The organism is Bacillus cereus group sp. N31 (genome assembly GCF_016483245.1).
Lineage (GTDB): Bacteria > Bacillota > Bacilli > Bacillales > Bacillaceae_G > Bacillus_A > Bacillus_A toyonensis.
This window is the reverse complement of the sequence record NZ_JAEHCH010000024.1, coordinates 1-56047: the sequence shown is the minus strand read 5'-3', so window position 1 is coordinate 56047 and position 56047 is coordinate 1. Positions and strand designations below refer to the sequence as shown.

The window sequence follows — 56047 nt, the reverse complement described above, 5'->3', positions numbered from 1 at the left end:
GTTCTGCCATGGTTTCTATTGTACTCACATCAATAAGTTCCATTAGCCGCGCATTCATTCCTTTTTCACCTCGATATGTAAAATTTATACAAATTCAAAATTCATACTTCTTCATTATACGAAGAAAGTGCTCCTAGGTATATAGCTGTAGAATAATTATTCAAACAAATTCTATTTTTCAATTAAAAACAGAAAATAATATGGGAATGTTATGCGCTACTAGTAGAAGTATAAAGTGAAACTTTAATCAGTGGGGGTTTTGTTCATCCCCCACTGATTATTAGTTGAACCAATCGGGCTTTTACGGGCAGTTGATTCCCCACCTAACTTCTTTGCTTCCGCTGAATTTTGAGGTGAGGGGTCTTACTGCCCGTTAATGCGGGATAAAAATATAATAATCATAAAATTCACAAAAAATTCACAACTTTCATGAAAAATATAAACATTTATTCCAATATATTCTATATAATGAGGTGTAATAAGGCTTCTATGAATCTCATAGAATACCTTACCCCTAATAAAAAGAAAAAAAGAATCTTTTTGGATTCTTTTTTTCCTTTTATTACATTACATATTTATATAAAGCATGTGCGACACCATGTTCTTCATTTGTTAACGTTTCGTATTTACACATCGCTTTTATTTCTTCAACTGCATTTCCCATTGCAATTGATATATTTGCTTTCTCCATCATAGAAACATCGTTTAAGCCATCGCCTATTGCTACAGTGTTTTCAACTGGAATATTAAGATGTTCTGCTAAAGTATATAATCCATTTCCTTTTTGAGCATCTCGATGGTTAATCTCTAAATTATGCCAATAGGAAGATGTAATAGCTAAATCCGTATTATGCAGAAACGTTTCTTTTAATTTTTTTAATTTCCCTATGTCATAAGAAAACGGTAAAAGTTTATGCACATGTATATCCATTTCTACAATTGGTTTACAACTTTCTGTGCTATGAAATGCTGTATGCTCAAGGTATAATGCAGCAATCGTTTCTAACTCTTTCAAATCGAAATTTTCTTTTACATTCTTCACATACTCGATTTCATTACGTACACTCTCTACTCCATAATCGGGTACATACACACCTTTATTAGTATAGAGCTGATAATACAAGCCATTCTCTTCAAGATATTCTACAATCTCAAGTGCCTGCATATTTTGAATTGGATATCTCTTCATCATTTTTTTATCTTTATATATAAGCGCACCATTTTCTGCGATAATCGGACATTCCAAACCAACTTCTAATAATAGTCGTTCAATATCCATAATAGAACGTCCTGTACAAATTGCTACAACATGGCCAGCTTCTTGACATTTTCGAATTGCTTCTGCATTCTCTTTACTAATCATTTTATTCCCTGAAAGAAGAGTTCCATCTAGATCAATTGCGATTAATTTCATTATTTCTTCACCACTTTCTATAAATACACGAGTTTTTATTAAATAAAAGGTATCGTTTTCATACGAATCTCGTGAAGTACTCCTTATTTATAATTTATGAAAAGCGTTTCATGTCAAGAAATAATTAAAAATAAAATCCAAAGCTGTTCTTTTTAAAGAAAAGCTTTGGATTTTATTTTTAATTATAACTAATATATTTTGTCTCACACATATATACATTTTTTTCCTCTGTTGGGATATATACTTTAAACTTTTCTAAACGCTTTCCGTATATATGAATAGTGATTGCGCTTTCATTTTCGGATATTTCTAGAATATGACAATCAGCTGGTGGAATTACTTTATCTGTTTCGCCTTCTCCCAAATAAAGATTTCCTGTATGTGTTAAATAAGAAAGTGAATTTCCAAGCTGCTTCGTTTGAACAAAGTTCTGCACCATTATCCTTCCTGAAAAAACGCCTTCTACTCCCCATGTGCCATCATGATCATGTAATGGTGTAGATTGTCCATCTTTCCATACGAGAGCTAATACTTCAAAACGTTTTAATGGATCTTCATACAGTAAGTGTCGTGCATATTGAGCCGAATTTGACTTCTGTTTATCTAACGGAAGCCATGTTTTCTTTTCTAAAAGTTCTTCTAGTAATGTTTCAATTTTACACACGATTTCTTCTTCTAATAAATCACCATTTATTAAATCAGTTACAGCTTTAATAAATGTTTGAAACGTTTTACTCCCATTGCACGTTAACATAAGCATCCTCCTCTACGCTTTTTTCACACACCTCCATACTATAAAACACACTAAAATTTTACAATTGAGAAATAAAAAAACAAGGTACAATACAATGTACCTTGTTGAACGTTTTATTGAGTTTTTAAGCGAATAGGTAAATATTTTAAAGTTTGCTCATTTTTCAATATACATCTTTCTAAATTAAAAGATGGAGATAACTCTATTTTTTCGAAAGCATTTATAAAGGTACTTAATGCAATCTCCGCTTCTAAACGTGCAAGCGGTGCCCCTAAGCAAAAGTGCGGACCTTTACCAAAGGTTAAATGTTTTTCATTTCCTATGCGGTGTAAATTATACTTAGAAGCATGTGAGAATTTGTTCTCATCTAAATTTGCTGCACTAACCCATGCAACAATCATTTGATCCTTTTTCATTAAAGGACCAAATATGTTTGTATCCTCTGTAATCCTCCGAGCTAATGTAACAGGAAAGCGATAGCGTAATACTTCCTCAATCGCTTTTGCAACTAATTTAGGTTCTTCTCTTAATTCTTGATAAATTCCAGGTGAATCCACTAAAAAGCAATAAAAACTATTAATAATTAAATTTGTAGTCGTTTCATTACCAGCTGCTAATAAACCTAATGAAAAAGTTACAATTTCTTCATCGGTTAATCTTTCACCTTCATATTCAGCTCGTATTAAATCTGAAATAATATCATCGGTTAAATGATATCTTTTTTCTTGAACGATCGGTAAAAGATATGCTTTAAATTCATTTAATGCAATCCCTTTCTCGGCATCCAGATCATTAAACTTTTCTTTACTATACGGCATAAATAATATATCAGACCATTCTTTAATTTGTTTACGGTCTGTAGTAGGTACTCCCAATAGGTCTGATATAACGGTAACAGGTAAAGGTGCAGCAAATTGATTAACAATATTAACTTCATCATACTTTTTTATATTTTTTACAAGTTCGTCTGCAATAGCTTGTATACGAGGTTTCCACTGTTCTAAACTTCTTGGAGTAAATGCTTTAGAAACAATTGAACGTACGTTACGGTGTTCTGGCGGATCTGTAGAGTTTATATTTATTCTAGTTTCTAAAGGAGGGATTGCGAATTGTCTCCGCTCCCTTCTACTTGAAAATAAGCGATAGTCTGATAAAACACGATTCACGTCCTCATATAAAAAAACATTCCAAACATCTTGCTCTTCATCATAATGTACTGGGTGATTATCCCTCATAAATTGATACCATCCATACGGGTTCCACAGCTCTTCTTTTGTTTTTAGCTTTGAAATTTCATGAACTAAAATAACATTTTCAGGTGAATCCATAGTTCTTTCCTCCCTTTTCTTTTACAATAAAAGTGATAGGTAGGTAATTCAAAGTTGTATAAACTAACATATGTTATTTTAACATATACATAGCAAAACTTTTCAAATGAAAACTTGAGAAATATATGAGGAGGCTTTTTTATGTATGTTGATATTTTATTACTTGCAGAATTAACAACAGGGCCAAAACATGGCTATGAAATAAAGAAAAATATTCAAAATCGGTTAGGCAATAATTTTGAATTAAATCATAACATGCTTTACCCTACTCTTCGGCGTTTTGAAAACATGGGAGCCATAACGAAAAATGTACAGAAACAAGTCGGAAAACCAAACCGAAATATGTACAATATAACAGAAACAGGAAAAGAAATTTTTTATGAAATGTTAAGAGAATTCCCCGAAAAGATTGCGACAAACAACACTGAGGTCCTTGTACGTATCGCGCTTTTCGACAAACTTGATTACGAGGCTAGAATAGAAATTTTAACTACGCGCCAAAACGTGCTTCAAAAACAACTTACAGCCATCCAATCCCTTGACGTTGTCTCACCTTTTATTACAGAAGTTGTTGAATTTACTAAATCACGTATTGAGCATGAACTACGTTGGATTACATCACTTATGAAGAAAATATAAAAAAATAACAGAAAAAGTTAAAAATAATGAATGAAAATGAGATTTATTATCAATACTAGTATTAATAAAAGGGCAACCACGATTTGGCTACCCCTCAAAAATTTACAATTCTGGATCGAAAGTTTTGCAATCTGTTTCTTCCGTTGTAGATGCTTGTTTCCCTTTATGACTAACTACATAAATTGCATCTGCACTACATTTATTACCGTTAGCCCAAAATTTACAATTGTTTACTTCACATAAAACGTCTTGTGCCATAGTATCACACCTCCTTGTTCTATTATCATTAACAAAATTCGGAGGTATGATACTCTTTGTCATCTATTTTTTATTACCTTTTTAGCTTTCTTAATGTTTCTATATGCCCTCGTACAATAGCATCGATATTTTCAGTTATCTTTTCAATGTCAAAATGCCACCATTGAATTTGCAATAATTCTTCTATTATTTCATTTGAAAATCTCTCTTTTATTTTATTTGCAGGGTTTCCACCAACAATTGTATATGGTGCCACATCTTTAGTCACAACAGATTTCGCTGCAATGATTGCACCATCTCCTATTTTAATTCCGGGCATAATCGTTGTATCCATACCAATCCAAACGTCATTTCCTATAACTGTATCTCCTTTATACGGTAAATCAGACAAATCTGGTGTAAACTTCTCCCATCCATTCCCAAAAATATTAAACGGATAAGCTGAAAATCCATCCATTCGATGATTCGCTCCGTTCATAATAAAGGTAACTCCAGATGCAATACAGCAAAACTTGCCAATGAAGAGACGATCTCCAATAAATTCATAATGATATAATACTCGATCTTCTAATGTTTCCCCATGTTTCGCATCATAATAAGAATAGTCACCAACAAGTATATTAGATTTCGTTATTGTATTTTTTATAAAATGAACGTTTTGATTTCCTTCAATTGGGTATTTAACGTTTGGATTAGGATTCATGTTGCACAGCACTTCCTTTACCATTCATTTCACTTTCTACTGCTATTACTGGCTTTAAATTGTATATAGGTAAAATAAACAATAATCCAATAACAAATAGTAGAGCCGTCCCCTCGTACATCATACTTAACGAAAACATCTCCTTTAATGAACCAGCAATACTCATCGTTACTACCATTGAACCGGTGAACAGTGGACTTAAAATGCCATTTACTCTACCAATAAAATCCGTATCGCTATTTTGTATAATAAGTGTATTAATACCTATTTGAATACACGGTAGAGCTAACCCACTAAAAAGTTGTGCCGTAAGTGTCACCCATAAATTTGTGGAGTAACCAATTATACCAATTCCAATAGCCTGACCAAGCATACCTACGATTAACATTTTTTGCGGCGCAACGTTTTTTGCGAATACCATCGCTAAAGCTCCGCCAACAATCATCCCTGCGCCATTTACTGTTAGTAACCATTGTAAACTCTCTTTTGATAACCCTAACTGCTCAGTTACAATAAATATGCCTAGTGGCTGAATTAAGCCTATTCCTAGTCCTGCTGCCATAAAACATAATCCAAGTAAAGTTAATGCTTTTTTCTTTTTGACGTATTTAATACCATCCTTCATTTCCTGCAACAGCGTGATGTCTTTCTTTTCTGCTTCGTTTTCAAGATCTTTCGGAAGAAATAACAATACACCTGCAGCAAGTAAAAACGCGATACCTGTTATAATGATTGAAATATAAATTCCAAAACTATGAAAAATAAATGTTCCGAGAATTGGTCCTAACACCATAAATATCGCAAAAATCGTTTGATATATCGACATTGCTAATTGAATTTGTTCCGTCGATAAGTGTTGTTTAAACAACTTCATTCCAGATGGTTGAGAAAACTGCGAAAGGATTGCAGAGATTAGCGTCACAAAAAACACAATTTTCCACGTTCCAAACATAAGTGTAATTAATACAGCGAATACTGAAATAGAACTTAACGTTTCACACCATATCATTGTCCTCTTCGGCTTCCACCTATCAGCAAAAGTTCCACCAATGAATGAGAATATAAAAATCGGGGCGAATTCAGCAACTGAAATCATTGATATAGCGAAAGCATCACCTTTCGTCATTTCCATAACATACAATAATACCGCAAAGTTTCGAACCCATATTCCTATTTGTAAAAATAATGCTGATGCAAGAATTCCCTGTACAAATCGATTTTTCAATACTTGTGATACCCCATGATTTTGTTTCGGTTCTATAGTCGTCGACATAAAAAAGCCTCCTATTTCATGTTCTGAACAGGAGGCAGCACAAATCATATGAAAAGACTATATTTTTCGCAGTGCGAAACACATCCCTTTTCTATACATGTACATACTAATCCTATTCAGAAGAATATTTCGTTTTTTAACGAAGATCTCTTAAAAATAGAATTAGTTGATCATTGGGATGTTTTCACCCTTCCGTTTCGAATTTAAATAACACATACATACTCTATGTAAAACATTTTCAATGTATGCATGTCTCATTTTAACTATTCTAGAAAGTCAAAGGCAATTCCTCTAAAGAACGCATTAAATAATTTCCTTGCCATTTAATATCTTCACGATCGCCCTTTATTTGTAGTTCAGGCATTCTTTTAAACAGAGTAGTAATAGCAATCTTTGCTTCTAGCCTAGCAAGTGGAGCTCCTAAACAGAAATGACTACCATGTCCGAAAGCAATGTGACGGTTATTCTCACGCATAATATCAAATACTTCTGGGTTTTCAAATACTGTTTCATCACGGTTTGCGGAAGCTAATGCGATAATAACCATATCTCCTTTTTGGATTGTTTGGTCATGAATTTGAAACGGCTCAGCCGCCCATCTTGCAGTTGTCACCTCAACTGGAGAATAATAACGCAATCCTTCCTCAATAGCTGAATCAATTAATTTTGGATTATCTTTTAATAACTGTAATTGCTTCGGATTTTCAAGAAGTGCTAATACCGTATTTGTTATTAAATTCACTGTTGTCTCGTGTCCGGCTACAATTAATAACATGATCATTGAATATAGCTCTCGAGCACTAAGTTTCTGCCCTTCATTTTCTGCAAGTATTAACGCACTAACCAAATCTTCTTTTGGATTTTTTCGTTTTACATCAACTATAAATTGAAGATATGTAATAAACTCAGATAGTTGTTTTTCGGTTTCTTTTATTTCTTCAGGTGTTTCTGGCGATGCAATGACAGCATGAGACCAAATTCTAAATTTCGCTTGATCCTCTTTTGGAATGCCAAGCATCTCACTTATTACAATAATCGGTAATGGGAATGAATAATCATCCACAAGATTTAATGTACCTTTCCGCTCTATTTCACTTATTAAATCATCCGCTATTCTCTGAATTCTTCCGTCTAATTGTGAAATCATCTTCGGTGTAAAAGCTTTTTGAACTAAAGATCGTAAACGACTGTGGTTAGGTGGGTCTGAATTTAACATGTGCGTTGTTAAATGATCACTATTGTCAACGGAAAGATACATGTTCTTTGTATCTTGAGGAAACACATTTGCCTGATCTTTTTTTAAGCGATTATCTTTTAAAAGCGGCAGAGCATCTTCATATCTTGTAATGAGCCATTCTTTACCGATTTCAATTTGATTTACAAATAATATAGGCTGGACTTTTCTCGATTCTTTATAAATTTCATACGCATCTTTTTTAAACTGAGCTGAAGCTAAATTAATGCCATCCTCTATTCTTAGGCCCACTTTGTTTTTCATTGACATTGCATTCCCTCACTCTCACTTGTTTTTGAAAATCAACCAACATATGCATTATACTTTAATAAAAACGTGAAAATTGTAAATTTTTAATTAAAATCTTACTTCGTATATTGAAAAATAAAAAAGTGAGCGAGTAAAAGTATTCTACTCGCTCACTTTTCTTTATGCGAAGCACATAAAGTTACTAATTTGTTGATATCGGTAACTTACTTTACGACGGCGACCACCTTGCCAAGTATAACCTGAAACCCCATTTCTTCTTACCTCAGTTGGAAAGAACCATAAATCTCTTCCGAAAGGACCAGGTCGATGTAAACGTAAATAGCCCCATCTTCCTAGACAGTTACACATCCATGATTTCATATTACCTGCTTGTGCTGGAGAAGCAAATGTGGACGGTAACGACGGAGCTTGTGACGGTGGTGGTGACGTTGGAGCATCTTCCGCATCATCTGGCCTGTAATCTTCTTGTTCAATATCTCTCACTTCATTTGCAGATTCATAACCGTAGTTTTGTGGATTATAATACATCCCTTGATCATATGGATAGTTTTGTTGGTTATACATATTAACAAATCACCTTCTTTTCATTTCCTTTAACATTCATATGTAATTCGTTAACTATAGGAAGCTTATGTATAGCCTAAATTCAATTGAAAAAAGTTCGCATTTTAAAAATACGAACTTTTTCATACACTGGATATATTTATTATTTTTTTAACTTCACACTATAAAAACGCATTTGATCTAATGAACCTTCATATTCAAATACTTCTTGCTTAATTAATTCTTTCAAGCGATATTCCAAAAACGTATCCCCAACCAATTGATCCGCAAGACCAAGTGCTTCACCTATTACTCTCGGAGCTTTATGAAATTCTTTATCTGCTCCTACATTTTTTGCACACTCAATAATGAATTGATCAAAATAACCTTCTTGTACAGAATGCACTTCATCGTCTTTCCAAACTCTTAAAAACTCCATGCTTTGCGATAATCTATCCCACTCATGTGCAAACTTCATCCGCTTCTCTTCAGTTAAATACGGAAATTCCACAAAACTTTTTTGGAAAAGAGCTAAAATTTCAGGAGATAATTCTCCAGTTCCACGAATATCATAATCTTGTTTTAATATTTCTCTACTCGCTTCAGAAGTATTTATAACACGAATATTTTTCTTATTTTTTAATTGCGCAAGTGCAAAACAAAGTCCTACATGCTCATGGGCATTATCCGCCTTCCAAATGGTAATCGGTGTTTCATTCGGAATTGAATGTAGCTCTTCTAAAGTCTCCTTAAATCTTGGTAAATACTCTTCTTCAAAATAACAATCATAAGAAGTTAAGTTATTTAATAACCACTGTGATCTTGCTAATTGACCTTCATTCGTATGTAATTGATGTATGGGACCAATTGAAAAGAATTCAGAGTATGAAACAACATTCTCCTCGTGTAATCCTTCTTGTTTCAACATATATTTTAAACATCCAGCTGTTGAATCATCAAAGGCAATATGAATGTGTGTACTTTCTTCTAAATTCTTTTCCTGAGTTGTATGACTCGTCAATTGCTTAGGGATATTCGTTAAATTTTTTAGCATATCTTCGCTATAATTCCCGTCTAATACATCTAACTGTATGAGAATACTTTGAAGTAAATGTTTTGCTTCATCTTCATACATATCCTCAACAACATTTTTAATTTTATCTATCATATAAATCCCTCTATTCATTTCTAAAATAACGTAGATTATAGTGTATCATTTTAGTCTAGATGTTTAAAAGCCTTTTTAAAATCAAATCGTTTATTACACAGATTGCTGCTACCATCTAAGTTTTTAACAAAAGCTTTCTCTATATTTCTCTCAATCTATAGATCTATAATATTTTTTGCTTCCTCCTTAACTATCTCCCAAAATCACATTAGTTGCTAAATATTTTTTAAATACTTTGTAAATCTTTTTATTTAAATGTATAATTATATAGAAAATAAAAAATATAGGAGCAATATGAATGGAGAAAGTACTTACTAATTATAAAAATTATTTAAAAAATTGGAGATTTATATTTATTTGTATATTACCTGCTGTCGCTTTATTGTATACATTCGATGTCATCTTCGAACTACTGATTCACCAAGACTTCTATTTGTCTAATTTAATTATTGCTATTATATTAACCATAATATTTATTAACGTTAAAGATAAGTTTAAAATCAAAAGTTAATGAAAACTATAATTGTAACGAAACCTTTATGAAGCTACATTTTTCATAAAAAATAAGAGCACCCTGCTATTGGATGCTCTATTGTGATTAGAGGTTTTTTCTGAGTATTTAGTAGGACACGAAGATCTTGTCCTATTACATACTATATGCTTGTACGTATTACATTGTGCATGAAAAAGCACAATATCTAGATGCCAAAGAGATACATACACATTGGATCGCTAGAAAAGACCTTTCTATATCCATTCATTCTTGATAGCCTACATGATTACTATTAAAATCTGCTCATATATTCATTGTACAATTACTTTATTTATAAACAAAAAACATCCCCATGGATGTTTTTTATCTACTTACCTTTAAACTTCCATAAATTTAGCAGGTACACCAATTTTTTCAACTACGGAAGATATATTAGTAGGGTTAATCATTACATTTTCAATACAAACTAATTTATTTTCTAATAATCCATTCTCTGTAGTAATAAGCTCTTCAAATCGTTCTAAAGTCATTAAGAACTTGTGCTCACTTCCACCATTCATGCTAACTTTTACATATTTCATAGTGTCACCGCCTCTCTTAATTATCTATAATTCGCTAAGAATACGCTTACATCCTTTTATTAAAACGTGGATTTATCACTTTTATTACTTTCCACTACACGTTTGAATTAATTTGCAGAAAAACAGATACTATACACCGTCTGTTCTATTTATTGAAATTATAATAAAATGTTTCTAGCATTCTATATCTTTGGAAAAGATTATATAATAGTATTGATTAAATAATAGGAGTTTTATGAATGGTTGATATAATCCGACTCTTAATCATCATACTGATTGCAATTTTTTTATTTTCATCAATTATTATGGAGTTTAAAAAACCTCAAAAAAGTATGTTTTGGTTCTCAATTGAAGTCTTGTTTCTGCTGGGAATCGTACTTTTAATGAAAGAATTCTACTTCAAACTTTCCGCATAACCTCTTAAGTAAAACATAATATTCCATCAATAACGCAGGATAAATTATGATTTTTATTTTTTTCACTTAATTTAAGAATTTAACTTCCAATAAGTTATCCTTTATATATAACTACTTTATATGCTTCTGCTAATTACTCTTTTTGTGTATTATCTATCATGGAGACTAGAACAAGCATGCCTTGTCATATATTAGATAAGGGATGTGATAACATTGGATAACAATAACAATCAATTTGTTTTTCATGTAGTCAAAAGTTCGGCAATTAAAAGATTTATAATTATCGATATAATCGCTGGAACAGGAATTTATTGGACCGTAAACTTTATTTCTTCAAATGCATTACTCGCAATTATTAGTTGTATTTTAGGGACCAAAAAAATGAAGAAAATGCATCATTCATAGTAGTAATAACTAAATCCCAATTCATTTCTTTCAAATATAAACATTCTATTATCTTAATTAAATAAATAAGATAATAGAATGTTTACAATCACAAAAAATAAGAGGTTTCTGATTGCACAGAAACCTCTTATTTAATATCCGCATCTTTATTTACTAAATACATTACATGATTATCTTTCCTAAGTTCACTTTATAATTGATAATAAAAAGGATAATGATAAAAATGCACAAAGTGGTATATATAAAACAGTATCCATTCTAGCAAACTGCGTACCTTTTTTTCGTTTAAAGATACCAAAATAATGAAACTCACCAATTACTCTTATGAAAAAAACAACCATACAAACCCAGGATCCCATTTGAATAAAAATATTGGGAACTTTGAAATGAATAATATTTGTTTGTTGTAATAAAATCATTGCTGCCATACTTAATAATAACGCAATGAACAATGTCATTCCTACACCTGGTGTAAACGCCTTTTCTCCAGCTTTAGTTGGAATGACACTATTTGTCGCCCACTTACCCCCGAAAGCCCAATAAATATGTAAAAAACTAACTGAAAATAATATACAGACAGAAATATATGCAATAATAAGCATTTTGTCCTCCCATTATTTTATTTAAGTCCTCAACTTTAGAATATGCTATGAATTTCTCATTGGCAATCTATATTTAATTACATAAAAAACCTTTAATAATTTATCAATTTAACGATAAATCATTAAAGGTTTACTGAAATTTATTATGCATTATACCTATTTTTACGACGTTCCATCCTCGTTTGTCCTTGAACAGTATCTTCTTTATATTGATCTATTTGCTCCGACATTTCATATGTTGCAGCTGGAGCTGATTCTTCGTAAGTATGCTTACGTATTTTTTCTGGCGTTTTACGTTTAGAACCTTTTCCACCAAACTTAAATAATTTCATCTTAAATTTCGGTAATCTTGGAAGTGGCATCTTAAATGATAGTTTTTTGCGTTTCTTTTTTTGTTGAAATAGATTTATATTTTCTTTATTATCATCCTTCTCTTTACGGTGTATTAACGCCGCAAGTAATCCACCTAATATAAGTCCTCCAGCTAAGAGTAGAAGATATACGTAATTGCTTGTCATTAAACTCGTCATACGCTCAAGTATGACTAACGACTGTACTTCTTTTATATCCCATAATAAAGCGGCCCATAATGAGAATAAACCTAAAGTAAGCCCGTATGTACGAAAGCGAAATATACAAGGTATTAAAGCGATACAGGCGGCAATTTTAGCATTTGCTATTATAGCACTTGTTGAAATATCCTGATTCCAAATAACTAACAGTAGTGTTATAAATGGTGCATATGCTATCCAGCTACATATACGTGAATATATCTTTTTTGCAAAGTAACTACCGAAACTAGTAAAAAATAAAAGTCCTCCAATATATAAAGATTGTTCAAGAGGGATTTGTTTTAACATTCCTGCAATTGGAAAGAGGCCGCTCAGTAGCATTAATAATACATCTAATTTCTTCACAATTCCCCATTCCTTTCAAATTTCTATTAAGTTTTAAAATTAATTTTCCATGGGATTCAGTTTTTGTATTTCTAAAAAACATCTTAATCCTGAATGTTTATAAAGTAAATACAAAATAGAAAAGATACATGACAAAGGATAGCTATATTTACATGAACAAATGACAAATCCTGATCGGTATAATGAACAGGATTTGTTTACTATTATTTAAATTAGCACTATTGAATCTTTCTTTTCTCTCTTTATTACATCAACATCTAATTCATCATCGAATTCTTTAAACTCTCTTGCATCTATATCAGTGGCATAACTCTTTATTACTTTAGCCATATGCATAGAATATGGCATATGCACATTTTTTTCCGAAAGTATACTTGAATTACAACACATGAAATGTATCATTTTAGCGATATATTCCCTTTCTACATGTTTTACACCTAATGGTAGAATTTCAAGTATATATTGTTGAATTGTGTCACTACAATTTAATGGATATTCACCAGTGCTATAATACATCCCTGTTTGATCCGCATATAATCCAGTTCTATCCATATCATTTTCACGCTCTATTACAACAAAGCTTGGTACATCAAAAGCAGTATTTATTCTTATAACATTTAAATTCGGAACCTTTAACATATCTGGAATAATCTCAGGTACAATATCTATATTAATTTTTTCATTTTGCAACTCTTTAATCCAATATTTTCTCAAATTCGCATCTACAATGAAATAAACTTGTTCATTTTCCTTTTGCGTATGTTGTAACATTCCCATTAATGTTTCAGATACAAATTCCTTAAAACGGGCACCCACATCATTTCTTTTTGATGGTTGTGGTAAAAATACATTATGTTTATTTATATGTAATAACATATAGTCGATTGGTTGCCACTCCGTATCCCCATATAATTTATATGATATTTCTTTACCTTTTATTTTTGAAATAATAGGCAAGAAATCAAACTTCGAGATTCGTTCAACTGATAAATTGACATATGTACAAGGCAAATTCCTCTTATTCCAATTGCCTTTCAAAAATCCTTTTTGTTCTAATAAATTAAAAATACTAGTTACAATTGTTTCACGAGATACACTTTGACCTATAAATAAATTAATAAATGTTGAAATACGTTTTGTTCGTGCAAATCCTTCACGAATAATTTGTTTCGGATCAATCTTCTCTCTTCCATCACACTTCTTCATTGCGATTAATGCTAATGTCGTATCACTTCGCTTACCTGCCGTAGCATGAACTGCTTTTACAACATCATCTACAAGATTTGTTTTATATTTTTGGCAATACTGCATTTTATATGGATTTTGTAACACTTTTTCCATATTAAATCTTACAATCTTTAATAATACTGGTGAATCTGCATTTACTACATAAGATGTTTCTCCTATTTTAGCTAAAACTATTTCACTATCAAATAATGCTTGTTCTATTTCCAATACTATATTTTCGGACCAAATTTCTAATGTTATGGTCTCTAATCCTTTTGGTGCAACTAAAGGAAATAATTCATTTTCATTATTTGTTGCTACCCTTTTGCATTCTGGCAGTAATGTGAAATGTGAAAATTTCCGCTGAAATTCTTTAAATAGATATCCTTTCTCCTTTACTTTTATACCTAGCTTTTTTTTAGTACCTTGCACTTTATATATTCTCTCATTATACGGAAGTAATACTCTTCTGTTTGTTCCGACAATATAATCTTTCGGATATTGGACAATATGGTCTAATTCAATTTCTCCACCTATTTGAAAATCATCTTTTAATGTTCTAAATAACTTAATCCATTTCATACCGTTTGTAGCTTGTTGTACTTTTAACTTTACAAACCGCATTTTTTTATTATCTGATGCAAATTCTGAAGTAGAAATCAATATCATGCCTCGTTTTCGTCGCAAAAGTAAAGGGATATCCGGATGGTTATATTCTTGGTATCACGAATGATTTTATGACTATTCAGTATTAGCGTTTTCTATATGATTAAGTCTATATTTGAAAGTGACATATCAGCGATATTTTTTATCTATTTCTTATATGTGTTAGCAAGTTCGTTTGCAAACTTGTTAGCACTTTTTTGTTTAGATAATACACGCATTTCTTCTTTAATACCTCTTCTTACTAAATCCCTCTTAATAATTAAAATTTATATATATCATTTAAATAATTTATGGTATGGTTTCATATGTTAATCAATTACAACACTTTTAAAAAGGAGATTATTATAATATGAATATAGGAATACACTTTCACGCTCCAGAAGATGAAAATTTCTTTTTATCCGTACTAAGTTTATTAGAACCTTTTAATTTCAAAAACTATGTATGGCAAATTGATACAGCTGAAGTATACGTTAAAGATTCTAATGGTAATTTTCCAAATGCATTTTCATTCAATAAGGATCGTTTCATAACTGGGAGTGATTTAGAACGTACCTTAAACCAGAAATATTATTTAATTTTTTTGACAATGTCTGCTTTTACTAAAAAGGAAAATTATACATCGATAATTACAGCAAAAGATTTTATTGATAGTGATTGTGAATTCGTATTAAGTATAGTGGATGGTTTTGATATTAGTATTTTATGCAAAGACGAAGAGTTATTAACGACGTTATACCAACATGTCCAGGATCTTGGTTATGTAGATACCAAGTATCTAACAGAACATAATAGCGGTACATTTTAATCCAATATGAATTAAATAAAAAAGAGAGTCTACTCATATTTGAGCAGACTCTCTTTGCTACTTCACATACACATAGGCTTCATTTGTTGTTACATAGTATGTTTTTCCTTTACTGTTGTGTACTTTATTTTGTGACGATTGATCCATTGAAAGTTACTTTCGCATCAATTGTAAATCCTAATCCCGCATCTACAGAACCAGCCCCATCTTTATCCTGCCAAGATGGGGCATCATAGAAATGTAGATTGTTAATTTTTGAAACAACACGCTTCCCTAGAATAGAAGAATCCATCCTGCTTTTCTTATCGAGTAGCAACAGATACTTTTGAAAGAAATCAACTATATAGTAGCAGGAGTTATATTCACAGCTGTAATTTTACAAGTTGAAATAGCAAACCTAACGGTTGTAGTTGGATTTATAGGTAATGTACCTAACACTATACCAAGTCCTGTTTGTTCCACACTAAAATCTGCTGCAATAGAACCATTACTTGCTAAAAGACTTACTGTAGATCCAATAAACGCATCCAGTAATTGTCTAATTGGTCGTTCACGACATTCACACTCGCATCCTACATCGACAGGCGGAAGTAATGTTATTGTTGGTCCTGGTGGTAAAAAACCTACCCCTGTTACATCAGAAATATTGACCACGTAGGTTGTGGTGCCATCAGTAACTGTAACTAAAAAATCATTTACGGAAGTAATAGTAAATAAAAAGAAAAGTGGGGGCGTGTTGGGTGTGTCTGCAATAGTGCCAAGAATCACAGTTTCTCCAATAAGTTGTTGTAAGACGCTTTGCATAGGTAAAACACAGCAATCACACAGACAACCTTCAGTTCCTCCCGTCGGGCCTGTTGGACCTGTTTCTCCTGTTGGGCCTGTCCCTCCTGTTGGACCTGTCCCTCCTGTTGGGCCTGTCCCTCCTGTTGGGCCTGTCTCTCCTGTTGGACCTGTTCCTCCTGTTGGACCTGTTCCTCCTGTTGGACCTGTTCCTCCTGTTGGGCCTGTTCCTCCTGTTGGGCCTGTTCCTCCTGTTGGGCCCGTGGGACCGGTTGGTAAAGTAAATGGTGGGATTGGTGGGAGTGTAGGGCCAATTAAATTGGGGTTTAATGCATTAGCTTGAAGTATCCCATTTGTTTTTTGTATTTCATTTTTATCAAACACTTAGCTACCTCCTATGAGTGTAATATACTGCAGTATTACAGTTATCTTACATATACATAAACTTCGTTTATCGTAATATAATATGTTTTCCCTATACTATTGTGCACCTTAAATTGGAGTGAACCGTTCACATTTAACTTCCCATCAATTGTAAATCCCTCACCTGCATCTACGAGACCAGCAACATCTTTGTCCTGCCAGGATGGAGCATCATAGAAACGTAGATTGTTAACTTTTGAAACAACACGCTTTCCAACAATAGAAGAATCTACTGTACTTTTCTTATTAAACTTCACATAAGATGGGTCGTTCTTAATCCACTGATTTCCACCAAGATTTAACCAGCCATCCTTTTCCGCCCACACAATATAAGATTCTGGTTTGTTTAGTTGACGAATCTTAGAATAACTTGTACCTGGTCCTTTGCGTAAGTTAACGTTGTAACCTTCAATATAAGCAATTCCATCTGTTACCGCTGTCGGTACCTCTGCCGGTTTAGATGGCTTTTCAGGTACAGAAACATCCACATTAGAATTGTTATATGCTCGTTGTACATCTGCTCTAAATTGAGTTTCTGAAACGCCATGAGACTTTAAGTAATCAATTGGATCTTCATGATCTGTACCGCCAAGGTGATGAGTTACATCGCTATGTGTCCACAATCCTTTTTCTACAGATAACCCACGGTCACGTAAAATTTTAGCTAGTAACTTAACATATTTATCATAGCTGCGTTTGAATTTTGTATAATCCGCTGTTTCGCATAATTCCACATGCACAAATCGTTTATTCGCAGCAGGACCGCCGCCATAAGCAATGTACTTTGTATCAGCGATTTGGATTGTTTCGTTCCAATCGACTGCATAGTGAACAAATGCGTTTCTCCATGTACGAGACTCATATTTTTGAATGTTAATAGCTGGAGCTTCTGGAGTTGCTGTAGAATGAGCTACAACGCCCTCATATGCACCCACGCCATAACGGTATGGTTGTTTAGGTAAATCAGGAATAATAAGCGTTCTATCAGCAAAAACGCTTGTTGCAATAGATAAAACTAAAATAACTGCAAAGACTACAGAAGAAATATGTTTTAATGTCTTTTTCATTTTTCATCAACATCCTTTTTCATAATTTTTGTGTGGTCAAATAATCCACTTGCTGACAGTCCAATGATGATTCCTTGAAATACATTTGTTTTGATATCTCCGTCCAAAAATAAAACGCCTAGCACAATGCCAAGCGTTAAATTTGATAACGGAACATATTTTGTTTGTAATCCAATTGTTTTTCCGATTTGTGAAAGACTAACTACTATTCCAATCATTACAGTAATTTCAATCATTACATACCACCTCCCTTCATTAAGAAAGTGATTGCTGCGCCTATAATTCCACCTACAATAAGTCGTAAGATCCAGGTAGTATTGGCGCTAATTTTATCTAACTGTTTGTTGATATTGATAATGTCCTTTTCGTTACCAGTTGTTCGCATCTCTAAGCTTTTAATTTCTAAACGAATGTCCTTGATATCTTGCTTTATTTCTTGAAAATCACTTCTTACTTCTTGTAATCCTTCCACTTTAACCACCTCATTTCAAAATAAAAAGAGGCACATCTGCGCCTCTAAATTCCCCATCCCTTTTTACAAAAAAGAAATGATTATCTATCTTTTTTTGAATTAAAATTCATTTATTATTTATCCATTTCCATCGCATAACCATTTCATCAAATGTCTCGAGTCTGCTTTTAACCATTCCCTGTGTAGTAGAACTAGAACAAGAGTCATATAAACTAAAATCAATTAGTTTCAATTTTTTTGTTTCTGCATCCCAGAAAAAATGTTCAAGTTTTGTATCCCAATCATATCGCCCTTTTTGAATACCAAGCTTTACTGCATCTTCAAACTGATCTCTCACCATGTCCAGCTCAAAATCTGTAATCAGTTTATGCTCTAACAACCAATCAATATCCTTTCCTCTAGCTTTTTCCATGACTAAGAATGTCCCTTTTTGATACGCATAAAGCTTAGGGAAATAATCTATTCCATCTAAATCTAAAAGCGCTTCAATATCACTATCTCTTTTTCCCTTTTCTGTTAGCCATTTTATAATTAAATTAGCATTCAGTACCTCAAAAACAATAGATCTATTTCCTTGATTAGTTAAGGGTTTAAAATCTGCATTTCTAGATAATTGTAATTCAGTTTTCAAATCCATTAGAAGTTGTTTAACTTCTAATGGTAACCCATTAAAATGTTTAGTAGTTTCCAATTTTATCCCTCCATTATTTTATATTAATTCAATAAAACACTTTAACATTATATATTAATATCAAATTAATAGGAACACTTGTTATACATTAACTCCATTTCATAAAGACTATTTTAATTCTTTATTTCGTTTATTCCCTTTCTATATTGTTTTAAAATATTATTTTTTTACCGCAATAGTTATAGGTATCGTGCGAGGTATAGCTTTTTCATCTCCTAATAAAAAACTTTACCTGTGCTTTTAAATATAAAACCACAATTGGTTGCAATATCTTTTGTTATAAAAGCAGTATTTTATTCAAAATTAAAAACAGCTCCTGGCTGTCCTACTTGTTTACATGTATTTAATTAATACTGATCTGCTGATAATGCTCCTTCTACCATTCTATTTTCTACTCCCTCAACGTGTTCAATTGTCACTTCATCAGAAGCCATTGGGGGCTTACCAGTTAGCTTTACATAATCGTCTGCACAAATAAGGCTTACTTTACCGAAAAGCTCAATCTCGTAAACTCTACCACCCTTATTACATAAGTCACATGCAGTAGCAATCCGCATATTCAACGTGCCATCAGGAAGTCCCCAAACTTCAACTTTTGTATCTTCCTTGATACCGCAAAATTCTAGCATATCGTTTGGAATGCTAACGGTGACTTGATTTTCACCTTTCTTCAAATCAACTACTCTACCTAAGAATGGTGACTGTTCATTAGATGGCATGGGACGCATAAATTTGTCTGGATTCATACTCATCTCCCTCCCTATGTTCTAGAAGTCATATTTGTGAAATCAACATAATTCCATCTACCATCATGGAAATACCACCCTAAACCTAAGCTACCATTTGTATAATGAATAGAACCTGCATTAGCACCAAAGTATCCACCACATACGTTAATCCCATTACATTCAATTGATTGTGTCGTTGCAACAGGATCTTTTGATTCAATTCGGAATCTATTTTCATTGTTGTAAATGTGACCGATGTAACTTCTACGTTCTCCACCGCCACGGGGATAAAAACTGAGTCCCGCACGATCATCTCCAACGAGTGCCATCATTTCGCCATTGCTTATGATTTCAAGCGGCGCATTCATATAATTCCATTTGTTCACATGATTGTGGTAAATAACATTATCTTTTGTACCAAGTGCAATTGTAGAAAAAGGCAGCGTTCCGTTTACGAGTTCTCCATGTGTTGTATCCCAGTTATAAACGGAAGGAACGTCACCTTCCACCAACTGAACACCTGATACAGCAATTGCTTGCATATTATTTAAGAGCCCCTCGCCAAATAAATCAATATAAACATAACCATTTCCTTCTACATAGTTACTCGGCACAGTGAAGGTTAAAGCGTATCTTACTATTTTCCCAGTTTGAATGCTTGGTGCATCGTAAGTTTTTGATGCTCGTCCAAGCTCCACGGGAGTGTCACCGTTATATTTACCGAATACCGCTCTCATGATTGGCTTGTTTGTAATGTTTACACGATTATCATTGGTAGTTGCTCTGAAATGAGCCGACAATGTGTATTTCTTACCTGGTTTTACCCCTTCAAATAATGTAAATCGAATCCAATTTGATAAATCTATACGCATCGGATTAACCATTGGCTCATAATTGTTAACCACTGGTTTCTCAATATATGGATTAGACATAATTGTCCATGTAGGACTGTATTCAATCTTCAAAAAATAATTATTAAAAGTATTAAAAGAAATGTGTGAAAAGTCATGATCTGGAATGAGATTCTTCCTTGGTGTTACTGAAAATTTCTGCCCACGCTCATCTTCAAAAAAGAAGTCAGCCATTTTTGCTGTAATACCATTTTTATCAATCGTAACTTTCCCATTTTCGATTTTAATTACATCTGCATTAATGCCTGTAGCGGTGAGCCATTTTACAATGGTATCAGCGTTAATCTGCAACTTAGCAACATTAATTTGAATCTTTTCAGCTGTTTGGTTAATAGCTGAGATAATATCGCCTTTTTGGACGGTACTAGTAATCGCTTTTTCAGCTACCTCAATACGTCCCTCTTGTTTTTCTACATACGCTTTATCCGCATATCTTCCGTCAGCCTGTTGTTTCGTATATACTTCGTTTTTTACTGCAGCAAGTTTAATTCCCTCCGTATTGGCGGAAATAAGGCGCTCTAATTCAGTTGTTGTTTTATCGTAATCCTTAGTAGCTACTCTATTAGCGATATCTTCAATCATTTTATCAGCATCAGTTTGGTCTTTCGGATGTAACCAAAATTCTGTCGCTACTTTACCGCGCTGTAACATCGGCAGGGCAGCTCGTATACGCCCGTTTCTTTGAACATAATAACGCCATCTAACCCACTCTTCATTAGCTGCAACCTTTGAAACCATCATCATTCTTTCCCAATCGCCTTGTTTAGCCCATTGGATTTCTACACGCTGCGTTCTCATTCTAGTTCCTTTTGTAGCATTCCAAAACTCAATTTCCATCCATGCTTTTTGATCCAATGAAGCTATATTGTCAGTAGCAAACCAACCTGAAGAAATAAGATCCTCACCATTTGTAACTGATATAAATTCAGAAGCGGTACCAGACCAGTGATCACTAGTCTTTCCTGAGTAATCACTCCAGAAAGTTGCGTATCCTTTGTATTTTGAGTTTGGCTGAATGACAGTACCCTGGTTAATTGACCAATACTTGTTACCTAATTCAAGACCTGCGTTTCTAATTTCGTTGATAGAACCAATACCGCCTACATAGTTCTCAACATCTTTCATTTTCACTGTCAGATCAAGTGCATCAGAATGTTGTTTGATTGTAGATTGTGCTTCAGTAATTTGTTTACCTTGTACCGTTTGTGTTTCTTGTATCTTGGTAACGTTTTGAGAAATACCTTCAGCGGTTTTCTCTACTGCTGTTACACGTTTATCAAATCCACCCTGATTATTTTCTACTTTTGTTACTGTTTCTTTGATTCCATCCACACTTTTTGCAATCTCAGTTGTTTTATTTGTTAGAGTATTTGCTTGCTTTTCTACACTTGTTAACTTCTCACTAATCTTGCCTGCTTGCTCTTTAATTTCAGTTGTTGTTTTCTTCAGATCATTTGCAGTTTGTTGCACATCAGATATTGTCTTTTTTGTGCCTTCCACAGTTTGCTCGACTGTATTAAATTTATTGCTGATATCAGTATCTTTTTTAGTTAACGATTCAATAGATAATTTAAACCCATTGGAATCCTGCTCAAACTTCGTTACCTTCTTATCAATTTCACCCTGTTTATTTTGCACATCAGAAATGGTACGACTAACACCTTGTAAGCTTTCTTTCACTTCATTAAATTGCCCTGTTGCTTGTTTTTGCGCTTCTTGAACCTTTTGATTTAATTCATTTTTTGTGGTCTCGATATCTTTGCTCACCTGTTCCAATGTTTCTTTCTTAACGGATTCCACATCAGGAACAACAGGATCCCATTTACCATCCTTCCACAATTTCAGAATACCAGGCTTACCTTTGCTGATATCTTGCCACAACGTTTTTCTATCCTTTAAGTTTTCCCTTGGTGGACTTACACCTTCAATAATATCAACGGTATTGTACTTCAAGTTTTCAGCCACTTGTTCAGCAATTTTCTTTGCTGCTTCCGATTCTTTTCGAATGACTTCTGTTTCTGTTACATTTTCTTGAAGTTTCTTATCTAAAATATCTAGTAATTCTTTAGATGCTTTATTTGATAAGCTACCCATGATTTGTGCGTATAACCTATCGATCAGGCTTCGTGTATCTTGAATTTCACGATAATTACCAAAGATATATTTATCTTTCGATGGATCAGTGTCACATTCATCAGCTGCGATTAATCTAGCTTCTAAGAAAAGTGGTGGACTAAATCCTGTATCTTTTATTCGTACCGTATCGCCTTTACGAACCGCTTCATGAGATAAACCAAACACTTCTTCAAGTGCAACTGCATTTACTTCATATGAAGTAGAACTATCAATTCGTTTCTTTAATTCTGCTTCTGTTAATTGTTTAAGTCTTTGCTTCGTCATATCTTGGTCTTCTGTTTGTGGTGAATAAATATCAAATAAATGTTTACCATCTTTCGACCAACGTTGCAGAGCATCATTATTTCCTACATAAAGTTTGCCATTGTTTATTTCTTCAAATGTGAGAAATTCACCAGTTTCACTATTTTGTGGACCAACGCCTACAAGAGCGGTTACTACATCTTGGCTACTCTCAATGCGTCGAATGCCTTGTACATCTTTTCCTAGTAAAAACTCTTTCCCATTGTCACGGCCAACCTTTTTTACTAAATCTACATAACGACTGACAATAAAGGATCCCAGTATTTCTGTTCTAAAACGAATCTCAAGTTCAAAAGTAGATGCGATTTGTTTTAAGAAGTCAAGCGGATTTGTGAAATCCTTAATGTGAATAGTCCGTACACCACTGAACTCCGTAATCCCACGTTTCCATTCTGTACCTTGTAAAGCAAAGTCCATAGATTCGTTGACTGTAGTAGCTTGTAACGTTTGTGGTTTAATTACTGCTGCTTTCTTTAGCTTTGTATGTTCCCCGAGCGCGTGAATTTTTTTAGAACGGTCTGTTGCATCTTGTTCCGCTTCCGTAATAACGTACGAAACAAAAGTACCATCTCTAGTTTGTTTTACTATAAGGTTTTGTTGCATGAGTTTGGCAGATTCTTTTGTCCCATCCATTGTATTGAACTCTAATTGGTCTATATTATTTTTAATCTCCCACTGGCGGATATCGTTCCAGTAGTTTTTTTCTTGTATAATGCCAATAATCTGATCTGTTTTATAGTCCACAATGTGTAATAGATTATTTGATTTACTCATCTATAACGCTCCCTATATGTGACATCTACCTGGCCAATGCTGTTTGGGAATATTTCGATGTCATTCTTTCCTTTTTCGACACGTATATAGTCACTCAAAAAATCCTTTATATTAATCGCATCTGCTCCGTTAATACGAATACTCGCATCCGATGAATCGATTTCTACAAGATCTCCTTTTTGAACAATATAAGGTATTTGACGTTCTGTATTGCTATTTACTTTTTGCACTTTAATATCATGTACAGCCGCAATTAATGATGGTGCATCATTAAACGAGCATATATGAACAACAATTTGAGCTACCTTTTTCATAAAGCTATTGCCCGTATCCCACCATTGGGCAAATTTTTCTGTATGGTAATTTCCTTTTTCATCGATTAAAGCAATATCACCCTGCCAATAATTTCCGACTCGTGCAATGTGTAGACGTCCATAAAAATCATTCCATGTTGTACGATAATAACCAGTTTCCGCTATAATCAGATGATTATAGTCACCGTTTCCTGCCATAACCTCACCGAAATTCTCGCTAGAATTTCTATATGCATCAAACATACCTACTTTTCCAACTACAACGCTGTTTTCATCTAATAAATAAAGTTCTACACGTCCCATAGTTGCAGGGTTTAAGTTTCGACATTCAACTATTGCATCAAGTGTGAAATCTTGTAGCGGTCCACCTGTAATGCTTCTTTTCACTGCTGGTCCGTGCCAAAATTGCCCTTGACCGTAATCAGATGGCATGATACGTGCGCCATCCGCTATCATTTTCCCTGCTACACTTCCGTAATCAGAAACAAAATCTTTCCCCACTTCCGTCCAACCTACTAGAGAATTTGCCTTATCATGCATAACCAACTCATACCGACTTATTGGTGTTTCATCTACTTTAACTGGATATCCTATACGAAAATGTTGATCTCCATTTTTATTTATAATATCGATGAATGTGGACGGATTCTCTACCTGTATCTTGAATTTCGGTTCTGAAAATACACTTCCCTCATTCAAAGCATCCATTTTAATAATATTATTTGATTCTAGTTTTGCTTTTGCATTTCGGATTGGTCCTAATTTATAAGGCATTGGACAAATAAAAGTGATAACTCCTTTGCCTCTGTTTACCATTTCATCCAAATCAATTGAACCATCAATAAAAGCTAAATACGTTCTATCTAGTTCATCATCAAAAATAAGTTCTGCCGGTTGTTCTGTAATTAACCAATTTGCTAAATCCTCTTTTAGCTTTTGTAAATCTGCTATATCTTTCTTTGCTTTAATGACAAGAGGAACGTCAATACGGCGTTCCTCCGTTTCTGTATTAATAAAAAAAGCTCCTGGACGATGAGGAACTCTGACAAGATTTCTTTTAATTGGAGACCAAGAAGGACGTTTTCTCCCTATTAGCATTTGAATATAATCTTTTCTAATATTATTAAATGTAAAGCTTAATTTGCTCAAAAATATCACCGTCCTTAAAATTGCTCTAATCGTTTTCGCTTACGTTCTTGAAGATCTGTAGTATATTCATACGTACCATTTGCTAACTCTTTACCATCAAGAATATTGGTCATATTTACAGTAAGATTAATTTCCTTTTCATTAAGTGATCCATTTGGATACATGCTTCTATTAGTTGAAACTGTATTCTGCCCAGCATTAGGTTGGTTATAACTTGCAAAATCATTTAAAGAATCACTAGGAATATTGTAATGTGAGGTTTGGAATCCAAAATCAAATACAGATGGCATATTACTCATCTGTTTCTTAACCGTTCCAACCACATTTCTTGCTGCATCCACAACAAAACGTTTTCCTTTATCCATCCCCACGCCAACCCCCTCTGGAACTGCACTACCAACAGGGATCATCACTTTACTTGGGCTATTTATTTGAAGTGCTCCTGAAATGGTACTTTTTATTTCACTAGCAATGCCTGCCGCCTTACTAAATAATCCACCAGATGCATCATCGATACCTTTTCCAAGTCCTTCGAGAATACTTTTACCTATTGAATAAAGATTGATTGTGCTGAAGAATTTTTCAACCGTGTTCCACTTATCTTCGATACTACTTTTCACTTCATTCATTTTATCTTTTACCGCTTGTACTTTTTCACTGAATTTTTGTGAAACTGTGTTTTTTATTTCTTCAACTTTATTACTTGCCGATGTTTTTGTGTCTTCCCACCATTTCGTTACACCTGACCATAATTCTTGCATTTTCCGAACAACATCATCTTTCATAACCTGGTATTTAGATTTTATTTCACCAGTTTCCCAATCCACTTGATTTACGTGTTCACCAGCTTGTGCTTTTGCTTCATTCACAATTTCAGTATGCTTGTCTCTTGCTGTTGAAACGGTGCTGTCATACTGCCGTTTGGCTTCACCGATAATCGCGTTAGCTTCTTCACCTGAGATGGTTTTATTTTCATCTCTTTGTCGGATAGCTTCAGCAATTTTGTCATCACGGGTTTTCTTAGCATCTGCTATGACTTTATCCCTAGCTTCTGCACTATGCTGAACAACTTCCGCTGCTTGTCTAGCTGAAATTTCACTAGCCTGCACGCGCATATTTTCAAGAATTACCTTTTGTTCCATTTGATTTTTAGACATATGCTCAACGGCAACTCTGTCCATTTCATCTTGTAAAGCCTGTAATGATATACGCTCTGTTGTTGTTAATTCTCTGTTTTCTCTAGCGGCTGTTTGTAGTATTTCTTTAATTTTATTTTCTTTTTCTTGAGTCTTTAGTTTTTCTTGTTCGTAATGTTGATTCAGTTGTTCTATACGCTTATTCTCTTCTTCTGCTGTTAAAACATATGAATCAGCGAAAAACTTTTTAAGACCTTCCATTTCTTTTTGTTGTCTTGCGTTTGTTTTTTCAATGATTGTATTAGCTAATTTATCATACTGACCAATTAACTTTTGGGACTGTTCTTCCGTTATTACTTCATGATTCAATCTAATCTCAGTTAATTTTTGTCTAATGCCATCAGATAACTTAAAATACTCCCCCATAACTTTCTTTGTGGAGGAACTTACTTTACCCTCTGTATTTGTAGCAAAGCGATCTACTGAAGCAATACTGTCCTCAGTTGCTTTTTGATATGCTTTATATGCAACAACTCCAGTTCCAATTAAGGTGGCTGCTATTAAGCCAACTGGACCAAATAATAAACCTATTGCACTTCCTAAAAATCCAACCGCAACACTAGCAAGACCCGCAGCACCACCAACAATTCCTAATGATGTTGCTAATGCTCCAATCCCTGACATAACCATCCCAACCGCCGCTAGAACTACTCCAATAACTGTTGCAATAGCCGTTAAAGCAAGAACAATACCACCTGTAATTGCTATAGCTTTTTGTACCGGTCCAGGTAATGCGTTAAATCCATCCACAAGTTTCTGTAATCCAGCAACAAAAGCACTAACCACAGGGGCAAGCGCATCACCAATTGTCTTTTTCATTGTGTCGAACGCTCCACTTAACTGCTCAATACGACCTTTCAAAGTGTTCATTTTTGTATTGGCTGTCTCTAAAGCAGTTACTTTAGACATTTCGGTATACATTTTATTTACACCTTGTGAGCCTTCATTAAACAGAATGGTTGCACCACGAACTGCATCAGAACCAAATAACGTTTCTAAAGCCATACTTCGTTGTTGATCTGTTAAATCTTTCATGGATTCTTTTAAAATTCCAGATATATTTTCTAAACTTTGTATATGTCCTTGTTGATCGTAGAATTTTGATGACAAGAAAGCTGAACTTGTTGCTAACTCACGGAATGTTGTCTCACATTTTTCATTCCATTTCTTAGCTCCTTCTGTCTTCATTACATATTTTTCTAAAGCTGTTTCGATATCTCCTACACTTCTAGAAGCTGGTGTAATACCATTTTTAACCAAGAAATCAAATCCAGCCTGGGCGTTATATGTTATTAGACCTAAATCCGCCATCTTGTTATACGCTTCTTTTGTTGTTGGGTTTAAGCGCATAAGCATCGTTTTTAGTGAAGTTCCTGCATCAGAACCTTTTAAACCATTCTGCGCAAATACAGCTAAAGCCGTCGATGTATCTTTAAACGTCATACCTGCTCCTGCTGCAACTGCTGCGGATGCTGACAGGCCGTATTTTAATTCGTGTACATCAGTGGCCGAAGCGTTAGCGGCTCCTGCAAGTAAGTTAGCGGCATCAGTAACACTTAAACCATCCCTTTTAAATGCATTCAAGGCGGTTGAAGCAATTTCTGCTGCTTCTCCTAACTCCAATTCTCCAGCTGCCGCTAAATTAAGCGCGCCTTCTAATCCGCCGTTGATAATATCCGTTAAATCAACACCGGCTTTTATTAATTCTTCAATCCCTTTTCCAGCTTCTACAGAAGAGTACTTTGTATCTTCTCCATATTTAACAGCTAATTCGGAGAGTTTGCCCATTTCTTGTCCTGTCGCACCAGATACCGCTTTTATGTTAGCCATCTGCTGCTCGAAGTTCATGGATTCTACCACTGCTGATTTTAGACCACGACCAATTGCATAAGTCATACCACCAAATACCATACCGATCTGCATTCCGGCATTTTGCAAGTGATTACCTAGTTCTTCCATGCGATTCCCGAAATTTAGAAGTCGATTTCCCTGCTGATCCAATTCACGGTTTGCCTGTTGTAATTGTGTTTCAAATCGATTTAATTCACCTGTAGCCCGATGTATTTGTTCAGCATATCGTTGCGCTGATTGACTGGCTTCACCTTCTTCTGTTTTAACGCGATTATAGGCTTGCTGAAGTTCCCTAATTTTTTCTTTTTGTTTATCTACTGTACGAGATAAAACATCAACTTTAGCTCGAGTTTGTTCAGTTGCATTAGAAAAACCGCCCATGCCTGTTGTAATAGACTGAAATTCAGCCTGTAGGGATTTTAAAGAATTATTTAACTTATCTATCCCTTTTTGCTCAGCTTGGCGGTTTACTTGTTTCAATTCATTTTCAAATCTATTTAAATCAGCTACAGCTTTATTTACTTGTGAAGCATATCGCTGGGTTGCCGCATCGTTTTCACCTAATTTAGCTTTATTTTGATCGTAGGCTTGTCTTAATGCTTTAACTTTTTCCTTTTGCGCATCAATGAGTCTGCTTAAAGTGTCCATTTTTGCTTGTGTTTGTTGGCTAGCACTAGCGAAACCGCCCATACCTGTACTGACAGATTTCAATTCATTCTGCAATGTCCTTACTGCGCGACCTGAATTTGCTATACCTTGACGAAAATTGACATTATCTAAGGACAGCCTAACTACCAGATTGTTCATTTCATTTGCCAATGTCTCACCCCCTTGCTAGATAATGTTTTCTGCCGGAACTTCAATTTCATTCGAATTCTTATCTTCAACATTTGAATTATCTTGTTCACGTTGCTTTCGATTCAGCCTTAAATAATGCCAAATATCCATTTCATTATCGATATGATGATGTTTATAACCTTGACGTAATAAAGAGAGGTAGAGCTCGTCCATAAACTCATTGAACGTCAGCCCTCCTCCCTCTATGCGTTTGGGTTTTCTTCTTCTCCAGCTCCAGGATTACCACCAGCTGCTTCCACAGTTTCATTAATAATTGCGTTGATTACATCTGAAGTTGTTGATAAGAATTTACGCGCATCCACACCATCCCAATATTGATCTAATGTAAATTGACCATCGTACACTTTCACTACGAATTGGACCATTTTATCCATATCCTCTGGACCAGGATTATTTGGAATTTCAGCAAGCTCAGGAGCTTGGCGTATAAGACGTGCCGGGATAAATCCTGGCATATTAAAAATTTGATTTTCTCCATCGATTCGTAAAGTTAATTTCATAGTTTATTCCTCCTTAGTTAATAAAAAAGAGAGAGCAAACGCTCCCTCTTACTGACCAGATGGTGGTTGAGTTACTGTTTTTTCGTACACCTTTTTAAACCAATTATCTCCGACAACTTTTGTGAATGTAGGTTCATCAGCATCGGCAGTAAATTTCGGTCTATCATCAAAATCACGTTCAATGAAAGAGCCTTTAAGTTTTGTAGTCTGGAAGTTTGGCTTATCTTTTTTCGTTTCGCCTTCTTCCTCTTCTTGTGAAAGCTTCCCTTTTAGTAACCAAACATATCGATATTTCCCATTCGCTTTTAAGAAGCGCCATCCGATTGCCAAATACGGCTTTTCACCTTCACGTCTTTCGTCTAATACGCCGTCTTTAACTTCTGGATATCCTTCAATGTCTGCTTTAGTTGATAGCGAAATACTACGAAGTTCGATTTCTACTTCTACTTCTCCGTCAGACTCAGCAATTTCGGACTTTTTGTTATCGCTCCACATAATCTCAGAAGCTACTTTTTTAGATGTTTTAATCTTTACAGCGCCTTCCATTTCCTTTACTGTATCGTAGGTAACACCTGCTGCATCATCTTTCAATAATTTAGCGTAAACAAGGCTATCTACACCGACAGTCGAACTAATCTTAATAATTTCTCCAGCCATTTATAACTCCACTCCTTTCGCGAATCGCATCGCGTAATGAAAAATTTGTGTATCATCTTCATATAAATCAGCAACCGCATAACGCGAGAAACCAATACTTTTCATGACTTCATTCACTTTTTGATGAATTGCTGTTGTACTACCCTTTGACCAAATATCGATTTGAAATGTGATTTCACTTTCGCTTTCCTCATTATCTGCAAAGCCATCTGGACTATTGTTTAATTCAAAAAATGTAATCCTTGGAAACTCTTCAGCGTTTTTGGCTTTACGATAATAAATACGTTTTCCAACCAATAAAGAAACAAGCTCCTGATTATTTTCAAGAGCTTGTACAATTTCGGGGCGTAAATTTATCATAAATTCAACCTCATTTCGTTCTTCAAAATGTCTGTCATAGCACGGATCGCAGCTTCTTTTGAAGAATTAAATCCTGGTTCTATAAATGGTTGAGCCGACATTTTAGAAGTTCCCCATTCTAAGAATTTCCCATAGAAATACGGAGAGCGATCTGCTTTTTCTATTCCAATCTTAATGGTTTTTACGCCATCCTCCTTTCGCGCCTTCGTAACTCGTATATTATCAAGTAAATGTTGACCTGTACGCCAAGATTCACTTTTCGATGGTTTCTTAGGACTGGAACTTCTAGGTTCACTTCTTTCTGCAATAGCTTTTCTAATTTGCTCCCCACCTGCTGCAAGGGCTTTATCTTCAATCTTTTCTCCACGCAGGCCCATTTGCTCTAATTCAGACATCAAACGATCAAACCCTAATAAATCTACACCATCAGCCATTCATTCCACCACGCTTCCACATGATCGATAACGTGTGTTTTTCAGTCGGAATAACTGAAACAATGTCATAAATCGTGTTCTTATACTTAATTTTCATATCAGCATTCACATCTGTGCGAAATCGGATCTCTGTTTCACCCTGGACCTCACTATTAGCTGCGGCTGCTTCAAAGTATTTTCTTCCCTTTAAAAAAATAAAAGAGCCCCATACAGTAAAAGAGTCTTTATAGCCATCTATTGGATCACCGTCTGGACCCTTTGCATCCTCGTCCTTCACTTGAAATGTAAGACGTTTATCTAATTTACCTGGGTTCATGTGGAATCACCTACACAGTATTGCAATTGAACTAATATTGATTGCAAACTAAATGCCAATTGTTCAGCTTTTCCAACCGCTTCACGATTTTCATGCCAATGAGCAATTAAAATACGAGTTGCTAGTTTAGCAAGCTCGCTCTTTAAATCTACATTTTTACTTGTGGCATTCTTAATATATATTTCAGCTGCTTCTACGAAAGATGTAATGAGATCGTCCTCCTCATCACCATCCACACGAAGATACTTTTTTGCTTCCTCTAATGTTAGTACCAAGAAGGACACCTCCTACCTTATTAAGCTCCTGCTTTAGACGTAACCGTAATTTGTCCATATACAACCGCTTCTGTATCCCATAATGTAACGTCTTCACGTTCAATTGCTCGGAATTCTGTTGTATTACCTCTCCAAGCACTTCCGCCCTCTTTCGTCATATCAAGCGATAACTGCTGTCTATCCCATAGTACAACCGCTTCTTTCAGATCCCCAACAACAAATGGTGCTTTACCATCTTTATCTGTAGCAATTGTCTTATTAGATAAAACAATGACTGGCTTTCCTGACAATAACTTACGAGTTGGGTTTGTTGGATCTGGTTGAAGAAGTGGACGACCATCCTTATCTTCTAATTGATCTAAGTAATTGAATCCATCTTGGTTTGTAAAAATGTTTGCTACAGCCGAGAAAGCTGGATCTAATGTGACGTTTAATGCGGTTTTAATACCTTTGTAATCCTTTAAATCAACTTTTGTTAGCTTGTTGATTTCTTGTAAAATTAAATAATTACGAGTTGCAATAGATTTCTTTGCAATCCACTGACGTAAATAAACTTCTAGAGCTTGATCCGTATCATTTAATAAATCATTTGGTACAGGTAGGAACCCTGCATAATCCTCAATAACATACGGCAAACGATCGAATTGTGGCGAAGCAATTTCTTGCATAGCATTTGGATTTCCATACTCAGATAAAGGAGCGAAAGGTGTAGATGCCGCACGTTTTTCTAATGTACGAGCTCCCTTATTTGTTGAAACTGGTTGTACATTTACATATTGTTCCAAGTTATCAACCGTTTGTTTTAGCTGATTAATAGTTGTAGTAATATCTTCTGGAACAATATAACCGCCATCTTTACCTGTATTCTCAGATAGTGCTGCTTTATATTCCTGCATAACGTTTGCTTCTTCATTACTTAAATTTTGGCCACGAATGGCTTTCATAAATACTTCTTTGTATGATGCGTCTTCATTTTTAACTGGTGCTGGAGGTAATGCTCCTGTTTGTGAATTTACAGGTTCAGGAACTTGAATTTGCTTCATTGCTAGATAGTTATCTAGTTCATTTTTTGCATTTTTCGCTTCCTCAATTTTTGCTTTTGCATCTTCATATTTACCGCTATTGTTAAACTCTTCAGCCTTCGCTTTTAAATCAGCAATTCTTTGACGTAATTCTTGTTCATGTTTATCCATTCGGTATTTCCTCCTTGTTTTGGCACAAAAAATAGACCTATAGTTCTAACAGGTCTATTGCGTTTTGTATTTTTAATTGTTCATTAAGGTCCTTCTTAGGAATAGAAGGCACTTTTGCTACTACTTTACTAGGTGTTTTTTGATATTTATCAAAGTAATCACTCATACATGCTGCAACTTCCTTTGCTTCCACAACTTCAATATTGAAGTACTTTTCAGCTTCTTCACCACTTAACCAAGTCTCAGCATCTACTAATTGTTGAATTTCTTCAATTTCAATGCCTTCTTTTAAGTTTTCCTTATATACATTCATGATTCCAGACTCAATGTTATCCAAATCTTCTGCTGCCTTTCGGAAGTCAATTGCATTTCCAGCTGCATACGTCCAAGGTTTATGAATCATTAAGAATGCGTTAGAAGGGACAACAACACGATCACCAGCTAGGGCGATTACAGAAGCAATGGAAGCTGCAACGCCATCTACATAAACAGTTTTTTGGGCCTTATTGCGCTTTAACATATTATAAATAGCTAAACCAGCGAATACTGAACCCCCACCGCTATTTACATAAATATTAAGGTTACTTTTATCATCCAATTGCCCCAAAATATTTTTCACATCATCGGGCATAATGTCAGAGTCATCCCATTTCCAACCTGTATTATTTATGATGTCACCATAGATAAACAGGTCCGCTGACGATTCCGTTTGATTTTTAATAGTAAACACATCTTTAATTGTCCTCACCTCCCTTCAACGAAAAACCTCCACTAGCTTTCGCTAATTGGTATTCATCCGCAATCTCAATAGATACATGGTTTAAATCGACACGATGTTTATCACCGTATTCTCCAATTCCATCTATATCTTCAAGCTCTAATACTTTATTGATTGAGAAAGCACCAGCATCTAACATAATCTTATAAAATTCCGCTCTAGATTTAGAATCCGCGCGAAGTAAACTTGTTAGATTAAACTTCAAATAATAACGCTTTTGTTCATTAAATGAAAATGTTTTATAAGAAAACTCTTCTTCATATTGGATAAGAATTGGACTCAATGTATTTTGAATAAAATCCAATGCCTGTTGCTCAATATTTGAGAATGTAGCACGATCTAGCTCATTAATCATGTGCAAAGGGATATTAAATATGTTTGCAATTTCAGCTTTATCAAACTTCATCCCCTCAATAAATTGAGCATCCTTTAAAGGCATCCCGACTTTCTCAAATTCTAAACCCGCGTCCAAAATTGCTATCCTTTGAGCATTATTTAAACCTGTGTTTGCTTCTTCCCATGCATCACGTAGTACATTTTTCGCTTCTTTATTTAATGGTTGTTGAGTTTTTAATATCCCACTATGGGCCGCACCATTTGTAAAGAATTTCCCTTTAAACTTTTGAGCCGCTTGTGAGCTCCCTATAGATTCCCTTGCAATTTGAATAGGTGGTTTTCCTTTCAGCCCATCAGTGGACAATGTAGTGAGATGAATAATATCATAATCCGGTATTTTTACAGGTGTACCGTCCGGTAAACTAGTAAAATACCATAATTTATTCGTCTTTAAGTCAACAATTGGAGTTGTGACAGCTGGATTCAATGCCCATAATTCTTTCGGTCTGCCATCCACACCCCAGTGAATATTGATATACGCATTTCCCCATGTATTACGGTGTGTTTCGATTAAATGTTTGAATTTAAATGGGCTTTGATAAGGATTTGGGCGTCTTTCCAAAATGAACGATACTTGGTGAATCTTATCTCTTTCTCTTCCTTTTGATGTCTTTTTGAAAACTTGAAAAGGAAGCATTGCAACACTGTTTGCAAGGATGTTAATGCATCGATATACTGTCGGGACTCCTAAAGATGATTCAACCGTAACCTTTTCACCACTTGCGGCTTGATAACCAAATAGACTTTTAAACCAAGGAGACGGATTTCTCAAATTGGTCGTATCTTGATTCTTAAATAACTTTCGAAAAATCAAAAGTTTCACCTCCTTTCTATCTTCTTATCATTACCACCCCCAACATTGTGAGAATAAGTCCTAATAGATACCATCCATAAATTGGATTAATAAAAAAAGTCGTCCCGACAATAATGGACAACCCCGAAATAAGTAAAATATCTTCTAAAATACTGCTAAAAAACAATAAAAACCGCATGTAATTCCTCCTAGAATGAGAAATCTTGACTTAAGATATAGGAATTCAAGTCCATCTCACCAGAATTGAGCATACAACGAACATGTGAGTTTATTACAGCCGCAATCGGATCAATTCTTTCTGTTGTTTTTGACTTGTCCAACATAATGTTTTCGTTAGCATCTTGCCTTGTTATAGCATTACTAGTTGCCCAATTTAATACAGGGTTGTTATTGTGAATGACTTTCTTTAGATACACTTGTTCTCTAAAATCTTTTGTAGGGCCTGATAAAGTCGCCATTCCTTGGCGTATCTCTATCATCGTATAGCCTTCAGCTTCCATGTCTTGCATAAACTGTGTTGCATTCCATGGATCAGCACATATTTCTTTAATTTTGAACTTATTCTCTTTCTCCATGTTTCTAATATGTGTTTTGATAAATTCATAATCAACTACCGCACCAGGAGTTGTCGTGATCCATTTTTGTTGTACCCACAGATCATAAGGAACTTTATCCGTTTGTCTCTTCTCAGCTAACGTATCTTCCGGCATAAAGCTATGACTTAAAACAATATACTTATCATCCCTCTTGAACTCAAATGAAATACTTGTTAAGTCAATTTTAGCTGATAAGTCGACTCCTACTGTACATTCCAACCCTTTTAATTCAGATAATTCAACAGTTCCATCACAATCTTTCCACTTTTTCATGTCCATGTAGCCGTTTTCCTTCATATCAACCCATCGATTCATATTTTTAGTAAGGAAATTTCGCATTTTCTCTGGCACATCTAATGCTGATTGTAACTCCCCTTTTAAAAAAGAGCACCCTTCTTCATAGCTACATAAAATAGGATTTGCCTTCTCCCATACATATGAATTTGCGATTTCATCATCCTTGTCTAATTCATTGACCATTACAAAATATTCTTCATTTTCAATATCAATATTTGGATCTAGAATCTTAGAAACATATTGATATTCCACACGATAGCATGGATTATTCAAGTTGAATCCTGCCGTTGTAATAATCATCATTAATGGATTTGGTCGCGCACCCGAACCTGATACAAGGACATCATAAATCTCAGAAGTAGCATGAGCATGATATTCATCAATAATCCCACATTGAACATTTAAACCGTCACCTGACTTGCCAGCATCTTTTGATAATGCTGAGATAAAAGAGTTTGTCTTTACATGTTCAATTTTCCCATAAGCGATATTGAATTTTCCTTTTAAATCATCGCATCCATTCATCTGTGCTTTAATCTCATTCCAAACAATTTTACTTTGCTCTGTTTTTGTGGCACCTACATATACTTCAGACATATTCTCACCAAAGGCCATTGCTTCATATGAGCCAACACACGCTAAAGATTGTGACTTTGCATTTTTACGCCCTACTTGCCAATAAGCTTTTTTAAATCTACGTAATCCCGTATTTCTATGAACCCATCCATAAATATTGCTAAAAACAAAGATTTGTATAGAATGCGGTTCGATCCTTTGTCCAGCCAGTTTTCCTTTTGTATGTTTAAATAAAGACATCCATTTTAAAAAACGAAGTGCCTTTTCTTCATTGAAAACATAAGGGAAATCTTCAGAACCTTCACACTCAATATCTCTTAAAAATCGTTTGCAAGCTTGCTTATGCTTCTGACAAGCAATGACCTCACCACTTAGTACATCATCACAATAGTCCAACATCCATTGTCTGATCATGTTATACGTCAAACTCCTTTTCTACGTTAGTTTTTGGACCTTGTTTTATATTTGGAATGACAATTTTTGCTCTTGCACTTGGTGTTAGACCAAACTCAACAGCCAAAGCCTTCATCTGTTCATGTAATTGCTTCTTCTTTGTAAGTAGTGGATGTGGCACTTTATTGGTTTCAGCCGCCTTGTTGGTATATTCAACAAGTAGTCCTTCTTCTCTAATAATCTTGGTGCATTCAACATAGTCAGAAAAAGCATCACAATAAGTTGCCAGTGCATTTACATCTATGTTAGTAATAACATCCAACTCCAATAATTCACCTGCAATTCGTTTGAACTCCCTCTTAGCAGCTGAATCTAACCATGTTGGCGGTTTTACTTTATCCTTTTTTGCTTGTAACTTCTTTTCGGCCGCTAACCTTTGATCGATTTCTTCTTTTGTTAGTCGATTTGTATTTCCTTCTAATAAATGTAGATGAATCGGTTTCGCTTTTCTTCCTATGAGAACCACCTCCCTCAGCCGAACCCCCTTTTATGGAATAAAACGAACTTTTTTTACGGAAAGCTAGGCGGCGGTCTCCAGGGAGTCGCCTTTTGCTTTTTCATGGTGGGGGCATGTTTATGATTTTCTTCTTTTGAATTATTTTTTATTTTTCTTCTCATCTTCTTTTGTTTTCTTGTTATGGCAAGCATGACAAAGCGTTTGTAAATTTGATGGCTCTAGTTGTTTCGACCAATCAACACGTATAGGAATGATATGATCGACTACATCACCTATCTTAATGATGTCCTTACTTCTACATTGAACACATAGCCCATGATCTCTACGGTAAATAAGCTCACGCATATCCTTCCACAATCTTGAATTGTAGAATGAACGTGAGCTTTTGTTTCGAATATGTTTGTCGTAATATCTTACGGTTTCTTTTTCCTTTTCGATGTGTTTAGCACAATACTTATCCCGCGTCAGTTCATTGCAACCTAATGACTTGCACGGCTTAAATGGTTTACTTGGCACCTTCCATCCTCTTTCTTAACCGTTTCATTTCATCCTCGATGTTAAGATTCTTCTTATTAATCCGTTCGTGGTACTTAGCAATGTCCGCTTGATACCTACGAATCTTATCGTTCACATATGCAGCAACATGTTCATTTTTACAATGAGGACAAATAAAGAAACACTTTTCAATTCTTTTTGGAAATTGCTCTACTTGTGGTTGCATATCGTAATCCTTATTACAGTTAGAACAATAGACTTGCATCTATCATCACTCCCTATTCTAAACAAATTCATCCATTGCCTTACCAAGCAAATTAATCATCGCTTCTCTCTTTTGCTTTGGTGTTGTATTATCTTCCAACTCATTAAAGATTGGAATTACACTTTCTAATTTCTGTTTATCAATACATTCATTTACAAGGTCCTGTCCTAACATTGAAATGAATGTACCAATTGCAACCGCTTGTTCTTGTTTTGTTAGTTTCATTATTCGTCACCCTTTTCGATTAAATGCTCCAGACTTTCTAACGCTTCTCCACCATTCACGCATATCATTACATTTCTTAAAATAGTAATTACATCATCTAATGATTGAATTTTATTTGGACCAATCTTATATTGCTTTAAAGGTTTAAGTGTCATTGTTTTACCTTCCATCATTCATCCTCCTTCAAAATAAAAATTTCTAATTAAATGCTTTGATTACCAATTGTTTTCCTATTCTATAATTTGTAGGATTACCTTCTTTTTTGTCGAATTTGTAGAATGTAAGGAGGTGATAACATGAAATTAAATCAAGATTGTATTCGTTCTGTTCTTTTGGAACTAGAAGAAAAATTAAACCTAGGTCAACACATTCATCTTCATCAATTAAAAGAATTTAATACTTTTAACAAATACGGCGAAAACGAATCTATATACGCCATTTTAAAACTTATAGAAGCTGGATACATAAACGGCTCTTACCAGTTTGATGGAGATGAAATTTATGCTCTAGGAATAGGATCGATTACTTTTTCAGGGCATGAATTCCTAGATACTATTAGAGACTCAAAAGTTTGGGCTAAAACAAAAGAACTTACTAAAAAGTTATCTAGTGTTCCTTTAAGTGTACTCTCAGCAACAGCTGTAAAAGTGACAACTAGTTTTATAGGATTATCTTAACTATGTTCACCATTTAAGTACCCGTGTTTACTTAGAAACCGTTCAAATTCTTCTAAAAATATCTTGTACTTATTTGGCGAATAATCATTACTCATAAAAGTCAGTTCAAGATTGAGCTGACTTTTCATTTCGGTTCCTATAGTTGGATTGTCAATAGAATACCCTTTCACCCAAACTGCTGTATGTGTATCCAATTTTTCTGTCAAAATCGGCCTATGGTATGCCGTCATATAAACCATCCTCTCCAAAATAAAAAAGCACCCAAATGGATGCTTTGATTTATATTATTAATTCAATTACGGTACGTGAAGTTTTAAATTTCTTCCAATCACCTAATAATGATCTCCTGATATTCATCATCAATATTAAGTAACTGGAAGAAGAGCAAAAGCTCTCCTTAATAACGGTACCATTCAATCGTTACCATCTGCTAGTTTCGGATTTTATGTGCACCATTATGAAACCGTCTAGACAACATATAGATTATAAAGGAATCTTTATGAGTTGTGTTTTCCGCCACTTCTCACAATACAAATATATCACGTTGATTCCAAAACAACCGGCACATTTACTGCCAAAAAGCGGTCACGACTCTGCCACTATTTTAATTTCTAACAAGACTCGTATCAAAGTATTTTATTACTAATGTAGATTTGAGCAATTGAAACAGTTTTAATATATCTGTCTTAGTAATTGCATCGTAATCATGGAAACCATGTGCTATTGAATTACGATTAAGTTCTTGACATAATTCATTTGGAACACCAACAAACGTTTTATGTAACATCCGAATTACCGAGAGTGAAAAAACTTTAATAAATTGTTCTTCTTCTATCTCGCTATATTTTTCAGGATTAATTGCTTTAGTAACCTTAAATATTATTGGTTTTTGTCTAACTGATACCATATCGGCATTTATGTTACCATCACCCCAAGTTGCAAGAACATGTTCAAATGCGGCAAACAATGGCATAGCACATAATTTATAATATCCTCCTTTAAATGCTTCATAAGTCTCTTGTATTAGAGTTGCATGAAGTTCGTACATAGGATCTTTGACTATCTCTTCTACGTATGAATCAAGATTTTTACTAACATATTCTGATATATGTTCTTGATTCATCTCATCCTCTTCAACTACATTGAGAATTTCAAAATCTAGACACCAAAAATTCTCTTCATGTTCTTTCAATAACATATCAATTTCCTTTATTCGCTCTGCTGCTGTATCACTAATTGATTCCCAATCAATGATGTTCATTAGCCCTGCTATATGCTCATTCATCTCTGAAAAAACACTCATGTTTTCTATAAAACTATCATGTATGTCTATAACAGGTGGATGTATCGCTCTTATAAGATCCATAGTACTTTTCTGTATATCAATAATAGCTTGTATACTCTTGGTTAGCTGAGTTCCTTTTTGCACCTCTTTTCTTACTTCTTCTCTTAACCTTTCTTTTATCTTATTGCGCTTATATTCTTCATCACTTTCTCTCATTATTCACACCCCTTTCTTTAACATTCTATCATTCAAATAAGTTAGGATGTAATTTTTGCATCCACTTACCCATATCTTATATTGTGTGTAACTGCCCCCTTCGCTGAATCCCTTGGTATCATTGATTTCATTTAACTTTCTCTTTTGAGTTACACAGTACGAAAATTATGAGTAACTGTATAGAGATACCACCAGCATTTTGCAAAATAACCTACGCTATGCGGAAAAATAAAATAAGCTGCCCATGTGGACAGCTTATTTACATAATTATCGTTAGCGGAAGTTAATCAACGAGGGTTTAATCTCAATATTTTCTTGATTTAATGATAATAGAAGATGGTCTCCGTTTTTCATTTATTAATTCTGGCATTTTTTCTAATCCTGTTGGAGTTGACTCTGGCTCAATAATTTTTTCAATTACAAAACCGTTGTCTATAAGAGTATTAATTAATGTTGAAATTGTTCTGTGATATTTAACAACACCATCTATCCACCAATGTTCCTCCCTTTTTCCTTCTTCCTGGTAATTATCTAATGCCCAATGCAATCTGTTTCCATTATTATCCTTAAACCAATTATTCATTTCCTTTCGAGCTGTTACTATTGGATGTTCTGTTGAAAAGATAAATTCACCATCATTTTTTAACAGATCTCTTATTTTCTTAATTAGATGTGAGTAATCTTCTATGTAATGTATAACTAAAGAACTTGTTATTAAGTCGAATTTTTGATTTGGCAAATTAAGTTCTTCTATTGGTACACACATATAATCTATTTTTTCGTTTTTGTTATACATTTCAGCTTGTTCAATCATATTTCTTGAGATGTCCACTCCTATAACTTTTGAGGCACCATTTTCTACACAGTACATAGAAAAATGACCAGTTCCACATCCCAAATCTAATACAGACTTATCTGTAAGATTAGCAATTATAGATTTAATTGCTGGCTGTTCAACAAAATCATTAAAGGTAAATCCATTTTCACGTAATAATTTATAATTTTTAAAGAAAAACGGATTATCATAAATGTTTTGTTTCATTATATACCTCCTATAATACAATCTATATTTTTTATATTCTAGGGGGCATCCAAAAATTCCTATATTAACCAAAATACACTTCAACTAACCTGCCATTTAGTTGAATAAGGAACAGTGTATATCCTATACATGTTAGGTTGACATAACGTCTCATTATTGAAAGTAAAATTTGCTTATACATTCAGGCTGTTGATGATAGCTAATATTTGATGATCTGTCCACTTGCCATTAATCTTTACATTTTCTTTAGCTATACCTTCTTTTTTAAATCCTACTTTTTCTAATACACGAATAGATGCTATATTGCTAGGCATAGCCCCTGCTTCAATTCTATGTAGTTTTAATTCTCTAAATGCAAAGTCTACAACAAGTTGAAGAGCCTCTGTTGTATAGCCCCTTGAATTATGCTCCCTATCTAAGATAAATCCCGTATAACAGCTTTGGACGGGATCTCTAGCAATTTGAGTTAATGAAATGTCTCCGATAAGTTTATCAGTTGCTTTTAAAAAGATTCCAAAAGCGTAAACTTGATCTTCATCTTTCTTTTTTAATGTTCGTCCAATGCGTATTTTTTGATGTTCTTCTGTATAAAAGACTTCTGGGAGTAATGGACAAACTCGTTGAAAAAATTCGCGATTTCTAGTATGTAAGTTAGCTAACTCGCTCGCGTCAGAAATTTTGTAAAGTCGCAGATATATTTGCTGTCCTACTAGTTTCATAAAAAACCTCCAATATCCTTTTAATACAATTTTATTCTCGTCAAATCTTATAAATTCCTTTTTTATATTATATTCATGTTAGGCTAACATAACGTCTCATTATCGATAGCAAAGAAAAGTGGGCCCATAATCTGACAAGTAAATCTCCTCTTTTTGTTCTACAGATTTATGCATTATTTTATACATCCCTATCCTAGCGCAGGTTTTCGGGTTCTCGTTTGTTACTGAATTAGCCAAAAACTGTATAAATTTTTGTATGCTCTTAGCGTGGGGGTTTTCAAAAATGCTGGCGATACCTCTAGATTTAAGAAGAAAAAAGCAATGATTAGATTTTAAACCTAGTCATTGCTTTATCCATTGCATCTTGGTTTACCCCTATATACCTTAATGTTACCCGTTCGCTTGAATGATTGAATATTTCCATTAGCAAGGCGATATTCTTTGTCTGCATGTACATATGATATCCGAATGTCTTTCGTAATGTATGCGTTCCAATCTCATTTAATCCAAACTCAGCTGCTGTACCACTAAGTATTTTATATGCCATACTTCTTCCAATTGGTCGATTCTTTCCTTGTCTGCTCTTGATTAGATATTCATGATCTTCCATCTCTTCGATATACCATTTCAATTCTCTTCTTAATGCTGCAGTAATCTGAATTCGTTTCTGCTTACCTGTCTTCATTTCACGCATTGAGATATGACTTCCTTTTAAATCTCCAATCTTCAGTTTTAGAATGTCACTAATACGTAGACCTGTATTAATTCCCATTACAAACAAGATATAATTCCGTTCGTTCTTTTCTCTTAAATACTCTTTAATTTGTTGTATTTGATCTGGATCACGTATTGGCTGGACAAAATTCATTATTCAATCCCTCCAGTTTCTTCTGTCTCGTAAACTTCCAATCTAAGAGCAAAAGCTAAATTATAAAACGCCCTGGACTTCCAACGGCGATATGTACGTTCAGTCATTCCAATTTCGTTATAAATCATATAATCGCATACATCCTCTTCTTCTAAATAACGTTTACTAATAATATCTCTTTGAATTCTTCCGGCATTGCTATTACCTAAACGATTTAAAAACTGATCGATACGAAATGACATTTTCTTAATCCACTCTTCTCGTTCACTTTGTTGTATATTAGCCATCGCTACATCTTCTAATGGCTTTCCTACATCATTTGTAGGTCCGTGATATCTAATTTCATAAGAAGGAGTGACTTTCATTTCTTCACGCATCATTCCAAACTGTCTATATAAACGTACATTTTCAAGAACACCTTCTAATTTTTTCTGCGTTGCTGCTCTATCGATTTTTGGTAAGAAAGATAATTGTATAGTCATGTAAGACCACTCCTTTTTATTTTTTATTACTTTTGTCTTAATGCTCCACGCCTACGCTCATAACAAGGTCTATGCATCCCCATTAGATCCTCAATCTCACGAGTGCTTAATTTTTCTTTTCGTTTTTTCTTATTTTTCTTCTTAGCTTGTTTTGATTGTTTTTTCCATTCACGTAATTGATCTTTTAATACCTTCATTCCTCATATCCCCTTTCAAAAATAAAGAGGACACCATTTCTTAAAACAGCTTTATTGCTGCTCTAAAAATTGGTGTCCTCTAGTTTTCTAGCCGGACTATATTCAGTTTACTTTCACTTTAAAAGGATTATTTTATTAAGTTGTGGTTCTTTAACCGAAACCAAGTCTCCATACCTTTTATATCCTTCTCATACACTGGCATTACATATATATCTTCATTGATGTACAAATGTAACTCTACATATTGTTTTTCTTTATTCCATCCATAAGAAGCCATTGGTACCATTTTCGACTCTGCCTTTTCTCTCATTTCCCTCTACCCCCTGAATAAAACTCAATATTTCGTTAATAATGTAAATACAGTTTCTGATTTTCCTTCATACCCGAAGGCTTAGTGGCTAACTTTGGTTAGCCGCTCTTTTTATGTTTTACAAGAATAAAATTCTATGTTTTTCCGATACTATATAAGACTTTAAAAAGTCAGTTTTAATTTTTCCCCACTCTAGCTCTCTTGGTCGAGAGAAGAGCAGTTAGCTTTTGCTAGCTGCTCTTATTCTGTAAGTACATCCCATCAACAATTACATCTTTTTCAATTAGTTCTTCTTCCTCTACAAGACCATTACGAACTTTATCAATCGCTTTGTCCGCATCAGGTGCTTCCACAAACGCCTCATAAGATTTAGTTTCAGTAAATTCAACACGATATCTTTTCAAATCCATTCCTCCTTGAATAAATTCCTAACTATTGTCCATACTATAAATACACTTAATTATTAAACTTCCTTCTTATCTTTTCTGTTAGGAGAGCAGTTAGCTTTTGCTAGCTGCTCTTTTTTCAAATACTAATTAATTAACACAAGCGCATTTCAGACAAACTTCGTATAATATGGTGTATTCCTTTCTATTTGAAAATGAAACTCGTCACGGGAGCACTTTTATGAAGTGCTCTTTTTGGTTTTTAAACTAATACAAAATGAAATTTTTATTATAAAAGTAATTATTAAATATCTACCGCATATACATTGAAATGGGATAGGTATTATGTATTGGCAGTAAGAGGAGCGCCATAGTCAAGCGCTTCTTTTTTTATAAAATGAAGTTTTTGTTTAGTTGTATAAAAATTTACTTAAACATATAAAATAGCCAAAAAAACAGGAGTTAAACATTGAAAACGTCACTCAAAATTCTTAAACATTTTTTATTTATACTTTTAGTTGCATCCTTATTGTTTGTAGGGTACCTATGGTATTTTTCATCTCCAACCAAATAGCGTTTTTGTTTAGTTTTCACTTACCTTATCCGCAATCATCATTACAAAATTAGCAACATCTGAGCATTCTTTAATAATTTTTTTCCTTGTTACCACCTAAATCTCTATAGACATCAAGTTCATGTAATAACTCTAGACATTCTTCTTTTGCCCTATTGAGAAGGCAATAGCAGTCACAATCTTTCCGACCGCCTTTATGGTCGTTTTCCTGTAATTTGCTTTCCATCTGTTCAGCAAACCATTTAACTTCTGCTCTCATGTTTCCCCTCACTTTCTCCCAAATAAATATTTTGTTTTACTTTTGCTGGCTACCCTTCCTTTGTATAAATGCACCTTTTTTACATACCATATTAAAATCCAAATAATCCTCTTTTAGGACGGTACTAATATGAACGAAACATTAGAATACATTTTAATCTTCTTTTGTGCGGTGTTTTATATTGTAATTATGGGCTATATTGTCTATCTAAACTTTGTTTAAGGGTATTTTATTCCTCCAATCAAGAAATCTAAGATCGAACACATGCATTTATAATTAGGCATAAGGTGCGCTCTACAAGGCGCTCTTTAGCTTTAAAATAAGGATTTTGTTTGAAATTCATTAACCTTATTGATTCCGTTGCATACAGTATTATTATAAAGAAATTCACTGGTTTCTCTGGTCCAGTTACCTTGAATTTCTTGCAGACCTTGAGGAAAGAATCCTTTTATCACAAAGGGGTTCTTTCCTTTATTCGTTATAAAATAACTATTTTATGAAACTTTTAAATATCCGATTTCCCTTGCATATTCACGCATCTTTTTCATTCCCTCTTCTGACCAACCCCAATGAGTACAGTACAATCCACCGTAACCATTTTTACCGTTCGAATTATCGTGACCGAATATAAAGTCTGTAAAATCTCTGATTAACCCCCACATTGTTCCGCCACCAGAGAAATTATGTTCTTGTTTCTTATTCATGTAAGAACTTCTTGTCATACGCATCGGAATATTCGTGCCGTGATCAATAAACCATAGATTTCTACCATCCTGCTCAAAACACGCTGTTCTATCCTTGTAACGAAAGAACTCTCTCTCATGATCTGCAAGATACTTAATGAGTGAATTCACGATTTCAATTCGTTTTTGCTTATCCATTTCCCATTCCCCTTTACGAATAATCTTTTTTTACATTACACATACTATCCTCAAGTCAGTTACACTCTTTCAAAACGGAGCCTTCCCCTCCGGATTGTTTAGGCACTCGGCAGGTAACTTAGTCAATTACTTGCCATTTTCTATGCAAATAACGCTTTTGTTCAAATTTCCTCTACGACCCAAGACAATACAAAGGTACATCTATTGGCTAACTTTTCAGCCATGTTTTCCGCTCGTTTCTTCGACTTATATCTTTTTACATCACTCTCAACTACATCCCACGTCACTGGAAATATATCTCCTTGCAATGTATATGTTTTCCCTTTCCAATAGCCGTATGAGTTAGTTGCTTCTTTCGGTCTTATTTCACTTGAAAGGTAGATTACATATTCAGGCACTTTTTCACCCCATTTTCATACAAAACTCAAATTTGGTCTTACTTCACATCTACACGTTTTTGACTAGCTTCTCGACTAAATCCGTCTGGGTATCTTGTTGCTAATTTAGATATATTCATTTGAGCGATATCTTCTAGGGTGTATCCCATTTCGTGAGACATGATTGAAATGTAGTACAAGATGTCTCCTAACTCTAAAGCGATTTTATGTGTGTTCCCTTCTTCTTCTCCTGGACAATGAGCCGGATCAAATCCATGACCATGAAAAATAGCTTTTTTTACAATATCAACAACTTCACCAGCTTCTCCCGTAAGCCCTAATGCTGCATTTAAAACACGCCCACCGAAATCATTATTTGCATTCCATGTACGTAATGTCGCTTCTTGGTATTGATCTAATTCACAAATTTGATTGATATTCATTACAGCTTGTCCTCCCTTTGATTCACTAACTAATTTAGTTGTTGCATATACACCGTTTTCTATTGCCTGCATTTCCATCTGCTCCCTTTAACTAATATTTTTCTTTGCTTTTTTATTCCTAGCTGGTGTTGTAGCTGCTTTCTTTGGATCCCATCCGTAAGTTGCTACTCTTGATCTAAAAGTACTAGCACTAATCCCATTCTCTTCAGCTATCTTAGCCCAATCTTTTCTATCATTTTGTTTACGAACAGGAATAGTCGCTGCATCTTGTGGATCCCATCCACTATTGACTCTCCCATAAAACGTACTAGGAATAATTCCGTTTTCTTTCGCTACTTTTAATAACTTGTTGAATTTCCCTTCGCCAATATGCCAGTATGCTCTTGGCGGTATTGTTAATGCTTCTTGTAATTCCCATCCATATGTGTAAACTCTCATGTAAAGAGCTCTTCTACTAATACCATTAGATTTAGCTACCTCATACTCTTCATTCGTTAACCACCGATTTAAGGTCATTTGTTTCACCTCCTAATCTAGTGCCAAAAATTCAGCTCTGTTACGCTTCGAATGAATTACCATAATCTTCCGAATACCTTTACCATGCTCTTCTAACGTTGCATTCCAAGCTTCAGCTTCACTCCTAGCATCAAAGCAATCCACCTTTTGCCGTTCCTCTTTATCGTAGAAATGCACTTCATAGCTTGGATTCAAAAACTTTTCACTGGTACTTATCGCGTTATAGTTAAAACTGCCTATAACATCATCAATTGTTAATTGCTTCATAATCGCATCCCCAGTTATTTGATTTTTTCTGTGATTGTAGTTGATACACGATCAACTTTTCCGCCTTGCCAAGTAATTACTTGTTCTCCGAATCCTGTTGCTGGAGGATTCAGCGGAGTAACCTCTCCATTTTTAACTACATAAATTTTATTATCCGTAACATCAATTTCAATTTTCGCAAGCTTCATACGACTGAAATCCTCCTTTTTTCTTGTTAGCTAACTTTTTGATGTTGATTACGTTGTAACTCTTGTTTCATTAGCTCGAATTTTATTAACCATGCTTCCCAGCGCTTTTGGTTTTCCTCTTGTTGTTGCTTTGCTACTTCACAGCTACAACCTTCCGTTAGAGTTACACCTGGATAAATTTCTTTACGAATAATTCCTGTATCATGACATAATGTACACATGCTTATTCCTCCTTTTTGAAGTTTCGCAAACTGTAATTTTCACCGTACATCTTCAAGACTTGAGTATCTTCCATAATCCGACTAAACTCACGTTCTCCATACATTCCAGCTAATTCCATAACTCCAAAATTCGTTGTAATTAAGTTTGTTCTACCTAACCTGCGTTCGAGAATGTCCTTTGTTTTCGTTTTCTTCCAAGTAACTCCCTCAGCATCTTTTTCCGTGAACTCGGCTCCAAAGTCATCTAATACGAGTACATCCACATTTGCTAGAATAGACATTAGCTTGTCCTCTGTTAATTCGCTATTTTTATTCCATGTAGATGTGATTTTTGTAAAAAGTGCGTTCATTTCTATAAACATTGCGCTGTAGCCTTTTCTCATAATTTCTTTTGTAGCTGCTACACATAAATGGCTTTTTCCGACTCTGTAGTTACCTGTGATTACAATGCTTTCTGATTTTTTAGGATCAAAGTTTCTAGCAAAATCCATCATTACTTCTTTTGCATTTGCTAATTCCGGTGTAGGTGGTACGTAACTATCAAATGTTGCTTTTTTTAACTTAGGGTTTATAAGGCTGTTATCCGAAAACGAATCGTATAAATTAATAATTTCGTTTTTCTTCTTAATAGCCAATGTTTCTTTTGCAAGTTGTTGGTCCTCTTGCTCTACCAATCTACATTGCGGGCAAAACTCTTCATTTGTTTTTGTATCTATAAGTAAGCGTTTATTACAAACGTCTTTAAATTTGTCTTTTCCAACCAAGAAAACATTTGTACATCTATTAGGAGACAACACATAACTTTGAGCGAATTTACTCAAAATCGTATTTTTCGATGAAGCTACTGTTTTTCCTAACGCTTGCATTGTTTTTCTCTCCTTTTTTACCTTTGTTTTTAAACTCTATTTCTGCTGCATTAACATCAGCTAAAGTAAGTATGTTTTTATTAACCCACTGTTTTAAAATGCCCTCAGCATAATTCCATTTTTTTTGCTGTTTCAAAGCACGTTCCATAGCTGCTTGTACAAGTTCTTCGCTTGTATCGTTTACCCATTGTGAAATACTTTCGGCTATGAATGAATTTAAAATACCAAAATTATTTTCATAGAAAGAGAAGATGCTACTACTACTACTTACATTCTCTGTAGTATTCTTTGTAGTAATCTCTGTATTTGTCTTTACTTTAAAGTTAGGTGCTTCTTTACTTTTATGTGAAGAGGTACCCGACTTTGAAGTAACTACCCTCTTTACTTCAAAGTCAACAGGGTTCTCTTCAACTTCTTGATACATACTTGATATACTTTTTATTTCATTTACTTTAGGCTCAACGAACATTACATTGTTTAACGTTATTTCATTTACAATAATTGTTCTAAATTCAATTTCAATTAAGCTCATATCCACCAATAAGTCACAAGCTCGCTTCACTTGAAGTTTTGAAAATCCAAACGTTTCTGCTAATTGCTGATAACTCTTTTGTAATTTATCTGACTTGAATTTTTTCTTATAAGTAACCTTGCCAGTATATTCATCTCGAATAACTGTAGGACGATACCAATAAACAATTTCACTTAATACCATAATTGCTACAATGTGAGGCTTACCATTACTAAAAGTGATGTAATTAAACCATTCATGATCTACCACATTACCTTTGAAATTTAATCCACCAATTTCAGTTACTATGTTTGTCATAAATATTTACCTCCTCGTACAAACTGCTACATATGCTTGTCCACTTTTGATAATTCGTTGAATTTCATAATGCGGATAACCAACTGCAAAATACTGTTCAATCATTCGCTTTAATTCATCTTTGCTTTTCGCTAAATCCCAGAACTTATTAGGTAATAGCACTTGATATTCAATTAAATCCATGTACTATATCCCTACTTTCCGTGGTATACTTATAACAACATGTTTTTTGAAATGGACCCACTGCCATGGGTCTTTTTATTTTGTTTTATATCACTCCAAGCCCATGCTTTTATTGGTTTGTAAGTAATATAAAACAAACATGAACCGCATGCGATTAACATTCCAAATATAGCTACTGATGTTGTATCCACCACTAAATCACCTCCTTTTTCGCTTCAAGCCATGCTTCCAAATCCTTTTGTAGAAAAAGTAGTTTACGCCCTTCTCGTATTACTGGAAACTTAGGATGATTTGCTAATTCATACATCCTACAAACCGCTATGTTTAAGAAAGCTGCTGCTTCCTTCACTCGCATTACCTTGTTTGGTTGTGATTGTTGTTGGAATGAAGCTAAAGCTGCTTGAATTTCTTCGCGAACAACTTCGCGAATTGACTCTTTAATGATTTGATCTAATCCCATTTTGTTTTGCTCCTTTCTAATTTACTTAACCAACCATAACTTAACTTTAAGTTAAGTTATGGACAAAAAATTTTAATTGCATCTAGTTTCACTTTAAAAAAATCAGCAATTTTCACAATTAAGTCATAATAAGGTCGACGCTTCCCGTTTTCTATATACCAATAATAAACTTCAGTAATACCCACGGCTTCAGCTACTTCCCTACATGTATATCCCTGTTCTACACGTAGCTGTTTTAGAGTTTTCATAAACAACTCCTCTCTTCCGTTTTTGTTGTTATTTACATAATAACTTAACCTTTAGTTAAGTTCAAGCGTTTCCCAAAACTTTTTTAAAAAAATTACCTTTCCACTTAACTGATAGTTAATATATAATGACAGTGTGACACCATAATTGTAATTTTAAAAAATAATTTCATATAAAATAAACTTGGGGTGTTTTTTATTATGTTTAGTCATGAGAGGTTGAAATCATTAATTGAAAAGAAGAGCATCACCCAACAACAGTTAGCTGATGCAATTGGTGTTAGTCATGTTTCTGTTTATAATTATGTTGAGGGAAAAAAAGCACCCGGTACACGTACACTTCAGAAGATAGCAAATTATTTAAAAGTAACAACAGATTATTTGTTAGGTTTATCTGATTCACCAGATTTAACAGCGGGCCAAGATTTACAGCTAACAAAAGAAGCACATGAAATTCTTCAAATCATTAATGACTTACCCGAAGAACAACGAAAAAAAGCATTAGAACAATTAGAGATGTTTGTGAACTACGAGAAATCTAAAAGAAATATGTAGTGTAAAAAGACTATCCAAAAGTGAAGTGCACCCCAATTGTTAGACACATAATTAACAATTGGAGGTGCATTTTTTATGGCTAAATTTTCTTCAAAAGATAAAATACAAGCAGTAACACGATATCTAGAAGGATTGTCCCCTGTGCAATACAGAGTTCAATCCATAGTAGCTGCTTAATATATTTGTCTAATTTTTTGGGTTCAGTTCAAAGTTAGATAGTCTTTTTTACATAACTTTTTCTTTTTTGGGTTCACTCAAACAGATAGAAAATAACGTCTCTTTCGGATCATCCTCTTCTTGCAAAAGTAATAAAGCTTGTTTAATTAGATTAACTTCCCCTTCTTTGTTCTTCATCTTCTTCTATCTCCCTCTTTGTGTTTTTGTATTTTTTTTACAAAAATTTCTTTTTTCTTCTTTCAGCAAAAAAAGAAATTTCTCCTAAAACTACAAATGACATCGTCAATTAAGACGATGTCATTTGTAATATATATAAACTTTTATTATGTATTTTACCAACCGCCACCAGGGTCAACCATCATGTGTTGAACTGTAGGTTTTGAATCATTTGTACTAGGTTTTTCTTTTATAGAATCAGTGTTAATGAATAAGGTAGCAGCTATTAATAGTGCAGGAATAATTATAATTATTTTTTTCATTATTTCACCTCTTTCCGAAGACAATTATACCAATTATTCAAATTAAACCCAAGTGTATTTTTGGTAAATTCGAATAAAATATATTCCCTGACTTTTGACACATCAAAAGAGAACGTTTCATTAACTCTTCTTTTTTAGTACCTTCATATGTTAAAGCTAAATATGCAGTCTGTATGTCTGTTAAACTTCCATTCTTCTCTTTTAATTGATTCAATAGTTTTCTCGCTTCCATTCTGTTACCTTGTTTAATCTTTAAATATGCTAGTTCACCCGAATGAACAACATCTAAGCTATTAATTTCTTTATCATGATGAATCTTTAGAAATGATAATGTATATTGCACCATTTTTCTTTTTTTCTCAATTCCATTAGTCTTACTATCTCCTATCACTTCTAGAGTCTTTTCCAAATAATATCTTGACCTCTCATATTCATTCGCTGAAAAAATATACGATTCACCTAACTTTAAATATGCATTTACTTTTGGAAAAGAAAAAAAGTTATCCCATTCAAGATCATCTAATAGTTCCATACAAACATGCCTTGCTTCAATGACTTCCCCCCCCTGCAACGAAGTAACGGCAATTGCTTCTTTATATCGTAATTTATAACATTCTCGAATGTACCTATTACTTATTTTATTTATTTTTATTTCAAGAGATTTTAATCGTTCAATTAAAGAAGTAAAGTTACCCGATTGATATTGCGCTTGACATAATAAAATTTCAATTAACACTTCCATCTCTGATGTTCTTATTGATTTACTTTCCAAGCTTAATGCCTTATGGTACTGTGCAGCATCAATTTCACCTATATATCGTTTATATATAATTCGATACACATTAGCGAATTCTCTATTTTCTGCTACCTTTGATTGTGATTCACTATTTATAATATTAATTAATAGATTAAACTTTCCTCTTAAAGCCAAATCTTCCATTGCCTCACGTAAGTTTTCTGATTTTGGTTTCGTTATATATACATAATCCGTTAATAGGTTTTCTTGAACCTGTATGCCTTTGTTTAATAGGATGACTGTTTTGGAAAGAAAGCCAAAACTCATGTCTGTGTTACCTTTAAAAATTTTTGTAACAGTACTTGGCTTAACTCCCCAATAATTTGCTAGTTTATTTTTCCTTATTCCAGCTGCACATAACTCTTTTTCAATTTGATTTAGAGCTTTCCACATGTTTTGTCCCCCTTATTGGAACAAGACACACTTCCCTATCATGAAAACGCACCTTAATGATGAATTACATCTAAAAGCTGTGTTATACTGGCCGTATATGTTACGTATATTCGTAACTGAAAGGCTCATGGCAAATGTTTTCCCTACTACAATTAGGGCAAACGGTGTAAATGTGTTCCCAGCACAATTACACACGCTATGGGTCTTTTTCGTTCCGTCAAATTATATTATTGAGAATATTCTATCACAAATAACCCAAACATCTATTCTCTCATATTCTGAAAATACTTGAGAAAGTTAAAAATATTAATATACGTCCAGTTTTTTGACACTTAAAAATATGCATTATTGCATTTGATAACTGGTTTATATGTAACTATAGTGATTGCAAAGATTCAATGATGCTTTTAGAGATGTAAAGTTAATAAATATCTATTGAGATTTTATATTAAAATCATTATCCTGATTCAAAATAATATAAGTTGATAAATTTTTTCGTTTTAACTCTATACCCAATTATCTAATTTTGAATGTTTTTTCTACTTCTCAATTAAATAAAAAAGACACTCTAATGAGTGCCCTTTTTATTTAATTGTACTTAAAAAGATATAACAACAAAATTTCCCCAAATTATAAAACCCGTTTACTGATACTTATATATTATTAAAATTTTCAGCTCTGGAAAGAGTGAAGAACACAATGGGACCGAATCAAGTTAAAGAGAGCTTGTACCCGTTCTCTACCTCTCTCTCGATATTGAGTTTGAAATATTGGATGATGTGCAAGCAGAATTGCTGCCAGCCCAGAAATATGTGGAGCAGCCATAGAAGTTCCTGAATCTGGTTTAAAGAATCCACCAGGAGCTGTTGATATAATTCCTACTCCAGGTGCACAAACACCTACCTCTGGTCCGAAACATGTAAAGCTGGGCAAAAAGATTCCATCAGCTGCTACAAGACCCGTTTGCATTGTTGTCGCATCCCAAGTATTGAATTGCAACTCTTTTGAACTTCCGACAGCCGCTACTGCAAGCGTATTAGGTGATGAAGCAGGATAAAACACAGCACCACCAGCATTACCCGCAGCTGTAATGCAAGCTACACCATTATTAACAGCTAATTCAAGTTTCTGCTCTACAATAGGATTTATTTTTGAATCTCCACCTAAGCTCATATTAACTACATCAATTTTATGCTCAATACAATAATTAAGAGCTTCAATTAGACTACTATATTCTCCACCTGGAAATATTCTTAATATATGAACTTCAGCGTCAGGAGCAAAACCATTTAACGACATATTCTCAGTACTAGAAGCAGCAATTATACCCGCACAGTGCGTCCCATGGCCAATTAAATCTGTATTCCATGAATTAACATCAGGATTCCCAGTAAAATCCTGACCAAATTTGATATGTTTTAACAAAGGATGTTTAGTATCGCAGCCACTATCTATGATAGCAATTTTAACCCCGGCACCACTTCTCTTTTCTCTCGAGAGTTGATCCAACCCCATTAAACGTTGTCCCCATCCAAAATTAAAATCTTTAGGAAACCCCTTAAATGTTTCAGATAATGAACGCATCCTTATTTGATTAACACCATCAGATAAATTTGGGTTTTTAAGAAAAACATCCCAATAATTATTTGGAAATGCTACCCTAAGATAACGTGGGAGTCTGTCACTTAGCATTTTGATTTCAATCTCAACTTCACCTTTTGCATTAGTTGTTCCCTCGATTGGAAATGCATCACCCGCTATTTGAACCGAAGCGTTCTCAAGCGGATTATCATCTTCACCTAAAATTTGAAATTGAAACTTTTTTGTATAAACTTCGGTTGTCGCTGATAAAGTTTTAATACTTGGAAATATAACTTTTTGAGAATAGTCAAGTGTTTGATCCTCCGTTATTATCATTCCTGGAGGCATAGTTTTCTTTAAAAGCTCCACTCGCTCTGGCTCTATTTTTGCTACAATGATACTCTTATCATCTGATATCCCTAAAGTTTCAAGAGTTTTAATTCGACGAACAACTTCAATCCCTAACGTCGTTAAAATCTCATGAACTTCCCCTACAGACATTGCTTTTAATCCTGCCACTGGATTTGTAGAAATTAAATAATTTCGTCGCTCATTCTCTACGGACACAATATTAATATTTGTTTGTGACATTCTAAAACCTTCCTTTTCCCTTTATTTTTACAACTTACTAATATTGATTAAGCGGACTTATTGATTCATCTAATGAAATAATAATACATTCACCATAATTGTCCTGTAATTCTTTTACCATCTCTATGTTCGCACTAATCACGATTGTACTAGAATCAATATTACGTACAACATGGGCATCAGTTCTCTTCCCTATATAATCTTTTATATTCTTAACTACTTCTTTTTTCACACAAAGGTCATTGTTAGGTTCAGAAACAATCCATTGTTCGATGTTACCTTTTTCAGAAGGGTTTGGCATTTTAACTTTCAACCTCCAAACAGTCAATATTAAAAATCTTGGTAATCGAACTACTAATTATTAGATAACAGTGAAGTTAAAACAGGAACGGCAGCACCACTTGGTTTCAGAGTGTTATTCCAAACCCCTTCTAATTGTAATTGGTTTGGTCCTGCTGCTAGTATTGAAATTAATGCTGGTAGTACTGTTGGCAGTACGTCCTTTGCTATTTTCCCCGCTTCACTCCATACATCTTGCGGCT

74 protein-coding genes and 1 pseudogene (1 of these 75 cut by a window edge) are annotated in these 56047 nt (G+C 34.1%); 6 read left to right on the top strand and 69 right to left on the bottom strand.

Features of this window, described 5'->3' with window-relative positions; translation table 11 throughout:
* From JDS81_RS23700 to JDS81_RS23685, 4 genes are all read right to left on the bottom strand, one after another.
* Nucleotides 1–58, bottom strand: partial view of a PAS domain-containing sensor histidine kinase gene (locus JDS81_RS23700; RefSeq protein WP_142316294.1) — the 5' end (the start) only. Its footprint begins 1730 nt before the window's first position; 58 of the gene's 1788 nt are visible here — the first part of the coding sequence; its start codon is at nt 56–58; its stop codon lies off the left edge, out of view.
* Between the two features lie 504 nt (nt 59–562).
* Entirely contained in the window at nt 563–1414 is an 852-nt protein-coding gene (locus JDS81_RS23695) for a Cof-type HAD-IIB family hydrolase (RefSeq protein ID WP_097952682.1), read from the bottom strand.
* Between the two features lie 178 nt (nt 1415–1592).
* On the bottom strand, nt 1593–2168 hold the full coding sequence (locus JDS81_RS23690; protein WP_097952684.1) for a cysteine dioxygenase family protein: 576 nt from the start codon (nt 2166–2168) through the stop codon (nt 1593–1595).
* A gap of 113 nt (nt 2169–2281) precedes the next feature.
* The gene (locus JDS81_RS23685; RefSeq protein ID WP_097952686.1) at nt 2282–3496 is read right to left on the bottom strand and encodes a cytochrome P450; all 1215 of its coding nucleotides are present in this window, start codon (nt 3494–3496) and stop codon (nt 2282–2284) included.
* A gap of 141 nt (nt 3497–3637) precedes the next feature.
* On the opposite strand from JDS81_RS23685, the gene JDS81_RS23680 reads away from it, so the two are divergent.
* The gene (locus JDS81_RS23680; protein WP_000289117.1) at nt 3638–4135 is read left to right on the top strand and encodes a PadR family transcriptional regulator; all 498 of its coding nucleotides are present in this window, start codon (nt 3638–3640) and stop codon (nt 4133–4135) included.
* A 102-nt stretch (nt 4136–4237) separates the two neighbouring features.
* Here the strand turns inward: JDS81_RS23680 and JDS81_RS23675 are convergent, their stop codons facing one another.
* The 6 genes from JDS81_RS23675 to JDS81_RS23650 all read right to left on the bottom strand — a co-directional run bounded on the left by JDS81_RS23675 (nt 4238) and on the right by JDS81_RS23650 (nt 9584).
* The gene (locus JDS81_RS23675; protein WP_000046090.1) at nt 4238–4393 is read right to left on the bottom strand and encodes a DUF1540 domain-containing protein; all 156 of its coding nucleotides are present in this window, start codon (nt 4391–4393) and stop codon (nt 4238–4240) included.
* A 73-nt stretch (nt 4394–4466) separates the two neighbouring features.
* Complete coding sequence (locus JDS81_RS23670) at nt 4467–5096, bottom strand: Vat family streptogramin A O-acetyltransferase (protein WP_001069238.1); 630 nt, start codon at nt 5094–5096, stop codon at nt 4467–4469.
* On the bottom strand, nt 5086–6369 hold the full coding sequence (locus tag JDS81_RS23665) for an MFS transporter (RefSeq protein ID WP_000108180.1): 1284 nt from the start codon (nt 6367–6369) through the stop codon (nt 5086–5088). Before JDS81_RS23665 ends, JDS81_RS23670 begins: the two co-directional genes overlap by 11 nt.
* Before the next feature lie 268 nt (nt 6370–6637).
* Nucleotides 6638–7873: a cytochrome P450 family protein gene (locus JDS81_RS23660; protein WP_097952688.1), complete on the bottom strand. Its 1236-nt coding sequence runs from the start codon at nt 7871–7873 to the stop codon at nt 6638–6640.
* Between the two features lie 159 nt (nt 7874–8032).
* On the bottom strand, nt 8033–8437 hold the full coding sequence (locus JDS81_RS23655; RefSeq protein WP_000282698.1) for a hypothetical protein: 405 nt from the start codon (nt 8435–8437) through the stop codon (nt 8033–8035).
* A 142-nt stretch (nt 8438–8579) separates the two neighbouring features.
* A complete protein-coding gene (locus JDS81_RS23650; RefSeq protein ID WP_097952690.1) occupies nt 8580–9584 on the bottom strand; it encodes a DUF1835 domain-containing protein in 1005 nt (334 codons plus the stop codon).
* A gap of 298 nt (nt 9585–9882) precedes the next feature.
* Between JDS81_RS23650 and JDS81_RS23645 the strand changes: the two genes are divergently transcribed.
* Nucleotides 9883–10095, top strand: a complete 213-nt coding sequence (locus tag JDS81_RS23645) for a hypothetical protein (protein WP_097952692.1) — start codon at nt 9883–9885, stop codon at nt 10093–10095.
* A 359-nt stretch (nt 10096–10454) separates the two neighbouring features.
* Here the strand turns inward: JDS81_RS23645 and JDS81_RS23640 are convergent, their stop codons facing one another.
* Nucleotides 10455–10658: a hypothetical protein gene (locus tag JDS81_RS23640; protein WP_097952694.1), complete on the bottom strand. Its 204-nt coding sequence runs from the start codon at nt 10656–10658 to the stop codon at nt 10455–10457.
* A gap of 629 nt (nt 10659–11287) precedes the next feature.
* On the opposite strand from JDS81_RS23640, the gene JDS81_RS23635 reads away from it, so the two are divergent.
* A complete protein-coding gene (locus JDS81_RS23635) occupies nt 11288–11479 on the top strand; it encodes a hypothetical protein (protein ID WP_000369809.1) in 192 nt (63 codons plus the stop codon).
* 185 nt (nt 11480–11664) lie between these two features.
* Here the strand turns inward: JDS81_RS23635 and JDS81_RS23630 are convergent, their stop codons facing one another.
* The 3 genes from JDS81_RS23630 to JDS81_RS23620 all read right to left on the bottom strand — a co-directional run bounded on the left by JDS81_RS23630 (nt 11665) and on the right by JDS81_RS23620 (nt 14888).
* The gene (locus JDS81_RS23630) at nt 11665–12081 is read right to left on the bottom strand and encodes a DUF3995 domain-containing protein (protein WP_087969337.1); all 417 of its coding nucleotides are present in this window, start codon (nt 12079–12081) and stop codon (nt 11665–11667) included.
* A 143-nt stretch (nt 12082–12224) separates the two neighbouring features.
* Entirely contained in the window at nt 12225–12998 is a 774-nt protein-coding gene (locus JDS81_RS23625; protein ID WP_097952696.1) for a DUF3959 family protein, read from the bottom strand.
* 207 nt (nt 12999–13205) lie between these two features.
* Nucleotides 13206–14888, bottom strand: a complete 1683-nt coding sequence (locus JDS81_RS23620) for an RNaseH domain-containing protein (RefSeq protein ID WP_242481387.1) — start codon at nt 14886–14888, stop codon at nt 13206–13208.
* Between the two features lie 352 nt (nt 14889–15240).
* Here JDS81_RS23620 and JDS81_RS23615 point away from each other — a divergent pair, with 352 nt between their 5' ends.
* Nucleotides 15241–15699, top strand: a complete 459-nt coding sequence (locus tag JDS81_RS23615) for a DUF2691 family protein (RefSeq protein WP_098126862.1) — start codon at nt 15241–15243, stop codon at nt 15697–15699.
* Between the two features lie 57 nt (nt 15700–15756).
* Here the strand turns inward: JDS81_RS23615 and JDS81_RS23610 are convergent.
* From JDS81_RS23610 to JDS81_RS23485, 26 genes and pseudogenes are all read right to left on the bottom strand, one after another.
* Nucleotides 15757–16006 (bottom strand): annotated as a pseudogene (locus tag JDS81_RS23610) (N-acetylmuramoyl-L-alanine amidase); the annotation flags it as partial.
* A 32-nt stretch (nt 16007–16038) separates the two neighbouring features.
* On the bottom strand, nt 16039–16866 hold the full coding sequence (locus tag JDS81_RS23605; protein WP_199688627.1) for an exosporium leader peptide-containing protein: 828 nt from the start codon (nt 16864–16866) through the stop codon (nt 16039–16041).
* Nucleotides 16867–16907: 41 nt separating this feature from the next.
* Nucleotides 16908–17972, bottom strand: coding sequence for an N-acetylmuramoyl-L-alanine amidase (locus JDS81_RS23600; protein ID WP_098126860.1), 1065 nt, complete (start codon nt 17970–17972; stop codon nt 16908–16910).
* The gene (locus JDS81_RS23595) at nt 17969–18208 is read right to left on the bottom strand and encodes a holin (protein ID WP_098126858.1); all 240 of its coding nucleotides are present in this window, start codon (nt 18206–18208) and stop codon (nt 17969–17971) included. Before JDS81_RS23595 ends, JDS81_RS23600 begins: the two co-directional genes overlap by 4 nt.
* A complete protein-coding gene (locus tag JDS81_RS23590; protein ID WP_098126856.1) occupies nt 18208–18444 on the bottom strand; it encodes a hemolysin XhlA family protein in 237 nt (78 codons plus the stop codon). Before JDS81_RS23590 ends, JDS81_RS23595 begins: the two co-directional genes overlap by 1 nt.
* Before the next feature lie 106 nt (nt 18445–18550).
* Nucleotides 18551–19135 carry a hypothetical protein gene (locus JDS81_RS23585; protein ID WP_098126854.1) on the bottom strand — a complete coding sequence of 195 codons (585 nt, stop codon included), beginning with the start codon at nt 19133–19135 and terminating at the stop codon, nt 18551–18553.
* A gap of 347 nt (nt 19136–19482) precedes the next feature.
* The gene (locus JDS81_RS23580) at nt 19483–19881 is read right to left on the bottom strand and encodes a hypothetical protein (RefSeq protein WP_098657418.1); all 399 of its coding nucleotides are present in this window, start codon (nt 19879–19881) and stop codon (nt 19483–19485) included.
* 14 nt (nt 19882–19895) lie between these two features.
* Nucleotides 19896–23987: a phage tail spike protein gene (locus tag JDS81_RS23575; protein ID WP_199688626.1), complete on the bottom strand. Its 4092-nt coding sequence runs from the start codon at nt 23985–23987 to the stop codon at nt 19896–19898.
* The gene (locus tag JDS81_RS23570; RefSeq protein ID WP_199688625.1) at nt 23984–25450 is read right to left on the bottom strand and encodes a distal tail protein Dit; all 1467 of its coding nucleotides are present in this window, start codon (nt 25448–25450) and stop codon (nt 23984–23986) included. The genes JDS81_RS23575 and JDS81_RS23570 overlap by 4 nt, the downstream gene beginning before the upstream one ends.
* Before the next feature lie 14 nt (nt 25451–25464).
* Nucleotides 25465–29316: a phage tail tape measure protein gene (locus JDS81_RS23565; RefSeq protein ID WP_098657678.1), complete on the bottom strand. Its 3852-nt coding sequence runs from the start codon at nt 29314–29316 to the stop codon at nt 25465–25467.
* Between the two features lie 15 nt (nt 29317–29331).
* A complete protein-coding gene (locus tag JDS81_RS23560; RefSeq protein WP_179864053.1) occupies nt 29332–29508 on the bottom strand; it encodes a hypothetical protein in 177 nt (58 codons plus the stop codon).
* A 29-nt stretch (nt 29509–29537) separates the two neighbouring features.
* Nucleotides 29538–29855: a phage tail assembly chaperone G gene (gpG, locus tag JDS81_RS23555; RefSeq protein ID WP_098126626.1), complete on the bottom strand. Its 318-nt coding sequence runs from the start codon at nt 29853–29855 to the stop codon at nt 29538–29540.
* 48 nt (nt 29856–29903) lie between these two features.
* Nucleotides 29904–30512 carry a major tail protein gene (locus JDS81_RS23550; RefSeq protein WP_098657677.1) on the bottom strand — a complete coding sequence of 203 codons (609 nt, stop codon included), beginning with the start codon at nt 30510–30512 and terminating at the stop codon, nt 29904–29906.
* The gene (gene gp17 / locus JDS81_RS23545) at nt 30513–30872 is read right to left on the bottom strand and encodes a tail completion protein gp17 (RefSeq protein ID WP_098657676.1); all 360 of its coding nucleotides are present in this window, start codon (nt 30870–30872) and stop codon (nt 30513–30515) included. It lies immediately after the preceding gene.
* A complete protein-coding gene (locus tag JDS81_RS23540; RefSeq protein ID WP_098657675.1) occupies nt 30869–31306 on the bottom strand; it encodes an HK97-gp10 family putative phage morphogenesis protein in 438 nt (145 codons plus the stop codon). Before JDS81_RS23540 ends, gp17 begins: the two co-directional genes overlap by 4 nt.
* Nucleotides 31299–31622 (bottom strand): phage head closure protein, encoded by a 324-nt coding sequence (locus JDS81_RS23535; RefSeq protein ID WP_098657674.1) that lies wholly within the window; start codon nt 31620–31622, stop codon nt 31299–31301. Before JDS81_RS23535 ends, JDS81_RS23540 begins: the two co-directional genes overlap by 8 nt.
* Complete coding sequence (locus JDS81_RS23530) at nt 31619–31897, bottom strand: head-tail connector protein (RefSeq protein ID WP_000244587.1); 279 nt, start codon at nt 31895–31897, stop codon at nt 31619–31621. The genes JDS81_RS23535 and JDS81_RS23530 overlap by 4 nt, the downstream gene beginning before the upstream one ends.
* Nucleotides 31898–31917: 20 nt before the next feature.
* Complete coding sequence (locus JDS81_RS23525) at nt 31918–33090, bottom strand: phage major capsid protein (RefSeq protein WP_199688624.1); 1173 nt, start codon at nt 33088–33090, stop codon at nt 31918–31920.
* A gap of 37 nt (nt 33091–33127) precedes the next feature.
* Complete coding sequence (locus JDS81_RS23520; RefSeq protein ID WP_098657672.1) at nt 33128–33838, bottom strand: head maturation protease, ClpP-related; 711 nt, start codon at nt 33836–33838, stop codon at nt 33128–33130.
* Nucleotides 33825–35078 (bottom strand): phage portal protein, encoded by a 1254-nt coding sequence (locus tag JDS81_RS23515; RefSeq protein ID WP_098657671.1) that lies wholly within the window; start codon nt 35076–35078, stop codon nt 33825–33827. The genes JDS81_RS23520 and JDS81_RS23515 overlap by 14 nt, the downstream gene beginning before the upstream one ends.
* A gap of 188 nt (nt 35079–35266) precedes the next feature.
* Complete coding sequence (locus tag JDS81_RS23510) at nt 35267–36961, bottom strand: terminase large subunit (protein WP_098657670.1); 1695 nt, start codon at nt 36959–36961, stop codon at nt 35267–35269.
* A 1-nt stretch (nt 36962) separates the two neighbouring features.
* Nucleotides 36963–37466, bottom strand: coding sequence for a phage terminase small subunit P27 family (locus tag JDS81_RS23505; RefSeq protein WP_098657669.1), 504 nt, complete (start codon nt 37464–37466; stop codon nt 36963–36965).
* Between the two features lie 129 nt (nt 37467–37595).
* Nucleotides 37596–37973 (bottom strand): HNH endonuclease, encoded by a 378-nt coding sequence (locus JDS81_RS23500; protein WP_098657668.1) that lies wholly within the window; start codon nt 37971–37973, stop codon nt 37596–37598.
* Entirely contained in the window at nt 37963–38217 is a 255-nt protein-coding gene (locus tag JDS81_RS23495) for a hypothetical protein (RefSeq protein WP_098657667.1), read from the bottom strand. Before JDS81_RS23495 ends, JDS81_RS23500 begins: the two co-directional genes overlap by 11 nt.
* Before the next feature lie 18 nt (nt 38218–38235).
* The gene (locus tag JDS81_RS23490; RefSeq protein WP_098657666.1) at nt 38236–38442 is read right to left on the bottom strand and encodes a hypothetical protein; all 207 of its coding nucleotides are present in this window, start codon (nt 38440–38442) and stop codon (nt 38236–38238) included.
* Complete coding sequence (locus JDS81_RS23485) at nt 38442–38612, bottom strand: hypothetical protein (protein ID WP_180229342.1); 171 nt, start codon at nt 38610–38612, stop codon at nt 38442–38444. Before JDS81_RS23485 ends, JDS81_RS23490 begins: the two co-directional genes overlap by 1 nt.
* A 126-nt stretch (nt 38613–38738) precedes the next feature.
* On the opposite strand from JDS81_RS23485, the gene JDS81_RS23480 reads away from it, so the two are divergent.
* Nucleotides 38739–39119, top strand: coding sequence for a DUF2513 domain-containing protein (locus JDS81_RS23480; protein ID WP_063224944.1), 381 nt, complete (start codon nt 38739–38741; stop codon nt 39117–39119).
* Here JDS81_RS23480 and JDS81_RS23475 read toward each other — a convergent pair.
* The 23 genes from JDS81_RS23475 to JDS81_RS23365 form a co-directional block, all read right to left on the bottom strand.
* The gene (locus JDS81_RS23475; RefSeq protein WP_063224943.1) at nt 39116–39349 is read right to left on the bottom strand and encodes a hypothetical protein; all 234 of its coding nucleotides are present in this window, start codon (nt 39347–39349) and stop codon (nt 39116–39118) included. The two genes, JDS81_RS23480 and JDS81_RS23475, sit on opposite strands and share 4 nt — an antisense overlap.
* A gap of 374 nt (nt 39350–39723) precedes the next feature.
* Nucleotides 39724–40620, bottom strand: a complete 897-nt coding sequence (locus tag JDS81_RS23470; RefSeq protein ID WP_098657665.1) for a hypothetical protein — start codon at nt 40618–40620, stop codon at nt 39724–39726.
* Nucleotides 40621–40924: 304 nt separating this feature from the next.
* Nucleotides 40925–41662: a class I SAM-dependent methyltransferase gene (locus JDS81_RS23465; RefSeq protein WP_098657664.1), complete on the bottom strand. Its 738-nt coding sequence runs from the start codon at nt 41660–41662 to the stop codon at nt 40925–40927.
* 173 nt (nt 41663–41835) lie between these two features.
* A complete protein-coding gene (locus JDS81_RS23460) occupies nt 41836–42381 on the bottom strand; it encodes a GNAT family N-acetyltransferase (protein ID WP_098657663.1) in 546 nt (181 codons plus the stop codon).
* Nucleotides 42382–42706: 325 nt separating this feature from the next.
* A complete protein-coding gene (locus tag JDS81_RS23455) occupies nt 42707–43249 on the bottom strand; it encodes a site-specific integrase (RefSeq protein WP_098657662.1) in 543 nt (180 codons plus the stop codon).
* Nucleotides 43249–43731, bottom strand: a complete 483-nt coding sequence (locus tag JDS81_RS23450) for an ArpU family phage packaging/lysis transcriptional regulator (protein ID WP_000155187.1) — start codon at nt 43729–43731, stop codon at nt 43249–43251. The genes JDS81_RS23455 and JDS81_RS23450 overlap by 1 nt, the downstream gene beginning before the upstream one ends.
* A 26-nt stretch (nt 43732–43757) precedes the next feature.
* On the bottom strand, nt 43758–43928 hold the full coding sequence (locus tag JDS81_RS23445; RefSeq protein WP_000866150.1) for a hypothetical protein: 171 nt from the start codon (nt 43926–43928) through the stop codon (nt 43758–43760).
* 127 nt (nt 43929–44055) lie between these two features.
* Nucleotides 44056–44238, bottom strand: a complete 183-nt coding sequence (locus JDS81_RS23440; RefSeq protein ID WP_098657661.1) for a hypothetical protein — start codon at nt 44236–44238, stop codon at nt 44056–44058.
* A 230-nt stretch (nt 44239–44468) separates the two neighbouring features.
* On the bottom strand, nt 44469–44642 hold the full coding sequence (locus tag JDS81_RS23435) for a hypothetical protein (RefSeq protein WP_180229341.1): 174 nt from the start codon (nt 44640–44642) through the stop codon (nt 44469–44471).
* A 626-nt stretch (nt 44643–45268) separates the two neighbouring features.
* Nucleotides 45269–45457, bottom strand: coding sequence for a hypothetical protein (locus JDS81_RS23430; protein WP_240523032.1), 189 nt, complete (start codon nt 45455–45457; stop codon nt 45269–45271).
* Between the two features lie 494 nt (nt 45458–45951).
* Nucleotides 45952–46338 (bottom strand): hypothetical protein, encoded by a 387-nt coding sequence (locus JDS81_RS23425; RefSeq protein ID WP_098657660.1) that lies wholly within the window; start codon nt 46336–46338, stop codon nt 45952–45954.
* 161 nt (nt 46339–46499) lie between these two features.
* Nucleotides 46500–46736 carry a hypothetical protein gene (locus JDS81_RS23420; protein ID WP_097859395.1) on the bottom strand — a complete coding sequence of 79 codons (237 nt, stop codon included), beginning with the start codon at nt 46734–46736 and terminating at the stop codon, nt 46500–46502.
* Between the two features lie 38 nt (nt 46737–46774).
* Nucleotides 46775–47230 carry a nucleoside triphosphate pyrophosphohydrolase family protein gene (locus tag JDS81_RS23415; RefSeq protein WP_098657659.1) on the bottom strand — a complete coding sequence of 152 codons (456 nt, stop codon included), beginning with the start codon at nt 47228–47230 and terminating at the stop codon, nt 46775–46777.
* A gap of 15 nt (nt 47231–47245) precedes the next feature.
* The gene (locus JDS81_RS23410; RefSeq protein WP_097880802.1) at nt 47246–47674 is read right to left on the bottom strand and encodes a hypothetical protein; all 429 of its coding nucleotides are present in this window, start codon (nt 47672–47674) and stop codon (nt 47246–47248) included.
* A 12-nt stretch (nt 47675–47686) separates the two neighbouring features.
* Nucleotides 47687–47941 carry a hypothetical protein gene (locus JDS81_RS23405; RefSeq protein ID WP_199688623.1) on the bottom strand — a complete coding sequence of 85 codons (255 nt, stop codon included), beginning with the start codon at nt 47939–47941 and terminating at the stop codon, nt 47687–47689.
* 14 nt (nt 47942–47955) lie between these two features.
* Complete coding sequence (locus tag JDS81_RS23400) at nt 47956–48129, bottom strand: DUF3954 domain-containing protein (protein ID WP_000761511.1); 174 nt, start codon at nt 48127–48129, stop codon at nt 47956–47958.
* Between the two features lie 26 nt (nt 48130–48155).
* Complete coding sequence (locus JDS81_RS23395) at nt 48156–48350, bottom strand: hypothetical protein (protein WP_199688622.1); 195 nt, start codon at nt 48348–48350, stop codon at nt 48156–48158.
* A gap of 2 nt (nt 48351–48352) precedes the next feature.
* Complete coding sequence (locus tag JDS81_RS23390) at nt 48353–49216, bottom strand: ATP-binding protein (protein ID WP_098657656.1); 864 nt, start codon at nt 49214–49216, stop codon at nt 48353–48355.
* Nucleotides 49164–50045, bottom strand: coding sequence for a DnaD domain-containing protein (locus JDS81_RS23385; protein ID WP_098657655.1), 882 nt, complete (start codon nt 50043–50045; stop codon nt 49164–49166). Before JDS81_RS23385 ends, JDS81_RS23390 begins: the two co-directional genes overlap by 53 nt.
* 6 nt (nt 50046–50051) lie before the next feature.
* The gene (locus JDS81_RS23380) at nt 50052–50228 is read right to left on the bottom strand and encodes a hypothetical protein (protein ID WP_098657654.1); all 177 of its coding nucleotides are present in this window, start codon (nt 50226–50228) and stop codon (nt 50052–50054) included.
* A gap of 29 nt (nt 50229–50257) precedes the next feature.
* Nucleotides 50258–50419, bottom strand: a complete 162-nt coding sequence (locus tag JDS81_RS23375; RefSeq protein WP_180229339.1) for a hypothetical protein — start codon at nt 50417–50419, stop codon at nt 50258–50260.
* 2 nt (nt 50420–50421) lie between these two features.
* The gene (locus tag JDS81_RS23370) at nt 50422–50688 is read right to left on the bottom strand and encodes a helix-turn-helix domain-containing protein (RefSeq protein ID WP_098657652.1); all 267 of its coding nucleotides are present in this window, start codon (nt 50686–50688) and stop codon (nt 50422–50424) included.
* A gap of 56 nt (nt 50689–50744) precedes the next feature.
* A complete protein-coding gene (locus JDS81_RS23365) occupies nt 50745–50936 on the bottom strand; it encodes a helix-turn-helix domain-containing protein (protein WP_016095530.1) in 192 nt (63 codons plus the stop codon).
* Between the two features lie 198 nt (nt 50937–51134).
* Here JDS81_RS23365 and JDS81_RS23360 point away from each other — a divergent pair, with 198 nt between their 5' ends.
* Nucleotides 51135–51488, top strand: coding sequence for a helix-turn-helix domain-containing protein (locus tag JDS81_RS23360; protein WP_098657651.1), 354 nt, complete (start codon nt 51135–51137; stop codon nt 51486–51488).
* A gap of 225 nt (nt 51489–51713) precedes the next feature.
* On the opposite strand, the gene JDS81_RS30775 is transcribed toward JDS81_RS23360, so the two are convergent.
* The 6 genes from JDS81_RS30775 to JDS81_RS23335 all read right to left on the bottom strand — a co-directional run.
* Nucleotides 51714–51842 carry a hypothetical protein gene (locus JDS81_RS30775; protein ID WP_255569976.1) on the bottom strand — a complete coding sequence of 43 codons (129 nt, stop codon included), beginning with the start codon at nt 51840–51842 and terminating at the stop codon, nt 51714–51716.
* A 155-nt stretch (nt 51843–51997) separates the two neighbouring features.
* Entirely contained in the window at nt 51998–52144 is a 147-nt protein-coding gene (locus JDS81_RS23355; protein ID WP_098657650.1) for a complement C1q protein, read from the bottom strand.
* 37 nt (nt 52145–52181) lie between these two features.
* Nucleotides 52182–53333 (bottom strand): AimR family lysis-lysogeny pheromone receptor, encoded by a 1152-nt coding sequence (locus JDS81_RS23350; RefSeq protein ID WP_098657649.1) that lies wholly within the window; start codon nt 53331–53333, stop codon nt 52182–52184.
* Between the two features lie 672 nt (nt 53334–54005).
* Nucleotides 54006–55505: a S8 family peptidase gene (locus JDS81_RS23345; protein ID WP_098657647.1), complete on the bottom strand. Its 1500-nt coding sequence runs from the start codon at nt 55503–55505 to the stop codon at nt 54006–54008.
* A gap of 37 nt (nt 55506–55542) precedes the next feature.
* Nucleotides 55543–55806, bottom strand: coding sequence for a hypothetical protein (locus JDS81_RS23340; RefSeq protein ID WP_098657646.1), 264 nt, complete (start codon nt 55804–55806; stop codon nt 55543–55545).
* 53 nt (nt 55807–55859) lie between these two features.
* A partial coding sequence (locus JDS81_RS23335) for a hypothetical protein (RefSeq protein WP_199688621.1) occupies nt 55860–56047 on the bottom strand: 188 nt, incomplete at its 5' end.

What these genes read in the sequence shown, in the direction of transcription:
- JDS81_RS23695 (WP_097952682.1), bottom strand. Translation starts at nt 1,414, where the DNA reads ATGAAATTAATCGCAATTGATCTAGATGGAACTCTTCTTTCAGGGAAT.
- JDS81_RS23690 (WP_097952684.1), bottom strand. Translation starts at nt 2,168, where the DNA reads ATGTTAACGTGCAATGGGAGTAAAACGTTTCAAACATTTATTAAAGCT.
- JDS81_RS23685 (WP_097952686.1), bottom strand. Translation starts at nt 3,496, where the DNA reads ATGGATTCACCTGAAAATGTTATTTTAGTTCATGAAATTTCAAAGCTA.
- JDS81_RS23680 (WP_000289117.1), top strand. Translation starts at nt 3,638, where the DNA reads ATGTATGTTGATATTTTATTACTTGCAGAATTAACAACAGGGCCAAAA.
- JDS81_RS23675 (WP_000046090.1), bottom strand. Translation starts at nt 4,393, where the DNA reads ATGGCACAAGACGTTTTATGTGAAGTAAACAATTGTAAATTTTGGGCT.
- JDS81_RS23670 (WP_001069238.1), bottom strand. Translation starts at nt 5,096, where the DNA reads ATGAATCCTAATCCAAACGTTAAATACCCAATTGAAGGAAATCAAAAC.
- JDS81_RS23665 (WP_000108180.1), bottom strand. Translation starts at nt 6,369, where the DNA reads ATGTCGACGACTATAGAACCGAAACAAAATCATGGGGTATCACAAGTA.
- JDS81_RS23660 (WP_097952688.1), bottom strand. Translation starts at nt 7,873, where the DNA reads ATGTCAATGAAAAACAAAGTGGGCCTAAGAATAGAGGATGGCATTAAT.
- JDS81_RS23655 (WP_000282698.1), bottom strand. Translation starts at nt 8,437, where the DNA reads ATGTATAACCAACAAAACTATCCATATGATCAAGGGATGTATTATAAT.
- JDS81_RS23650 (WP_097952690.1), bottom strand. Translation starts at nt 9,584, where the DNA reads ATGATAGATAAAATTAAAAATGTTGTTGAGGATATGTATGAAGATGAA.
- JDS81_RS23645 (WP_097952692.1), top strand. Translation starts at nt 9,883, where the DNA reads ATGGAGAAAGTACTTACTAATTATAAAAATTATTTAAAAAATTGGAGA.
- JDS81_RS23640 (WP_097952694.1), bottom strand. Translation starts at nt 10,658, where the DNA reads ATGAAATATGTAAAAGTTAGCATGAATGGTGGAAGTGAGCACAAGTTC.
- JDS81_RS23630 (WP_087969337.1), bottom strand. Translation starts at nt 12,081, where the DNA reads ATGCTTATTATTGCATATATTTCTGTCTGTATATTATTTTCAGTTAGT.
- JDS81_RS23615 (WP_098126862.1), top strand. Translation starts at nt 15,241, where the DNA reads ATGAATATAGGAATACACTTTCACGCTCCAGAAGATGAAAATTTCTTT.
- JDS81_RS23600 (WP_098126860.1), bottom strand. Translation starts at nt 17,972, where the DNA reads ATGAAAAAGACATTAAAACATATTTCTTCTGTAGTCTTTGCAGTTATT.
- JDS81_RS23595 (WP_098126858.1), bottom strand. Translation starts at nt 18,208, where the DNA reads ATGATTGAAATTACTGTAATGATTGGAATAGTAGTTAGTCTTTCACAA.
- JDS81_RS23580 (WP_098657418.1), bottom strand. Translation starts at nt 19,881, where the DNA reads ATGAATCCAGACAAATTTATGCGTCCCATGCCATCTAATGAACAGTCA.
- JDS81_RS23575 (WP_199688626.1), bottom strand. Translation starts at nt 23,987, where the DNA reads ATGAGTAAATCAAATAATCTATTACACATTGTGGACTATAAAACAGAT.
- JDS81_RS23560 (WP_179864053.1), bottom strand. Translation starts at nt 29,508, where the DNA reads ATGGACGAGCTCTACCTCTCTTTATTACGTCAAGGTTATAAACATCAT.
- gpG (WP_098126626.1), bottom strand. Translation starts at nt 29,855, where the DNA reads ATGAAATTAACTTTACGAATCGATGGAGAAAATCAAATTTTTAATATG.
- JDS81_RS23550 (WP_098657677.1), bottom strand. Translation starts at nt 30,512, where the DNA reads ATGGCTGGAGAAATTATTAAGATTAGTTCGACTGTCGGTGTAGATAGC.
- gp17 (WP_098657676.1), bottom strand. Translation starts at nt 30,872, where the DNA reads ATGATAAATTTACGCCCCGAAATTGTACAAGCTCTTGAAAATAATCAG.
- JDS81_RS23540 (WP_098657675.1), bottom strand. Translation starts at nt 31,306, where the DNA reads ATGGCTGATGGTGTAGATTTATTAGGGTTTGATCGTTTGATGTCTGAA.
- JDS81_RS23535 (WP_098657674.1), bottom strand. Translation starts at nt 31,622, where the DNA reads ATGAACCCAGGTAAATTAGATAAACGTCTTACATTTCAAGTGAAGGAC.
- JDS81_RS23525 (WP_199688624.1), bottom strand. Translation starts at nt 33,090, where the DNA reads ATGGATAAACATGAACAAGAATTACGTCAAAGAATTGCTGATTTAAAA.
- JDS81_RS23510 (WP_098657670.1), bottom strand. Translation starts at nt 36,961, where the DNA reads ATGATCAGACAATGGATGTTGGACTATTGTGATGATGTACTAAGTGGT.
- JDS81_RS23495 (WP_098657667.1), bottom strand. Translation starts at nt 38,217, where the DNA reads ATGCAAGTCTATTGTTCTAACTGTAATAAGGATTACGATATGCAACCA.
- JDS81_RS23490 (WP_098657666.1), bottom strand. Translation starts at nt 38,442, where the DNA reads ATGAAACTAACAAAACAAGAACAAGCGGTTGCAATTGGTACATTCATT.
- JDS81_RS23485 (WP_180229342.1), bottom strand. Translation starts at nt 38,612, where the DNA reads ATGGAAGGTAAAACAATGACACTTAAACCTTTAAAGCAATATAAGATT.
- JDS81_RS23480 (WP_063224944.1), top strand. Translation starts at nt 38,739, where the DNA reads ATGAAATTAAATCAAGATTGTATTCGTTCTGTTCTTTTGGAACTAGAA.
- JDS81_RS23475 (WP_063224943.1), bottom strand. Translation starts at nt 39,349, where the DNA reads ATGACGGCATACCATAGGCCGATTTTGACAGAAAAATTGGATACACAT.
- JDS81_RS23470 (WP_098657665.1), bottom strand. Translation starts at nt 40,620, where the DNA reads ATGAGAGAAAGTGATGAAGAATATAAGCGCAATAAGATAAAAGAAAGG.
- JDS81_RS23465 (WP_098657664.1), bottom strand. Translation starts at nt 41,662, where the DNA reads ATGAAACAAAACATTTATGATAATCCGTTTTTCTTTAAAAATTATAAA.
- JDS81_RS23460 (WP_098657663.1), bottom strand. Translation starts at nt 42,381, where the DNA reads ATGAAACTAGTAGGACAGCAAATATATCTGCGACTTTACAAAATTTCT.
- JDS81_RS23455 (WP_098657662.1), bottom strand. Translation starts at nt 43,249, where the DNA reads ATGAATTTTGTCCAGCCAATACGTGATCCAGATCAAATACAACAAATT.
- JDS81_RS23450 (WP_000155187.1), bottom strand. Translation starts at nt 43,731, where the DNA reads ATGACTATACAATTATCTTTCTTACCAAAAATCGATAGAGCAGCAACG.
- JDS81_RS23445 (WP_000866150.1), bottom strand. Translation starts at nt 43,928, where the DNA reads ATGAAGGTATTAAAAGATCAATTACGTGAATGGAAAAAACAATCAAAA.
- JDS81_RS23440 (WP_098657661.1), bottom strand. Translation starts at nt 44,238, where the DNA reads ATGAGAGAAAAGGCAGAGTCGAAAATGGTACCAATGGCTTCTTATGGA.
- JDS81_RS23430 (WP_240523032.1), bottom strand. Translation starts at nt 45,457, where the DNA reads ATGAGAGCAGAAGTTAAATGGTTTGCTGAACAGATGGAAAGCAAATTA.
- JDS81_RS23425 (WP_098657660.1), bottom strand. Translation starts at nt 46,338, where the DNA reads ATGGATAAGCAAAAACGAATTGAAATCGTGAATTCACTCATTAAGTAT.
- JDS81_RS23415 (WP_098657659.1), bottom strand. Translation starts at nt 47,230, where the DNA reads ATGCAGGCAATAGAAAACGGTGTATATGCAACAACTAAATTAGTTAGT.
- JDS81_RS23410 (WP_097880802.1), bottom strand. Translation starts at nt 47,674, where the DNA reads ATGACCTTAAATCGGTGGTTAACGAATGAAGAGTATGAGGTAGCTAAA.
- JDS81_RS23405 (WP_199688623.1), bottom strand. Translation starts at nt 47,941, where the DNA reads ATGAAGCAATTAACAATTGATGATGTTATAGGCAGTTTTAACTATAAC.
- JDS81_RS23400 (WP_000761511.1), bottom strand. Translation starts at nt 48,129, where the DNA reads ATGAAGCTTGCGAAAATTGAAATTGATGTTACGGATAATAAAATTTAT.
- JDS81_RS23395 (WP_199688622.1), bottom strand. Translation starts at nt 48,350, where the DNA reads ATGTGTACATTATGTCATGATACAGGAATTATTCGTAAAGAAATTTAT.
- JDS81_RS23390 (WP_098657656.1), bottom strand. Translation starts at nt 49,216, where the DNA reads ATGCAAGCGTTAGGAAAAACAGTAGCTTCATCGAAAAATACGATTTTG.
- JDS81_RS23385 (WP_098657655.1), bottom strand. Translation starts at nt 50,045, where the DNA reads ATGACAAACATAGTAACTGAAATTGGTGGATTAAATTTCAAAGGTAAT.
- JDS81_RS23380 (WP_098657654.1), bottom strand. Translation starts at nt 50,228, where the DNA reads ATGGATTTAATTGAATATCAAGTGCTATTACCTAATAAGTTCTGGGAT.
- JDS81_RS23370 (WP_098657652.1), bottom strand. Translation starts at nt 50,688, where the DNA reads ATGGGATTAGATCAAATCATTAAAGAGTCAATTCGCGAAGTTGTTCGC.
- JDS81_RS23365 (WP_016095530.1), bottom strand. Translation starts at nt 50,936, where the DNA reads ATGAAAACTCTAAAACAGCTACGTGTAGAACAGGGATATACATGTAGG.
- JDS81_RS23360 (WP_098657651.1), top strand. Translation starts at nt 51,135, where the DNA reads ATGTTTAGTCATGAGAGGTTGAAATCATTAATTGAAAAGAAGAGCATC.
- JDS81_RS30775 (WP_255569976.1), bottom strand. Translation starts at nt 51,842, where the DNA reads ATGAAGAACAAAGAAGGGGAAGTTAATCTAATTAAACAAGCTTTATTA.
- JDS81_RS23355 (WP_098657650.1), bottom strand. Translation starts at nt 52,144, where the DNA reads ATGAAAAAAATAATTATAATTATTCCTGCACTATTAATAGCTGCTACC.
- JDS81_RS23350 (WP_098657649.1), bottom strand. Translation starts at nt 53,333, where the DNA reads ATGTGGAAAGCTCTAAATCAAATTGAAAAAGAGTTATGTGCAGCTGGA.
- JDS81_RS23345 (WP_098657647.1), bottom strand. Translation starts at nt 55,505, where the DNA reads ATGTCACAAACAAATATTAATATTGTGTCCGTAGAGAATGAGCGACGA.
- JDS81_RS23340 (WP_098657646.1), bottom strand. Translation starts at nt 55,806, where the DNA reads ATGCCAAACCCTTCTGAAAAAGGTAACATCGAACAATGGATTGTTTCT.